Annotated in this window: 53 protein-coding genes and 1 tRNA gene (1 of these 54 running past the window's edge); 31 read left to right on the top strand and 23 right to left on the bottom strand. The window is 69.8% G+C overall.

Annotation, left to right across the window (positions count from 1 at the left end):
• Positions 1–638 carry the 3' portion of an allantoicase gene (alc, locus tag TSB10P1A_RS00540; protein ID WP_186385947.1) on the top strand. The gene continues 376 nt to the left of window position 1, outside the view, so 638 of the gene's 1,014 nt are visible here — the last part of the coding sequence; the start codon falls outside the window, past its left edge; its stop codon occupies positions 636–638.
• 1,426 nt (positions 639–2,064) lie between these two features.
• Here alc and asnB read toward each other — a convergent pair.
• The 3 genes from asnB to TSB10P1A_RS00525 all read right to left on the bottom strand — a co-directional run bounded on the left by asnB (position 2,065) and on the right by TSB10P1A_RS00525 (position 5,406).
• The gene (asnB, locus tag TSB10P1A_RS00535) at positions 2,065–4,020 is read right to left on the bottom strand and encodes an asparagine synthase (glutamine-hydrolyzing) (RefSeq protein WP_186385946.1); all 1,956 of its coding nucleotides are present in this window, start codon (positions 4,018–4,020) and stop codon (positions 2,065–2,067) included.
• A 78-nt stretch (positions 4,021–4,098) separates the two neighbouring features.
• Complete coding sequence (locus TSB10P1A_RS00530; RefSeq protein WP_186385945.1) at positions 4,099–4,869, bottom strand: glutamine amidotransferase; 771 nt, start codon at positions 4,867–4,869, stop codon at positions 4,099–4,101.
• Between the two features lie 48 nt (positions 4,870–4,917).
• The gene (locus TSB10P1A_RS00525) at positions 4,918–5,406 is read right to left on the bottom strand and encodes a TerB family tellurite resistance protein (RefSeq protein ID WP_186385944.1); all 489 of its coding nucleotides are present in this window, start codon (positions 5,404–5,406) and stop codon (positions 4,918–4,920) included.
• 180 nt (positions 5,407–5,586) lie between these two features.
• On the opposite strand from TSB10P1A_RS00525, the gene TSB10P1A_RS00520 reads away from it, so the two are divergent.
• Positions 5,587–8,592, top strand: coding sequence for an AsmA family protein (locus TSB10P1A_RS00520; protein WP_186385943.1), 3,006 nt, complete (start codon positions 5,587–5,589; stop codon positions 8,590–8,592).
• Positions 8,593–8,631: 39 nt separating this feature from the next.
• Here the strand turns inward: TSB10P1A_RS00520 and TSB10P1A_RS00515 are convergent, their stop codons facing one another.
• Complete coding sequence (locus tag TSB10P1A_RS00515; protein WP_186385942.1) at positions 8,632–10,287, bottom strand: CYTH and CHAD domain-containing protein; 1,656 nt, start codon at positions 10,285–10,287, stop codon at positions 8,632–8,634.
• Between the two features lie 197 nt (positions 10,288–10,484).
• On the opposite strand from TSB10P1A_RS00515, the gene TSB10P1A_RS00510 reads away from it, so the two are divergent.
• Positions 10,485–11,105, top strand: coding sequence for a hypothetical protein (locus TSB10P1A_RS00510; protein ID WP_186385941.1), 621 nt, complete (start codon positions 10,485–10,487; stop codon positions 11,103–11,105).
• 91 nt (positions 11,106–11,196) lie between these two features.
• Complete coding sequence (locus TSB10P1A_RS00505; RefSeq protein ID WP_186385940.1) at positions 11,197–12,252, top strand: cytochrome-c peroxidase; 1,056 nt, start codon at positions 11,197–11,199, stop codon at positions 12,250–12,252.
• A 62-nt stretch (positions 12,253–12,314) separates the two neighbouring features.
• Here the strand turns inward: TSB10P1A_RS00505 and TSB10P1A_RS00500 are convergent, their stop codons facing one another.
• Positions 12,315–13,046 carry a class II aldolase/adducin family protein gene (locus TSB10P1A_RS00500; RefSeq protein WP_186385939.1) on the bottom strand — a complete coding sequence of 244 codons (732 nt, stop codon included), beginning with the start codon at positions 13,044–13,046 and terminating at the stop codon, positions 12,315–12,317.
• Between the two features lie 95 nt (positions 13,047–13,141).
• Positions 13,142–13,228, bottom strand: a tRNA-Leu gene (locus tag TSB10P1A_RS00495).
• A 137-nt stretch (positions 13,229–13,365) separates the two neighbouring features.
• Between TSB10P1A_RS00495 and TSB10P1A_RS00490 the strand changes: the two genes are divergently transcribed.
• The 4 genes from TSB10P1A_RS00490 to TSB10P1A_RS00475 are packed head-to-tail and all read left to right on the top strand — an operon-like array spanning position 13,366 to position 15,232.
• A complete protein-coding gene (locus TSB10P1A_RS00490) occupies positions 13,366–13,944 on the top strand; it encodes a YqaA family protein (RefSeq protein WP_186385938.1) in 579 nt (192 codons plus the stop codon).
• A gap of 16 nt (positions 13,945–13,960) precedes the next feature.
• The gene (locus tag TSB10P1A_RS00485; RefSeq protein ID WP_186385937.1) at positions 13,961–14,488 is read left to right on the top strand and encodes a disulfide bond formation protein B; all 528 of its coding nucleotides are present in this window, start codon (positions 13,961–13,963) and stop codon (positions 14,486–14,488) included.
• A complete protein-coding gene (locus tag TSB10P1A_RS00480; protein WP_186385936.1) occupies positions 14,485–14,745 on the top strand; it encodes a hypothetical protein in 261 nt (86 codons plus the stop codon). The genes TSB10P1A_RS00485 and TSB10P1A_RS00480 overlap by 4 nt, the downstream gene beginning before the upstream one ends.
• Positions 14,746–14,791: 46 nt before the next feature.
• Positions 14,792–15,232 carry a metallopeptidase family protein gene (locus TSB10P1A_RS00475; protein WP_186385935.1) on the top strand — a complete coding sequence of 147 codons (441 nt, stop codon included), beginning with the start codon at positions 14,792–14,794 and terminating at the stop codon, positions 15,230–15,232.
• Between the two features lie 37 nt (positions 15,233–15,269).
• On the opposite strand, the gene TSB10P1A_RS00470 is transcribed toward TSB10P1A_RS00475, so the two are convergent.
• Together TSB10P1A_RS00470 and TSB10P1A_RS00465 are read right to left on the bottom strand one after the other, a co-directional pair.
• A complete protein-coding gene (locus TSB10P1A_RS00470; RefSeq protein ID WP_186385934.1) occupies positions 15,270–16,454 on the bottom strand; it encodes an NAD(P)/FAD-dependent oxidoreductase in 1,185 nt (394 codons plus the stop codon).
• Positions 16,455–16,706: 252 nt separating this feature from the next.
• A complete protein-coding gene (locus tag TSB10P1A_RS00465; RefSeq protein ID WP_186385933.1) occupies positions 16,707–18,695 on the bottom strand; it encodes a methyl-accepting chemotaxis protein in 1,989 nt (662 codons plus the stop codon).
• 461 nt (positions 18,696–19,156) lie between these two features.
• Here TSB10P1A_RS00465 and TSB10P1A_RS00460 point away from each other — a divergent pair, with 461 nt between their 5' ends.
• A complete protein-coding gene (locus tag TSB10P1A_RS00460) occupies positions 19,157–20,050 on the top strand; it encodes a DMT family transporter (protein WP_208985325.1) in 894 nt (297 codons plus the stop codon).
• Between the two features lie 15 nt (positions 20,051–20,065).
• On the opposite strand, the gene TSB10P1A_RS00455 is transcribed toward TSB10P1A_RS00460, so the two are convergent.
• A complete protein-coding gene (locus tag TSB10P1A_RS00455; protein WP_186385932.1) occupies positions 20,066–20,923 on the bottom strand; it encodes a YihY/virulence factor BrkB family protein in 858 nt (285 codons plus the stop codon).
• Between the two features lie 38 nt (positions 20,924–20,961).
• Between TSB10P1A_RS00455 and TSB10P1A_RS00450 the strand changes: the two genes are divergently transcribed.
• Positions 20,962–21,135: a hypothetical protein gene (locus tag TSB10P1A_RS00450; protein WP_186385931.1), complete on the top strand. Its 174-nt coding sequence runs from the start codon at positions 20,962–20,964 to the stop codon at positions 21,133–21,135.
• Positions 21,136–22,824: an acyl-CoA dehydrogenase family protein gene (locus tag TSB10P1A_RS00445; protein WP_186385930.1), complete on the top strand. Its 1,689-nt coding sequence runs from the start codon at positions 21,136–21,138 to the stop codon at positions 22,822–22,824.
• A 6-nt stretch (positions 22,825–22,830) separates the two neighbouring features.
• Here the strand turns inward: TSB10P1A_RS00445 and TSB10P1A_RS00440 are convergent, their stop codons facing one another.
• From TSB10P1A_RS00440 to TSB10P1A_RS00430, 3 genes are all read right to left on the bottom strand, one after another.
• On the bottom strand, positions 22,831–23,262 hold the full coding sequence (locus TSB10P1A_RS00440) for a type II toxin-antitoxin system MqsA family antitoxin (protein ID WP_186385929.1): 432 nt from the start codon (positions 23,260–23,262) through the stop codon (positions 22,831–22,833).
• A gap of 1 nt (position 23,263) precedes the next feature.
• A complete protein-coding gene (locus TSB10P1A_RS00435; RefSeq protein WP_186385985.1) occupies positions 23,264–23,569 on the bottom strand; it encodes a type II toxin-antitoxin system MqsR family toxin in 306 nt (101 codons plus the stop codon).
• 288 nt (positions 23,570–23,857) lie between these two features.
• Positions 23,858–24,478 carry a TetR/AcrR family transcriptional regulator gene (locus tag TSB10P1A_RS00430; RefSeq protein ID WP_186385928.1) on the bottom strand — a complete coding sequence of 207 codons (621 nt, stop codon included), beginning with the start codon at positions 24,476–24,478 and terminating at the stop codon, positions 23,858–23,860.
• Positions 24,479–24,634: 156 nt separating this feature from the next.
• Between TSB10P1A_RS00430 and TSB10P1A_RS00425 the strand changes: the two genes are divergently transcribed.
• The gene (locus tag TSB10P1A_RS00425; RefSeq protein WP_186385927.1) at positions 24,635–25,213 is read left to right on the top strand and encodes an NAD(P)H-dependent oxidoreductase; all 579 of its coding nucleotides are present in this window, start codon (positions 24,635–24,637) and stop codon (positions 25,211–25,213) included.
• Positions 25,214–25,252: 39 nt separating this feature from the next.
• On the opposite strand, the gene TSB10P1A_RS00420 is transcribed toward TSB10P1A_RS00425, so the two are convergent.
• A complete protein-coding gene (locus TSB10P1A_RS00420; RefSeq protein ID WP_186385926.1) occupies positions 25,253–25,774 on the bottom strand; it encodes a GNAT family N-acetyltransferase in 522 nt (173 codons plus the stop codon).
• Between the two features lie 523 nt (positions 25,775–26,297).
• On the opposite strand from TSB10P1A_RS00420, the gene TSB10P1A_RS00415 reads away from it, so the two are divergent.
• A complete protein-coding gene (locus TSB10P1A_RS00415) occupies positions 26,298–26,690 on the top strand; it encodes a DUF2794 domain-containing protein (protein WP_186385925.1) in 393 nt (130 codons plus the stop codon).
• A gap of 197 nt (positions 26,691–26,887) precedes the next feature.
• Here TSB10P1A_RS00415 and TSB10P1A_RS00410 read toward each other — a convergent pair whose 3' ends face one another.
• The 4 genes from TSB10P1A_RS00410 to TSB10P1A_RS00395 form a co-directional block, all read right to left on the bottom strand.
• Positions 26,888–28,951, bottom strand: coding sequence for a S8 family serine peptidase (locus TSB10P1A_RS00410; protein ID WP_186385924.1), 2,064 nt, complete (start codon positions 28,949–28,951; stop codon positions 26,888–26,890).
• A gap of 339 nt (positions 28,952–29,290) precedes the next feature.
• On the bottom strand, positions 29,291–30,052 hold the full coding sequence (locus tag TSB10P1A_RS00405; RefSeq protein WP_186385923.1) for a Bax inhibitor-1/YccA family protein: 762 nt from the start codon (positions 30,050–30,052) through the stop codon (positions 29,291–29,293).
• Positions 30,053–30,307: 255 nt separating this feature from the next.
• On the bottom strand, positions 30,308–32,890 hold the full coding sequence (locus tag TSB10P1A_RS00400) for an ABC transporter permease (protein WP_186385922.1): 2,583 nt from the start codon (positions 32,888–32,890) through the stop codon (positions 30,308–30,310).
• 2 nt (positions 32,891–32,892) lie between these two features.
• Entirely contained in the window at positions 32,893–33,609 is a 717-nt protein-coding gene (locus tag TSB10P1A_RS00395; RefSeq protein ID WP_186385921.1) for an ABC transporter ATP-binding protein, read from the bottom strand.
• A 115-nt stretch (positions 33,610–33,724) separates the two neighbouring features.
• On the opposite strand from TSB10P1A_RS00395, the gene TSB10P1A_RS00390 reads away from it, so the two are divergent.
• The 4 genes from TSB10P1A_RS00390 (at position 33,725) to ppa (ending at position 37,002) form a co-directional block, all read left to right on the top strand.
• Positions 33,725–34,360 (top strand): arylesterase, encoded by a 636-nt coding sequence (locus TSB10P1A_RS00390; RefSeq protein ID WP_186385920.1) that lies wholly within the window; start codon positions 33,725–33,727, stop codon positions 34,358–34,360.
• 131 nt (positions 34,361–34,491) lie between these two features.
• Complete coding sequence (locus tag TSB10P1A_RS00385) at positions 34,492–35,544, top strand: aldo/keto reductase (RefSeq protein WP_186385919.1); 1,053 nt, start codon at positions 34,492–34,494, stop codon at positions 35,542–35,544.
• A 189-nt stretch (positions 35,545–35,733) separates the two neighbouring features.
• Positions 35,734–36,327 carry an RNA 2',3'-cyclic phosphodiesterase gene (gene thpR / locus TSB10P1A_RS00380; RefSeq protein ID WP_186385918.1) on the top strand — a complete coding sequence of 198 codons (594 nt, stop codon included), beginning with the start codon at positions 35,734–35,736 and terminating at the stop codon, positions 36,325–36,327.
• Between the two features lie 138 nt (positions 36,328–36,465).
• A complete protein-coding gene (ppa, locus tag TSB10P1A_RS00375; RefSeq protein ID WP_186385917.1) occupies positions 36,466–37,002 on the top strand; it encodes an inorganic diphosphatase in 537 nt (178 codons plus the stop codon).
• Between the two features lie 101 nt (positions 37,003–37,103).
• Here ppa and TSB10P1A_RS00370 read toward each other — a convergent pair whose 3' ends face one another.
• Positions 37,104–37,886, bottom strand: coding sequence for an alpha/beta fold hydrolase (locus TSB10P1A_RS00370; protein WP_186385916.1), 783 nt, complete (start codon positions 37,884–37,886; stop codon positions 37,104–37,106).
• Between the two features lie 199 nt (positions 37,887–38,085).
• Between TSB10P1A_RS00370 and TSB10P1A_RS00365 the strand changes: the two genes are divergently transcribed.
• Positions 38,086–39,015: a sugar kinase gene (locus tag TSB10P1A_RS00365; protein ID WP_186385915.1), complete on the top strand. Its 930-nt coding sequence runs from the start codon at positions 38,086–38,088 to the stop codon at positions 39,013–39,015.
• 76 nt (positions 39,016–39,091) lie between these two features.
• On the top strand, positions 39,092–39,721 hold the full coding sequence (locus TSB10P1A_RS00360; protein ID WP_186385914.1) for a L,D-transpeptidase: 630 nt from the start codon (positions 39,092–39,094) through the stop codon (positions 39,719–39,721).
• Positions 39,722–39,806: 85 nt separating this feature from the next.
• Here the strand turns inward: TSB10P1A_RS00360 and TSB10P1A_RS00355 are convergent, their stop codons facing one another.
• Together TSB10P1A_RS00355 and secA are read right to left on the bottom strand one after the other, a co-directional pair.
• Positions 39,807–40,991, bottom strand: coding sequence for an adenylate/guanylate cyclase domain-containing protein (locus TSB10P1A_RS00355; RefSeq protein ID WP_208986979.1), 1,185 nt, complete (start codon positions 40,989–40,991; stop codon positions 39,807–39,809).
• 96 nt (positions 40,992–41,087) lie between these two features.
• Positions 41,088–43,865, bottom strand: coding sequence for a preprotein translocase subunit SecA (gene secA / locus TSB10P1A_RS00350; protein WP_186385913.1), 2,778 nt, complete (start codon positions 43,863–43,865; stop codon positions 41,088–41,090).
• 295 nt (positions 43,866–44,160) lie between these two features.
• Between secA and TSB10P1A_RS00345 the strand changes: the two genes are divergently transcribed.
• The gene (locus tag TSB10P1A_RS00345; RefSeq protein WP_186385912.1) at positions 44,161–45,024 is read left to right on the top strand and encodes a peptidylprolyl isomerase; all 864 of its coding nucleotides are present in this window, start codon (positions 44,161–44,163) and stop codon (positions 45,022–45,024) included.
• A 13-nt stretch (positions 45,025–45,037) separates the two neighbouring features.
• Here TSB10P1A_RS00345 and TSB10P1A_RS00340 read toward each other — a convergent pair whose 3' ends face one another.
• Positions 45,038–45,703 carry a TetR/AcrR family transcriptional regulator gene (locus tag TSB10P1A_RS00340; RefSeq protein WP_186385911.1) on the bottom strand — a complete coding sequence of 222 codons (666 nt, stop codon included), beginning with the start codon at positions 45,701–45,703 and terminating at the stop codon, positions 45,038–45,040.
• Positions 45,704–45,998: 295 nt separating this feature from the next.
• On the opposite strand from TSB10P1A_RS00340, the gene TSB10P1A_RS00335 reads away from it, so the two are divergent.
• From TSB10P1A_RS00335 to TSB10P1A_RS00315, 5 genes are all read left to right on the top strand, one after another.
• Positions 45,999–46,334 carry a hypothetical protein gene (locus TSB10P1A_RS00335; RefSeq protein ID WP_244292882.1) on the top strand — a complete coding sequence of 112 codons (336 nt, stop codon included), beginning with the start codon at positions 45,999–46,001 and terminating at the stop codon, positions 46,332–46,334.
• Positions 46,335–46,407: 73 nt separating this feature from the next.
• Entirely contained in the window at positions 46,408–47,640 is a 1,233-nt protein-coding gene (gene argJ, locus TSB10P1A_RS00330; RefSeq protein ID WP_186385910.1) for a bifunctional glutamate N-acetyltransferase/amino-acid acetyltransferase ArgJ, read from the top strand.
• A 13-nt stretch (positions 47,641–47,653) separates the two neighbouring features.
• The gene (locus TSB10P1A_RS00325) at positions 47,654–48,457 is read left to right on the top strand and encodes an N-acetyltransferase (protein ID WP_186385909.1); all 804 of its coding nucleotides are present in this window, start codon (positions 47,654–47,656) and stop codon (positions 48,455–48,457) included.
• 43 nt (positions 48,458–48,500) lie between these two features.
• Positions 48,501–48,899 (top strand): 8-oxo-dGTP diphosphatase MutT, encoded by a 399-nt coding sequence (gene mutT, locus TSB10P1A_RS00320; protein ID WP_186385908.1) that lies wholly within the window; start codon positions 48,501–48,503, stop codon positions 48,897–48,899.
• A 55-nt stretch (positions 48,900–48,954) separates the two neighbouring features.
• The gene (locus TSB10P1A_RS00315; RefSeq protein WP_186385907.1) at positions 48,955–49,170 is read left to right on the top strand and encodes a Flp family type IVb pilin; all 216 of its coding nucleotides are present in this window, start codon (positions 48,955–48,957) and stop codon (positions 49,168–49,170) included.
• A 15-nt stretch (positions 49,171–49,185) separates the two neighbouring features.
• Here the strand turns inward: TSB10P1A_RS00315 and TSB10P1A_RS00310 are convergent, their stop codons facing one another.
• Positions 49,186–50,112 (bottom strand): class I SAM-dependent methyltransferase, encoded by a 927-nt coding sequence (locus tag TSB10P1A_RS00310; protein ID WP_186385906.1) that lies wholly within the window; start codon positions 50,110–50,112, stop codon positions 49,186–49,188.
• Positions 50,113–50,293: 181 nt separating this feature from the next.
• Between TSB10P1A_RS00310 and TSB10P1A_RS00305 the strand changes: the two genes are divergently transcribed.
• From TSB10P1A_RS00305 to TSB10P1A_RS00290, 4 genes are all read left to right on the top strand, one after another.
• Positions 50,294–51,175 (top strand): ComF family protein, encoded by an 882-nt coding sequence (locus tag TSB10P1A_RS00305; protein ID WP_244292880.1) that lies wholly within the window; start codon positions 50,294–50,296, stop codon positions 51,173–51,175.
• A gap of 128 nt (positions 51,176–51,303) precedes the next feature.
• Positions 51,304–51,573, top strand: a complete 270-nt coding sequence (gene grxC, locus TSB10P1A_RS00300; protein ID WP_186385981.1) for a glutaredoxin 3 — start codon at positions 51,304–51,306, stop codon at positions 51,571–51,573.
• Positions 51,574–51,611: 38 nt separating this feature from the next.
• Positions 51,612–52,478: a carbon-nitrogen hydrolase family protein gene (locus TSB10P1A_RS00295; protein WP_186385905.1), complete on the top strand. Its 867-nt coding sequence runs from the start codon at positions 51,612–51,614 to the stop codon at positions 52,476–52,478.
• Complete coding sequence (locus tag TSB10P1A_RS00290) at positions 52,475–52,987, top strand: DUF1178 family protein (RefSeq protein ID WP_186385904.1); 513 nt, start codon at positions 52,475–52,477, stop codon at positions 52,985–52,987. The genes TSB10P1A_RS00295 and TSB10P1A_RS00290 overlap by 4 nt, the downstream gene beginning before the upstream one ends.
• Positions 52,988–53,008: 21 nt before the next feature.
• Here the strand turns inward: TSB10P1A_RS00290 and TSB10P1A_RS00285 are convergent, their stop codons facing one another.
• Positions 53,009–53,458 carry a MarR family winged helix-turn-helix transcriptional regulator gene (locus tag TSB10P1A_RS00285; protein WP_186385903.1) on the bottom strand — a complete coding sequence of 150 codons (450 nt, stop codon included), beginning with the start codon at positions 53,456–53,458 and terminating at the stop codon, positions 53,009–53,011.
• A gap of 140 nt (positions 53,459–53,598) precedes the next feature.
• Between TSB10P1A_RS00285 and TSB10P1A_RS00280 the strand changes: the two genes are divergently transcribed.
• Together TSB10P1A_RS00280 and TSB10P1A_RS00275 are read left to right on the top strand one after the other, a co-directional pair.
• Positions 53,599–54,000, top strand: a complete 402-nt coding sequence (locus TSB10P1A_RS00280) for a VOC family protein (RefSeq protein ID WP_371515061.1) — start codon at positions 53,599–53,601, stop codon at positions 53,998–54,000.
• Between the two features lie 66 nt (positions 54,001–54,066).
• Positions 54,067–54,420, top strand: a complete 354-nt coding sequence (locus TSB10P1A_RS00275) for a DUF1428 domain-containing protein (RefSeq protein WP_186385980.1) — start codon at positions 54,067–54,069, stop codon at positions 54,418–54,420.
• Positions 54,421–54,455 lie beyond the last annotated feature (35 nt).

Here is a 54,455-nt window from a genome sequence, read left to right as displayed (position 1 = left end):
TGGTGCCGATGTCGCCGCTCGGACCGAGCGCCCACCACTATTTCGCCTGTAGTGACGCCGGCGTGTGGACCCATGTGCGGCTGCACATCCATCCCGACGGCGGCGTTGCGCGCCTTCGCGTCTATGGCCGGCCGGAGCTCGACCGGCAGGCGGCGGGCGCTGCGGAGCTGGACCTTGCCTCGGCGCTGAACGGGGCGCGCATCGTCGCGTTTTCCGACGCGCATTACGGCGCCTATCACCGGATGCTGGCGCCGGGACGCGGGCTCAACATGGGCGACGGCTGGGAGACCCGCCGGCGCCGCGAGCCGGGGCATGACTGGATCATCGTCGAACTGGGCGCGCGCGGCATCATCGGGCGGGCCAGCGTCGACACGGCCTTCTACAAGGGCAATTTCCCGGAAAGCTGCTCGATGCAGGCAGCCGATCTTGCCGGCATGACCGGCGATCTCGACCGGGCCATCGTCACCTCCTCGATGTTCTGGGAGGAACTGGTCGGGCGCACGAAACTCTCCGCCGACGCGATCCACGACATCGGCGCGGAGGCGGTGCGACCGCTCGGCCCGGTCACCCATGTGCGCCTCAACATCCATCCCGACGGCGGCATCAGCCGGCTGCGGCTGTTCGGCCGCCTCGCCTGAGGGGGTTTTTCCGCTGAGGCTTGTACGCGAATGCCTCTCCTTGCGTCTTCCCGGACGAGGCCGTAGGCCGAAGATCCGGGACCGGGGAGCCCCGGCGGTGGTGGGGCCTTTCGGGAGTGCCGTCGTCAGGCCCCCGGCTCGCCGGTCCCGGGTCGCGCTTCGCTTGCCCGGGATGACGAACCGCGAGGGCGGTGCGAGGGCGGGCCTCCTCCTCGGAGGTCGTCCCGGCCGCGCGCCAGCGCAGAGCCGGGATCCATTGGCACCCTCAGCGGGTGAGAGGCGGAGGGCGCTTGTTGCAACTCGCGGCTGCGCTCGTCGCTCCACCCTCTCCTTGCGTCTTCCCGGACGAGGCCGTAGGCCGAAGATCCGGGACCGGGGAGCCCCGGCGGTGGTGGGGCGCGCTCCGTCGCGGTTGTGGCTCACCCCCCTCTGTCGGCTGCGCCGACATCTCCCCCTCAAGGGGGGAGAAGGGCGCGCGGGGGCATTGCCCGCGCGCTGTTGCCACTGCTCTGGCAGCCAATGGGCACCGGGTCGCGCTTCGCTTGCCCGGTGTGACGGTCGAGGGGATGCGAGGTCGGGCCTCCTCTCTCAGGACGTCATCCCGGCCGCGCGCCAGCGCAGAGCCGGGAACCATTGGCGCCCTCGGCAGGTGTGAGGCGGAGGGCGCTTGTTGCAACTCGCGGCTGCGCTCGTCGCTCCACCCTCTCCTTGCGTCTTCCCGGACGAGGCCGTAGGCCGAAGATCCGGGACCGGGGAGGCACGGCGGTGGTGGGGCCTTTCGGGAGTGCCGTCGTCAGGCCCCCGGCTCGCCGGTCCCGGGTCGCGCTTCGCTTGCCCGGGATGACGAACCGCGAGGGTCGTGCGAGGACGGGCGGGCGACACTCGCGGCTGTCACGCCTGCGCGTTGTTGCTGCCGCTCTGGAAGCCAATAGGCCCCGGCGCGCGGCGTCGCCTTGGCCGGGGTGACGGCCGAGGGGATGCGAAGCCGTGCCACCTCTCTCAGGACGTCATCCCGGCCGCGCGCCAGCGCAGAGCCGGGAACCATTGGTATCCTCAGCCGGTGTGAGGCGGAGGGCGCTTGTTGCAACTCGCGGCTGCGCTCGTCGCTCCACCCTCTCCTGGCGTCTTCCCGGACGAGGCCGAAGGCCGAAGATCCGGGACCGGGGAGCCCCGGCGGTGGTGGGGCGCGCTCCGTCGCGGTTGTGGCTCCCCCCCCCCTGTCGGCTGCGCCGACATCTCCCCCTCAAGGGGGGAGAAGGGCGCGCGGGGGCATTGCCCGCGCGCTGTTGCCACTGCTCTGGCAGCCAATGGGCACCGGGTCGCGCTTACGCTTGCCCGGTGTGACGGCCGAGGGGATGCGAGGTCGGGCCTCCTCCTCGGAGGTCGTCCCGGCCAAGCGCAGCGCCGAGCCGACCCAGAGGTGCCCTCAGCGCGTGTGGCGCGAGAGGGTGAACTGCACCACGAACATCGCCCAGACCATGTTGGCGCGGCGGCGGTCACCGGCCAGGAAATCGTCCCAGAACAGGCGCACCAGCTCCTCGTCGAGCAGGCCGAGGCGGGCGATCTGCGCGGGCGAGAACATGTCCTCGGCGAGCGGGCGCAGCGGGCCCTTGAGCCAGTCGGCGCTCGGAATGCCGAAGCCGCGCTTCGGCCGGTCCCACAGGGCGGCGGGGACATAGCGGCCGAGCACCTGCCTGACCACGCCCTTGCGCTGGCCGCCCATCAGCCGCACCCGGTCGGGCAGCGACAGCGCAAAGCGGACCACGGCGGGATCGAGGAAGGGCACGCGGGTTTCCAGCGCATGCGCCATCGCCGCGCGGTCGACCTTCACCAGGATGTCGTCGGGCAGGTAGTGGACGAGGTCGAGCAGGCTCGCCTGTTCCAGAACGCTCCAGCCGGTTTCCTGCGCCACCGTGTCGGCGAGCGGATGGGTTTCGCGTGTGCTGCCGGGCACCAGCCGGTGGGCGGTGTCCATCAGCGTGAACTTGCGCTCATAGGCGGCGACCGCCGAACGGGCGGTGAGGCCGGCGAGCTTTTCCTCCAGCCGCAGGCGCAGGCCGGCCGGGCTCCTGCGCCCGATCCGCGACAGGCCGAGCCGCTCGGCCGGGGCGACGAGGCCGGCAAGCTGGGCCGAGACATAGGCGCGGCGGGCGGCGCGACCGATGCGCGCGGACAGGGTGCCCTGCCACTGCCGGTCGATGGAATGGTAACGTCCGTAGCCGGCAAACAACTCGTCGGCGGCATCGCCCGACAGGCTGACGGTGACCCGGCTGCGGGCGAAGCGGGCGACCATGTAGGTCGGCAGTTGCGACTGGTCGGTGAAGGGCTCGTCGTAGACGTCCGGCATCTTCTCGACGAGGTCGCGCGCCTCCTCGCCGGTGAGATAGATCTCGTTGTGGCGGGTGCCGAGATGGTTCGCGACGGCGCGGGCGAACTCCGCCTCGTTGGTCGCCTTGTCGTGGAAGCCGAGGGAGAAGGTCTCGACCGGCACGGCGCTCAGCGACTGCATCATCGCGGCGATGGTGGAGGAATCGATGCCGCCCGACAGGAAGGCGCCGAGCGGCACGTCGGAAATCATCTGCCGGGCGACGGAGGCGCGCAGCAACTCGTCGAGTTGGTCGACGGCCTCCGCATCGCTCCCCGAAAAGCGGTTGCGGCGGGCGATGCGCGCCTCTTCCAGCGTGTCCCACCAGGGGATGACGCGCCAGCTATCGGGGGCGAGCGCGCCCGCGTCGATCTCGACGATGGTGCCGGGCGCGATCTTCACCGCCTGGGTGAAGGCGGTGCGCGGGGCGGGGATATAGCCGTGGCGCAGGCACAGGGCGATGGCCTGGCGGTCGATCTCGCCGGTCCAGGCGGGATGGGTGCGCAGCGCCTTGATCTCCGAGGCGAAGGCGATCTCGCCGCCGAACAGGCCGACATGCAGCGGCTTCTCGCCGAAACGGTCGCGGGAAAGCGACAGCACCCGGCGCTCGCGGTCCCACAGGGCGATGGCGAACATGCCGGCGGTGCGCTTCAGGGTCTCGGCAAGGCCCCATGCGCGGATGCCGGCGAGCAGCACCTCGGTGTCGGAATGGCCGCGCCAGTCGGGCGCAAGGCCGGCCTCCTCCAATTCGCGGCGCAACTCGAGGTAATTGTAGATCTCGCCATTGTAGGAGATGACGTAGCGGCCGCAGGGCGAATGCATCGGCTGGGCGCCGGCCGGGCTGAGGTCGAGGATCGACAGGCGGCGATGGACGAGGCCGATGCCGGCGTCCATGTCGCGCCAGATGTCGCCGGCGTCGGGGCCGCGATGGCGGATCGCCTCGCCCATGGCGGCAAGCGCCGATGGCGCGAGGGCGGGCGAGCCGAGAGGGGCATAGATGCCGGCAATTCCGCACATCGGAAGGCGCTCCAGCGAGACAGCGATAAAGGCGAGACGGGGCGAAGACAGCAACGAGCGAGCGGCGGGCCGGCCGCCCTACTCGGCCGCCTGGGTCATCTGGGGGGCACTCTGGGCGGACGTGCAGGTGTCGGCGCGGCCGATCCAGCGGTCGAGAAAGGCGTCGAGCCAGGCCTTTACCGCCGGATCGAAGGCGAAGCGGCCGGCGAAATGGTCGCGCCGGTTGCGGGCGCCGGGCAGGGCCATGCGCGGGGCGCCGCGCGTCGTCCAGCGCACCATCATCTGATAGGTCAGCTCGGGATGGAACTGGATGCCATAGGCGCAGGGGCCGACGCGGATCGCCTGGTTGGGATAGGTGTCGCCGGTGGCGAGCAGCTCGGCGCCGGCCGGCAGGTCGAAGCCCTCGCGGTGCCACTGATAGACCTTGCCCGGCCATTTCGGCATCAGCCGGCGGCCGGCCTCGGTCGCTTCCAGGTCGTAATAGCCGATCTCGACGAGCCCGTCGTCATGGCCGTAGACGCGGGCGCCGAGATTGCGCGCCAGCATCTGGGCGCCGAGGCAGATGCCGAGGAACGGCTTTTCCTCGCGCAGCGGCACGTCGAGCCAGTCGGTCTCGCGGGCGATGAAGGCGTCGGTGTCGTTGGCGCTCATCGGCCCGCCGAAGACGACGACGCCGGCATGGCCGGCGAGGGTCTGCGGCAGGAGGTCGCCGAAGCGCGGCCGGCGGATGTCGAGGGCAAAGCCGCGGCGCAGCAGCTCCTGCCCGACACGGCCGGGCGTCGACGTCTCCTGATGCAGGACGACGAGCACCTTCGGTCGTTCGGCCGGCTCTTTGGGATCGGGGATCATGTCGCCAGTTTATATCGCAATGCGGCAGGGCGTCGAGAGGGCAGCCGGTCAGGCATCGTCGGCCCCCTCGCCGGAGCCGGTGGGGGCATCGCCGGCGACCTTGCGGCGCAGGGCCAGCCGGTCGCGCGAGGAAATGCCGAGCAGTTCGGCGACGCGCCAGATCGTGTTGTCCTCGAATTCGTGGACGACGCCGTCGGCATAGACCAGCTCCCACATCATCTCGATGATCTTCAGCCGCCCCTCCAGGTCGAGGCTGCGCTTGAGCACCGAGGTGAAGCCGTAGAGGTCGACCGCCTCGTTGTCGCGCCGGGTCGCGGCCTTGATCAGGTCGCCGGTCATCTCGGGGGTCAACTGGTAATTGGCGCGCAGCACCTCGGTCAGCGCCGTCCGCTCCGCGTCGTCGACGACGCCGTCGACGGAAATCACATGCACGAGCAAGGCTGCCGCCGCGAGGCGGTGGTCGTCCTCGGCGAAGACGAGCTCGCCGCTTTCGCCCGTCACCGCGCCGCGCAGAAACCGCTTCAAAGCCGAAAACATATCCCCTCCGGTGCCGTCCGCAACCGGGCCAGCATCGGCAATCCGGCGGAAAATGTCCATGCCGCACTGGTCCCGGCCCGCAGCCGCCGCGGCGAACCCTTTGCCGCGCGGGCGATCGCGCCATTCTGTCGACACGCTTTGGCGTAGACTGGCGCTGATTCGTCCATCGGGAGACCTGGTTTGAAACGCGCGCTCGCGGGCCTTGGCAGCCTGCTCTTCCTCCTGCTGGCCACCGCCTTCGTGGTGCCGCTGCTCCTACCCAAGGATGCGATCCGCGACGAACTGGTGAGCCAGATCGAGGAGCGGACCGGCTGGCGGCTGCGCCTCGACGGGCCGGTCGGCCTGTCCTTGCTGCCCGGCTTCCGGATGAGCGCGGAGAATGTCGGCATCGCCGCCGGCGGGGCGGGGGAGATCCTGCGCGCCGGCACGGTGGATTTCGGCCTCGCCTGGCAGGGCCTGTTCGGCGGCGACATCCGCCTGACCCATGTGCGGCTCGACGCGCCGGTGGTCAGCATCGAGATCGACGAGGCGGGACGGCCGAACTGGGCTGCCGACAGGCCGCTGGCGGCGGCGGCGGTGGCGACGAACGATACCGGCGCCAGCACGTCGGGCAGCCGTTCGGGCGGCAATTCGGGCGGCTTCCCGGCCGACCGCTGGAGCGCGGCGACGCAGGCGATCGCCGACAGCAATGGCGAGACGGCGCCGCAGACGCGGGCGGCAACGGTGGCGGCGGCGGGCAGCGAGGCGCGGGTGCCGGCGGAGGGCGCGGCGCCGGCCATCGGCGACATCGCCCGCGACGGCATGGCGCTGGCGCGCATCGGCGTCGACCGGCTGGAAATCGCTGGCGGCCGGCTGATCTATTCCGACCGCCGCGACGGCACCCGCCACGAGGCGGACGATCTCAACCTGGTGCTGAGCCTGCCCTCGCTCTCCGACGCGCTGACGCTGGAGGGCGGGCTCGGGTTTCGCGGCGTGGCGATGCAGCTTGCCGGAACGGTGGCGGCGCCGATGCGGCTCGCCAATGGCGGCGCCTCGGCGGTCGACCTGACGCTGAGTGCGGCGGGCGCGCAGACCCGTGTCGTCGGCGAGGTGGCGCCGCAGGACCGCAGCCGCCTGCGGATCACCGCCGAGGGCAAGGAACTGGGCGCGACGCTGGCCGCCTTCGGCACCAGCCTGCCGCGCGAGCCGGGCGCCTATCGGCTGAGCGCCGACGTGGCGGCAAGCCCGGAGACCATCGAGATCAGCGCGCTGGAGGCGCAACTGGCCGGCGCGAGCCTGCGCTCGACGGCGACCGTCGCGCTGGCCGGCGAGCCGGAGGTGAGCGGCCGGCTGGAGATCGCCGAGGCGCGGCTGGAGACGCTGCTGGCGCTGGCCGGACGCGGCGAGGAGGCGCGCGGCACGCTGGGCGGATCGCTGCGCTTTGCCGCGCGCGGCGCGGACACCGCGGCGCTGCTCGGATCGCTCGACGCCTCGGGCCGGCTGTCGCTGGCCGGCGGCGGCATTTCCGGCCTGTCGCTGCCCTCGCCGATCGGCGACGATGCGGCGGCGCGGCGGATCGAGGACCTGGCGGTCGCCATCGACTTCGCCGGCCTCGACGCGCCGGTGTCGGTGAGCGGCGGGCTGACCTGGCGGGGCGATGCCTTCCGCATCGAGGGATCGGCGACGCCGGCGCTGGCGATGGCCGGCATGCCGACGCCGCTGACGCTGCGGCTCGCCGGATCGCAGGTGGCGATCGGCTATGAGGGCAGCGTCGCGCCGTCCGGCTCGGTCGACGGCAATGTGGTGCTGGAAACGCGGGACTTGCGCGCGCTGGCCGCATGGCTCGGCACGCCGCTGGCGCCGGGCGGCGGGCTCGGCCCGTTCTCCTTCTCCGGCCGGCTGGCGGCGGGCGAGCAGGGGCTGCGCTTCACCGGCGCGCAGATCCGGCTCGACGACACGACCGGGCGCGGCGAGGGCGAGTTGCGCCTCGGCGCAAGGCCGAAGCTGACGGCGCGGCTCGAGCTCGACCGGCTGGGGCTCGATCCCTATCGGGCCGCCACCGACCATGCCGGGAGCGGGCGCAGCGAGGCGCGGGTGCCGGGGGCGGAAGGAAGCTCGTGGAGCCGGGTGCCGATCGACCTGTCGGGGCTGAAGGCGCTGGATGCGGAGCTGTCGCTGTCGGCCAGGCAGATCGTGCGCGACACGCTGGAGATCGGGCCGAGCCGGCTGGACCTCAAGCTGGCGGACGGACGGCTGTCGGCGGAGCTTGCCGAGATGGCGCTCTATGGCGGCCAGGGCAGCGGCGTGCTGGTGATCGACGGCTCGCAGCAGGTGCCGGAACTGGCGGCACGCTTCACCTTGAGCGATCTGAGCGCCCGGCCGTTCCTGACCGCGATCGCCGGGTTTGGCTGGATCGAGGGCCGGGTGACGAGTGCGCTCGATGTGCGCACGCGCGGGGTCAGCCAGTACGAACTGGTCTCCGGCCTCGACGGCACCGCCCGTTTCGACTTCGCCGACGGAGCGATCCGCGGCATCAACATTCCCCGCATGGTGCGCGGCCTGACGGTGGACACGCTGCTCGGCTGGGCCTCGAACGAGACGCAGAAGACGGACTTCTCGGCGCTGGGCGCCAGTTTCGCGATCACCCGGGGCATCGCCGCGACCGAGGACCTGGCGCTGATCGGACCCCTGGTGCGGATGAGTGGCACGGGCCGGGTCGACATGCCCGAGCGGATGCTGGACTGGCGGCTGGAGCCGCGCGTGGTGCCGAGCCTGGAGGGCGGGGCGCCGGTGCCGCTGGCCAAGGGCGAGGCGCGCGAGCTGGAGGGGCTCGGCGTGCCGGTGATCGTGCGCGGGTCCTGGGACCGGCCGCAGATCTATCCCGACATCAAGGGCATCCTGGAAAACCCGCAGGCGGCGCTGAAGCAGCTCGAAAGCCTGGGCGGCGGGCTGTTCAAGTCGGTGCAGCAGGCGCGCTCGCCGCGCGAGGCGCTGACCGGCGCCGCCAACGAGGCGATCAGCCGGGCGACCGGCGGCAACACCACTATCGACGTGCAGAAGGTGCTCGACGGCAAGGTCGACGACCAGGAGGTGCTGGAGGCGGTGGAACAGGGCTTCGGCCTGCCGTCCGGCTTTCTCGGCTCGTTCGGCATCGGCCGGCGGCAGCGCCAGGAAGAGGCGCCGCAAGAGGGCGCGCCGATCGAGTAACCGAGATCGAACACCCGGCAGCCGGCGGGTGTCGGCGGGTCAGCCGCGCCAGAAGCGGCGGGCGCGGCGGGTCTCGTCCCACAGGGCGCGGGCATTGTCGAAGGCATGGGCGGCGCGCGCCTCGTGCCAGCCGAGCACGAAGCCGGCGGCCAGCGCCGTCTCCACCGGCGGCTTGCGGTCGCCGGCGGCGATCAGCCCGGCGAGCTTGCCGGCCATCACCACGTCGTTGAGATAGCCGAAGACATCCTGCAGCGTCTTGAGGCGGGCGAGGAACGGCTTGACCTTGCGCGCCGGGAAGGCGGAACGGAAGAACTCCACCGCATAGCGCAGCTTCTTCAGCTCCTTGCGCAGGTCGTGACGCTCCTCCAGGCTCAGCTCGTCGATGCGCGCGGCGAGGCGGGCGGCGGCTTTCCAGCGCTTCTCCAGCGCCTCGGCGGCGAAGGGACCGACGGTTGCCTCCGCTTTCGCCTCCGCCTCGCTCTTCGCCTCCGCCGCGTCAGCGTCACTTCCGTTCTGGCGCCATCCGGCGCCATTCTTGTCTTTGCGCCATCCGGCGTCCTGCTCTTCCTGGCGCCAGCCGGCGCCATGGGCCAGCGCGCCGAGGCGGAACAGCAGCGCGTTGACGGCGGGGCCGGCGAGCTGCTCGCGCAATGCCTTGCGCACCGCGCGGCGCTCCGCCTCGATCCGGCGGGCGAGGCCGGCATCGTCCAGAAGCGCGGTGTCGGGGCCGAGACGGGCGACGGCCATCGCCGGCTCGACGATCTCCTCCACCAGCACGTCGAGGTCGCGCAATTCGCCGACGCTGAGCGCGAGATCGCGGGCGGCGGCATCGAGCGCCCGCCGCTCGTCGGCATCGATCAGCGGCTGATGCACCTTCAGCGCGCTGCGCAAGCGGCGCAGGCCGACGCGCAACTGGTGCGGCCCTTCCGGGTCGTCGCGCTCGAGCACCGCGTCGCGATTGCCGGCGATCTGGTCCATGCAGGACAGGAGAATGGCGCGGAAGGCCGGGGCGAGCCCGGTCCAGGGGGTCAGCTCGGCCTCGCAGGCGGTGACGGGCGCGGTCCCGGTCTCGTCGCCGGCGGCCAGTGCATAGCCGCGGCCGGCCTTGCTGAGCCGCGAGAAACGGGCGCCGGCAAGGGCGGGAAGGCTGCCGGCGAGGGCGAACAGGGCGGCGGGATCGCCGGATTTCAGCTCCAGCTCGGCCTCGAACAGCGGCTGGACCGCCTCGCCGGCGCGGATCTCGCCGGCATCGAGCGCCATTTCGATGCAGGTCTCGTCGCCCTCGCGGCGGAAGACGCGGGTGGTGCGCCGCATGACCGTCTCGAAGGCGGGGGCGAGCGGTTCGCCGTCGATCACCTGCCACAGGCCCTCGCGCATCGCCGGCTCGCGGATCAGGGTGAGGTCGGGGGCGGGGCCGGCGACCTCCGCCTCGGCCTCGCGCGGGCGCGACAGGCCGCCGGTGACGCCGGTGCCGGCCTTGACCGTCTGCACCCATTTGCGCCCGACCCGGCGCACCCTGAGCGACCACTTCGCCCGGCGCAGGGCATGGCCGGGCGTGTCGAAATAGATCGAGCGCAGGGCGCGGGTCGTCGCCGGCTCGGCGGTGAAGCCGGGCGGGGCCGGCGCGGCCCTCAGCTTGCGCAGATCCGCCTTGGCAAGCTCCAGCTTCAGTTCGACTTCCCGCTGCGCGTCCATTGCCTCGCCCGTGGTTTTTGCTCTTGCGGCCCGCCAGTCTGCGGCATCCTTCACGATGGCTGTAGCCGGTTTCGAAAAGCCTGTCCAGAAAGGCGCGCTGAGTGCGCCTTAATTTGCCGGCTTACCCGCCGACCGCTTGAGCCGGACCGGGTTTTGGTGTCTGCTGCCGCGGCTGGAAACGCCGGGAGGAGGCGGTGATGGCGATACGCGAATTCGAGACGACGCGGGGCTTCCGCATCGGGGCGGCGGCGGTGGTGCTGGTGCTGGCGGTGATCGCGGTGGTGCTGGTGGTCGACAACCAGCGGCGACAGGCGGAGCTGACCCATGTGCGGATCGCCGGCGGCGGCTTCCTGTTCTACTACCGGCTCGGCGAGATCCGCGCCGGGATCACCGTGGTGGTGCAGAAGCCGACGCCGTCGCAATCGCGGCTGCTGGCGCGGTTCGAGGACCCGGCCGGCGGCGCGCCGATCGAGGTGGAGACGCGGCTGCGCCACGGCGAGCAGCGCTACGGGCTGGAAACGCCGCCGCTCACCGGCGTCGTCAAGGGCAAGCCCTATCAGGTGGAGCTGCTGCTCTACGCCTATGGCGGGCGCGAGCCGATGGAGGTGCAGCGCACCACGCTGGTGAGCGAGCTGGACGCGGACGCCTCGCCCGACGGGCCGCTGACGGTGGGGCCGGGCTACCACCGGCCGCCAAAACCGGAAACAGAACCGGAAACAGAACCGGAAACGGGGCCCGCACCGATGCCGGAAACGGTTCCGGAACCTGGGCCGGGCGGGGCTACTTTAGAAAAGTCACAAAAAGCGGAGCCGTATTGATCTGCGTCAAGGGCGCCGGGGCGGGGCCGCCTAAACTCGCGGTGACACAGGACGGGTGTCGAGAGCTAACCGATCACGAGAGTGGCCAGCTATGCCCCGTTATATCCCCGTCCTGTTGGCATGTTCCACGGCCCTGGCCGTCCTGAACGGGCCGGCCGTGGCGAACGAGTTGCGCGATGCCGCGCTCGAAGTGTTCAAGCCCCTGCCTTCGACGGTTCCGGCCGTCCGCGACAATCCGATCACGCCGGAGAAGATCTTCCTCGGCAAGGCGCTGTTCTTCGACCCGCGCCTGTCGGCCTCGGGCGTGTTTTCCTGCAATTCCTGCCACAACCTGGCGACCGGCGGCGACGACAACCTGGAGACGTCGATCGGCCATGGCTGGCAGAAGGGTCCGCGCAACGCGCCGACCGTGCTGAACTCGGTGTTCAACGAGGCCCAGTTCTGGGACGGCCGCGCCGAGGACCTGAAGGAACAGGCCAAGGGACCGGTGCAGGCCGGCGTCGAGATGGCCAACACGCCGGAGCAGGTGGTGGCGACGCTGGTGTCGATGCCCGACTACGTGACGTGGTTCGAGACCGCCTTCCCCGGCGAAGCTGAGCCGGTGACCTTCGACAACATGGCCAAGGCGATCGAGGCCTTCGAGGCGACATTGATCACCCCGGCGCCGTTCGACGCCTTCCTCAACGGCGACGACGCCGCCCTGAGCGATGTGCAGAAGGCCGGCCTGGAGCTGTTCATGGACAAGGGCTGCGCCGCCTGCCACAACGGCATCAATGTCGGCGGCACCGGCTACTACCCCTTCGGCGTGGTGCAGAAGCCGGGCGCCGAGGTGCTGCCCGAGGGCGACAAGGGCCGCTTCGAGGTGACCAAGACGGCGGACGATTCCTATGTCTTCCGCGCCAGCCCGCTGCGCAACATCGCGGTGACCGCGCCGTATTTCCACTCCGGCAAGGTGTGGGACCTCAAGGAGGCGGTGGCGATCATGGGCTCCTCGCAGCTCGGCGAGGAGCTGAACGACGAGGAAGCGGTGGCGATCACCGCCTTCCTGCACTCGCTGACCGGCAAGATGCCGGAAATCACCTATCCGGTGCTGCCGCCGGAGACCGCCACGACGCCGCGCCCCTCGGGCGAGGTGATCACCAAGTAACAGCTTGACGACAGGATGCGGCGCGACCTGGCGGGCGGGATCGGAAACGGTCCCGCCCGCTTCTATGATGCCGGCCGGTGCCGCGGCGCCTCCACCGCCGGCACCGCGCCGGCGGCGACTTCGCCCGGCTGGCGGCCATAGCTGCCGAAGCGGGCGATCACCTCGTCCATCTGCGTGTCGGTGAGGATCGCCGGCTCGCCGGCCGTCAGGGCGATGACATATTGCCGGCACAGGGTCTCGATCTCGCCGGCCAGCCACAGCGCCTTGTCGAGGGTCTGGCCGAAGCAGATCATCCCGTGATTGGCGAGCAGGCAGGCGCTGCGCCCCTCCAGCGCCGCCAGCATCGCCCGCGACAGCTCGCGCGTGCCGAAAGTGGCATAGTCGGCGGTGCGCAGGGTGCGCCCGCCGGCGACCGCGATCATGTAGTGGAACGGCGGGATCTCGCGGCGCAGGCAGGACAGCGCCGTCGCATGGACCGAATGGGTGTGGACGACGGCGCCGGCCTCGGGGCGGGTCGCGTAGATGTCGAAGTGCATGCGCCACTCGGAGGAAGGCAGCCAGTCGCCCGAATAGCTCTCGTCGAAATGCACCGGCACCACCTGCTCGGGCCGCATCGCCTCGTAAGGGATGCCCGAGGGCGTCACCAGGAAGCCCTCGCCATGGCGCAGGCTGATATTGCCGGCGGTGCCCTGGTTGAGGCCGGTGGCGTTCATCTTCAGGCAGGCGTCGATGATGGCGCGGCGGGCGGCAAGGTCGTCGGCTGGACCGTCGGCAAGGTCTTTGGGGGAAAGCATGGCGTCCTCCTGTGTTTCCGGCGAGGGCGATGCGGCAGAGCGGCGCGGGGGAAAACGGCTGCGCGAGAAACGGCGGCGCGAGAAACAAAGGCCGATGGTGCCCCCGGTCCGACTCGAACGGACACTCCGGTTAGGGAAACGGATTTTGAGTCCGTCGCGTCTACCAATTCCGCCACGGGGGCCCGCGGGAAACGGCGCGATCATAGCCGGCGCGCTTGCCCCGTCAATTGAAACATGACGCTTGTCCCGTGCCGGATCGCGGTTGCGGCCGCTGCGGAAGTCGGATGACAAGTCGCCCGCTTCCGGTTAATGAGGCGGCATGTTGCGCCGCCTCTACGACTGGACCATGTCGCTCGCCTCGGGCCGCCACGCACCGGCGGCGCTCGGGGCCGTGTCCTTTGCCGAAAGCTCGTTCTTCCCGATCCCGCCGGACATCCTGCTGATCCCGATGGTGATCGCGCAGCGCGCCCGCGCCTTCGCCTATGCGACACTGTGCACCGTGACCTCGGTGCTGGGCGGGGCGGCGGGATACGCCATCGGCGCCTTCCTGTTCGTGCAGATGGCCGAGCCGATCCTGACCTTCTACGGCTATATGGACAAGTTCGAGACCTTCCGCGGCAATTTCAACGAATACGGCGCCTGGATCGTCTTCATCGCCGGGGTCACCCCGTTCCCCTACAAGGTGATCACCATCGCCAGCGGCGCGACGGGGCTGAGCCTGCCGGTGTTCATGCTGGCGAGCGTGCTGGCGCGGGGCCTGCGCTTCTTCGCGGTGGCCGGCCTGCTCTACCTGTTCGGGCCGCCGATCCGCCATTTCATCGAGCAGCGGCTCGGCCTCGTCTTCACGGTCTTCGTGGTCGGCCTTGTCGGCGGCTTCGCGCTGATCCGCTACCTGTGAGCCGGAGGGCCTGACGATGAGCGATCCCGCAACCACCGCCCGGCACCTGGTGCTGCTGCTGCTCGCCGGCGGTCTCGCCTCGATCCTGACGGCCTGGGGCTTCCAGACGATCGGCGGCTATGTGCCCTGCAAGCTGTGCCTGGAACAGCGCATCCCCTATTATGTCGGCCTGCCGCTGGCGCTGCTGGCGCTGGTGCTGATGCTGCGCCCGCTGCCGGCGGCGGCGCGGCGCCTTGCGGTGACCGGGCTGCTCGTCGCCGTTGCGGCGATCTTCGCCTGGGGCGCCGGCCTTGGCGCCTATCAGGCCGGCGCCGAATGGGGCTTCTGGACCGGGCCGATGGACTGCGGCGGCGGCGGCGGCATGACCGATTCGGCCGCCAACATGCTGAACGCCCTGCGCTCCACCCGGGTGGTGAGCTGCACCGAGGCGAGCTGGCGGATGCTTGGCCTGTCCTTCGCCGGCTGGAACGCGGTGATCTCGGCCGGCATCGCCGTGCTGGCGCTCGCGGGCGCCTGGGCATGGCGGCGGGGGAGAACGGCATGAAGTCCGGCGACAGGAAGTCCGGCGAAGATCCGCGCGAGGCGGCGCGGCGGCGCGAGGCGCGGTCGGTACTGGACCGGGCCGAGCGCGAGAGCGAGACCGTGCTGCGCAGCACCTTCGAGGGCGCGCATAGAAGCAAGGCGGGCGGCGGGGGCGAGGAGGACGACGCCATCGAGCGGCTCGGCCGGAAGATCGGCCGCGGCGCCGGGGCCGTCTTCGCGCTCGGCCTCGTCGCCTATCTGGTGTGGACCTATCTGTGACCGCTTTGGCGTCGCGATAGGCCGGCACCGCAACAGGGAGCACGCCGTGGGATCACGTTTCGCAGGAGCGGGGGGCGAGGGCAGGGCCTGGGCCGGCGCGGTGGCGCCGGATCTCGCCGAATTCGAGCGGCTGGCGGCGCTGGCCTTCGCCGAACTGCCGCAGGAGATCCTCGACTTGTGCGGCGATATCGAGATCCGGGTGGCGGACTTCGCCGACGACGACGCGCTGGACGCGGTCGGCGTCGAGGATGCGTTCGAGCTGATGGGCCTGTTCGAGGGCATCGGCCTGGCGCAGGGCGGGGCGGAGGCCTTCAGCGGCCGCATGCCGAACCGGGTCTGGCTCTATCGCCGCGCCATCCTCGACTACTGGTGCGCCTATGAGGAGCCGCTCGGCGCCATCATCAGCCATGTGCTGATCCACGAGATCGGCCACCATTTCGGCCTGTCCGACGACGACATGGACGCGATCGAGGCGGCGGCCGACTGAGCCGCGCGCCCGCCATCGTTTCGCACACGCATCCGGCTCAGGCCGCCGGCAGCAGCCCCTCCTCGAAGGTCTTGCCGATCGCCCGGCGCGCCATCATGTGCGAGCGCGGGTGGTTGATGCTGTCGACGGCGAGCAGCTTGCCCGCGCCGAGATAGGCGACATAGAAGGTGCCGGAGGCCGGGTCGCCGACGGTGCGGGCCTCGTCATGGTCCTGCGACAGGCCGGCGATCTGCAGCTTGACCGCGTATTGGTCGGACCAGAACCACGGCACCGGATCGTAATGCACCTCCTGGCCGAGGATCGCGGCGGCGACCGCCTTGGCCTGGTCGATGGCGTTCTGCACGCTTTCGAGGCGAATCGAACGGCCATAGAGGGCGGAGTGGAAGCGGGTGCAGTCGCCGGCCGCATGAATTAGCGGATCGGAGGTGGCACCGCTGTCGTCGACCAGGATGCCGTCGCCGGTGGCAAGGCCGCAGGCGGCCGCCAGCTCGTCATTGGGCAGCGCGCCGACGGCGACCAGGACGATGTCGCAGGGCACCTCGCCGCCGCCGGCAAGCTGCACGCCCGTGACGCGCCCGCTCCCGGAAAAGCCGGTGATGCCGGTGCCGAGCATCAGCCGCACGCCCCTGTCCGCATGGAGCTGCTGGAACCAGGCGGAAACAGTGGGCGAAACCACCCGCTTCATCACCCGGTCCTGCGCCTCGATCACCGTGACCTCGTGGCCCATGGCGCGGGCGACGGCAGCGACCTCCAGCCCGATATAGCCGCCGCCGATAATGGCGACGCGGCCGGGTTCGCGCAGCAGCGGGCGCATCGCCTCGACATCGGAAATCTTGCGCAGGGTGACGACGCCGGGCAGCTCAGTGCCGGGGAGAGGCAGGGCGCGCGGCCGGGTGCCGGTGGCAAGGATCAGCCGGTCATAGGGCAGCCGCTCGCCGCCGGCGAGCAGCACGGTGCGGGCCTGCCGGTCGATCGCCTCGACCACTTTGCCGAAATGGCAGTCGATGGCGTTCTGCTCGTAGAAGCTGGCCGGGCGCAGGTGCAGCGCCGCGTCGTCGATCTCGCCGGCCAGATGCTTCTTCGACAGGGGCGGGCGCTGATAGGGCGGATGCGGCTCCTCGCCGACCAGCGCGATGCGCCCGCCGAACCCGCCCGTACGGAGCGACTGGACGGCCTGGGCCGCGGCCTGGCCGGCGCCGACGATGACGATACTGTCCTGCATGGGGCTGTCCTGAATGGGGCTGTCCGGCATGGGAATTCCTTCGGCAAGCTGGCGAGGGCGGGCAGGGGGGGCGAGGTTGGCGCCTGCCGCCCGCCCGGCACGGCGCCCGCACGCCATATGTGACCAGAAACCGGCCGCAGGCAATGGCGGGGCGCGGGCAACGGGCCGGGAGCTGTGGGGCGAAGAGGACGATGAGGAGGAGAAGGGGGCAATGAGGGGGGCGCTTGGCCCCCCGAGGCGTGCCGCGCGCGATCAGGCGGCGCGCACGCCCTCCAGGAAGGAGGCGATCTCCTTGCGCAGCACCCGGGCCTGCTGGCCGAGCGTGCCGGACAGGTCGCCGACCATCTCGCCGGTGCCGCGGGCATGATCGGTGGCGCCGGTGACCCGCCCCATCGCCTCGGCGCCGGAGCCGGAGCGCTCCGAGGCGCGGGCGACATTCTCGGTGATCTCGCGCAGGGCGATGCTTTGCTGGCCGACGGCGGCGGCGACCGAGCCGGCGATGTCGTTCATCTGGACGATGATCTGCTCGACATCGCCGATCGCCATCACCGCATTGGCCGAGGCCTGCTGGATCGCCTCGACCTGCTTGGCGATGTCCTGGGTGGCCTGGGCGGTCTGGCTGGCAAGGTCCTTGACCTCGGCGGCGACGACCGCGAAGCCCCGGCCATGCTCGCCGGCGCGGGCGGCCTCGATGGTGGCGTTGAGGGCCAGCAGGTTGGTCTGGTTGGCGATCTCGCGGATCAGCCCCATGACCTCGCCGATCCGGTCGGCGGTGCGCGACAGCTCGCTCATGCTCGATCCGGTGTCGCGGGCGCTGGCCACGGCCTTTTCCGCCACCTGGGTGGAGCGGTTGGCCTGGTCGGCGATCTCGGCGATGGAGACGTTGAGCTCTTCCGAGGCCGAGGCGGCGGAGGTGACGGCGTCGGCGGCGACCCGCACCGCGTCGCCGGCAATGGTCGCTTCCTCGGCGGCGCGGTTCGCCGCCTCGTCGAGCGTGCCGGAGGCGCCGGCGAGTTCCTCGGAGGCCTGGTCGAGGCGGGCGAGGGCCTCGCCGACGGTCGCCTCGAAACCGGCGATCAACTGGTCGAGATGGCGCATGCGGCGGTCGCGGGCGGCATTGTCCGCCTCCTGCGAGGCGGCGAGCCGGGCGCGCTCCAGCGCATTGTCGCGGAACACGGCGACGCTGGCGGCCATGGCGTCGAGCTCGGTGCGGCCGCGCGCGTCCGGCAGGTCGATGTCGGTTTCGCCGGCGGCCAGCCGGTCCATCGCCTGCCGCAGCGCGGCGAGCGGGCCGGAAATCGAGGCGCCGATGACGATGCTGGCGACGAGCAGCACGGCGACGGTGAGGCCCATGATCACCAGCATGGTCAGGGAGGCGATGTCGCGGCCCCTGTCGAGGGCGCTCGCCGCCTCCGCCTGGCCGGCATCGGCCGCCGCCTTGAGCTGGGCGAGATAAGGGGGCAGCACGTCGAAGAAGGCCTCGAGTTTTTCCACGAGCGCCGTGTGCTCGCCGCCGGCGCCGGTGAAGCTGTCGAAGGCCTCGCGATAGGCGGCAAGGATGCCGGTCAGCTCGGCGGCGACCGCCTCGTCGAGGCCGGCGCGGGAGAGCGCGCGCTCGACGCGGGCGGCGGCGACCTCGAAATTGCCGAGATTGATGTCGCTGCGGTCGAGCAGATAGGCCTTCTCGCTGCGCTGCAGGTCGACGCCGGCAAAGGCGAGGCGCTCGGTCTCGGGGCCGCGCTTGAAGCGGGCCTGCTGCTGGACGCCGGAGACGAGGGCATCGCCGTTCTGGGTCAGCGCCTTGCCGGAGCCGCCCTCGCTGTCGGTCAGGCCGAGGCGCTGCTGGATCGCATGCAGGTCGCGGAAGGTGGTCTCGATATCGCCGAGAACGCCGGAAACCTGGGCGATCTGCGCGCCATAGGGCGCGGCGACGGCGAGGCCGCGGATCCGGTCGAGCTGCTCGCGGGCGGTGGCGACCTGGCCGGTGAAGCCGCGATAAAGGGCGGCGGAGGGTTCGGCGAGATAGGTCTTCTCGGTGATCCGCATGGCATTGGCGGTGGTCGACAGGTCGGCGACCGTGCCGGCCAGGTCGGAAAAGCCCTCGGCCGTCTCGAAGGCGGTCTCGACGCTGGCCTGGCTCCACCAGAACACGCCGCCGATGGCGGCAAGGCCGGTCATGGTGACGGCGATGAGACCAAAAATCCTGATGCGGACCGATAGTCGCCCGATTAAGGTCGACATCGACGCGATACCCCGGAAGCGCGACACTGGATTACCTCGACTTGTCAACTCCTGCCCTAGGTCGTGAACTCATAATTCTGCCGAGAAACGGTATGCCCGAACCCGATCGGATACAAGGAGCAAGACCGCAGGAAACCATTAGGTTTTCAAGGGCTTGCGACGCTGTTGCCGGCGGGTTCCGGCATACCCGAAGGGCGCCGTTCGAGCTTCGATCTGCGGCGTCGGATCGCTCGGCCGGGGGGCCTGCCCCGGCCATCGCGCTCCTCCTGGCATATCTTTGCCCGAACGGACGCCGTTTCCGGCACCATTATGAGTCCACGACCTAGGCAAAGGTCGGCGAGGAAAGTTAACATTCACTCACCATGTAGCGGCCGTGCTGCACCATTTCCCGTTGCAACCGGGTGCAAGGGAGGTCGGCGGCCCGGCCACACCCCCGCAACAGCCTGAACTGGATCGATTTCTTGCACTCGCTCCTGCATATGGTCGCACCCGGCATCTTCGTGCTGCTGTGGTCGACCGGCTTCATCGGCTCCAAGCTGGGTGCGCCCTATATCGAGCCCTTCGTCTTCCTGACGATCCGCTTCGCGCTGGTGCTGCCGGTGCTGCTGGCGCTCGCCCTGGTGCTGCGCGCCGACTGGCCGCGCAAAGGGGCCGAGTGGGCGCATTGCTTCTTCGCCGGGGCGCTGATCCACGGCGTCTATCTCGGCGGCATCTTCTACGCGATCGACAACGGCATGCCGGCGGGGATCGCGGCGCTGGTGCTGGGTCTGCAGCCGCTGCTCACCGCGCTGCTGGCCGGGCCGATCCTCGGCGAGAGCGTGGCGCCGCGCCACTGGCTGGGCCTGGCGGTCGGCGCGCTCGGCCTGCTGCTGGTGGTCGGCCCGCGCATCGGCGTCGACGCCTCGGGGCTGACGGTGGAAAACGCGCTGGTCTGTCTGGTGGCGGTGGCCGGCATCGCCTTCGGCACGGTCTATCAGAAGCGCTTCGCCGGCGGCGTCGACCTGATGCCCGGCACCTTGGTGCAGTATTTCGGCGCGCTCGCCGTGGTGATGCCGCTGTCGATGCTGGAAAGCTGGGAGATCACCTGGTCGGGCGAGCTGATCATCGCCATGGCCTGGCTGGTGCTGGTGCTGTCGATCGGCGCGATCCTGCTCCTGATGGTGCTGATCAAGGGCGGCAGCGCGGCGCGGGTGGCGAGCCTGTTCTACCTGGTGCCGGTGGCCACCGCCGTGGAGAGCTACCTGCTGTTCGGCGAGACGCTGTCGCTGCTGCAGGTGGCCGGCGCGGCGCTGGTGGTGGGGGCGCTCCTGATCATCCGCGAGCGGCGGATCGGCACCCGGCGCACGCCGGCGTGAGGCCGGTTGTTGCCGTCACGCGCCGGCGAGCTTGCGGGCGCGGCGGCGCAGGATCGCGGCGTTGAGCTCGCCGCCGAAGACGAAGCACAGCGACATCAGGTAGAGGAAGATCAGCGCGGTCATCGCGCCGGCAAGGCCGGCATAGGTCGAGACATAATTGGCGAAGCCGGCGAGCCAGGCGCCGAAGGCCATGCCCGAGGCGAGCCACAGGAGCAGCGTGGCGGCGACGCCCGGCAAAAGGTCGAGCAACCGGCGGCGGCCGGCCGGCAGCACCGCATGGGCGAAGAACAGCCCGCTCAGCGTCAGCACCGTGGCGATGGCATAGCGCGACAGGTTGAGCCGGGCGGTGAAGGGCTCGAGCAGCGGCGCCTGGGCCAGCACGGCGCGCCAGACCAGCGGCGCGAAGACGATCAGCAGGGCGAAGCTGATCAGCACGAAGGTGCCGAACAGCACCAGCAGCAGCGACTGGGCGCGCAGATAGAGGAAATTGCGGGTCTCGCCGACGCCATAGGCGCGGTTCAGCGCCACGCGCAGGGCCTCGACGCCGTTGGAGGCGAACCACAGGGCGGCAATGATGCCGAAGGTGAGGATGTCGCCGCGCGGCTGGGTCAGCACCACGTGGATCTCGCGGGCGATCGGCCGGGCGACCTGCTCCGGCCAGGCGTCGAACAGCAGGGTGGCGATGCGGTCGGCCATGTCCGACATGCCGAGGAAGCCGGTGAGCGCGGCGACGAAGATCAGAAACGGGAACAGCGCCAGCAGCGAGGACAGGGCGACATGGCTCGCCAGCGCAAAGCCGTCGTCGCTCGTCATGTGCATGACGGCGTCGTAGATCGTCGCGACGGTGGCGCGGATGGCCTGCAGCACGCTCATTCCTCGCTTTTGGGCGAGGCGGCGCCCAGGGTCAAGCCATGGCCGGGCAGTTCATGCCGCAGTGCGAAATCCATGAAATAAAATTGCTTTTCCCCTCCTTCAAAAGAAGCATTGCTTCGCGAGTTCGCCGCGATATTGTTTGCGCTGCAGCATCGGCCGCCGGGAGGGCGGGAGGCGGCGATATCGACGATATCGACAATGGAGAGGAATGAATGTCCCTGGCGAGCGAATTCGGTTACGAGGCACGGGAAACGCGGCTTGCGGCGCTGACGGGCGCGGCGGTGGAGACGCTGGGCCGCCTGCTCGATGCGGCGGCGGCAAGCGTGCGCGCCCGCGTGGTCTCGGCCGAGGGGCGGCTGTCGGCGGAAAAGCTGGAGGCCGAGCAGCGCGCCACCCACGGGCTCGCCTGGCTCGCGACCTATGTGGAGGCGCTGCGCCAGCTCGCCGCCTATGCCGGGCGGCTGGAGGAGGCGGGCAGCTTCGGCGAGACCGAGGAGCTGCTGGTGCGTCTCGCCTTCGCCGAATATCTGGCGCAGGTCTTCGGCGGCATTCCGATGAACCAGGGCGAGATGGTGCGGCTCGCCGATCTCGGGCTCGGGGCGGAGGCGGCCACCGCGTTCCGCAGCGCAGCGGTGGAGGAGCTGATCGCCAGCGGCAACACGCCGGCGCTGCGGGCGCGGCTCGCCGAGCTGATCCGCCAGCAGGAGGGCAACTCGATCTTCGGCGCCTCCGGGCTCGAGGACACCTATGAGCAGGTGCGCGAGGAAATGCGCCGCTTCGCCGCCGACAAGGTGGTGCCGCATGCGCATGAGTGGCACCTGAAGAACGCCTATATCCCGCTGGAGGTGATCGAGGAGATGGCCGGGCTCGGCGTCTTCGGCCTGACGATCCCGGAAGAGTTCGGCGGGCTGGGGCTCGGCAAGGAGAGCATGTGCGTCGTCTCGGAAGAGCTGAGCCGGGCCTATATCGGCGTCGGCTCGCTCGGCACCCGCTCGGAGATCGCCGCCGAGCTGATCCTGTGCGGCGGCACCGAGTTGCAGAAGCAGACATGGCTGCCGCAGATCGCCTCCGGCGAGGTGCTGCCGACGGCCGTCTTCACCGAGCCGAACACCGGCTCGGACCTTGCCTCGCTGAAGACCCGCGCGGTGCGCGAGGGCGAGGTGTGGAAGATCTACGGCAACAAGACCTGGATCACCCATCCGGTGCGCGCCGACGTCATGACGCTGCTTGCCCGCACCGATCCGTCGGAGCCGGGCTACAAGGGCCTGTCGATGTTTCTGGCGCAGAAGCCGCGCGGCACCGACGCCGATCCGTTCCCGGCGCCGGGCATGTCGGGCGGCGAGATCGAGGTGCTCGGCTATCGCGGCATGAAGGAATACGAGATCGCCTTCGACGGGTTCGAGGTGGCGCAGGAGAACCTGTTAGGGGGCGTGCCGGGGCAGGGCTTCAAGCAGTTGATGCAGACGTTCGAGGGCGCACGCATCCAGACGGCGGCGCGGGCGCTCGGCGTTGCCCAGGCGGCGCTCGACCTGGGGCTGCGCTACGCGCAGGAGCGGGTGCAGTTCGGCAAGCCGCTGATCGCCTTCCCGCGCGTGTCCGACAAGCTGGCGATGATGGCGGCCGAGCTGATGGCGGCGCGCCAGCTCACCTATTTTTCGGCCTTCGAGAAGGATTCGGGCCGGCGCTGCGACCTGGAGGCGGGGATGGCGAAGCTGCTCGGCGCGCGCGTTGCCTGGGCGGCGGCGGACAATGCGCTGCAGATCCACGGCGGCAACGGCTTCGCGCTGGAATATGCGATCAGCCGGGTGCTGTGCGACGCCCGCATTCTCAACATCTTCGAGGGCGCGGCGGAAATCCAGGCGCAGGTCATCGCCCGCAGGGTGCTGGAGGAGCGCGGCTGAGGGGGCTCAGGCGGAGCTGTCGGCGGCGGCATCGGGGGCGAGCGCGCGCAGGGTGGCGACCTCCTCCGGATGCCGCTCCAGCAGCCGCAGGGCCGAGGCGATGCCGCGGCTGACGAGAATCTCGCCGGATTCGTATTTCTGGAAGGCCCTCGGCCCGCCGCCGATGACGAGGCCGGCATCGCGCTGGGACAGGCGCAGCTTGCGGCGGATCGCGCGGACCTCATCCGGCGTCAGCAGGTGGTCGGCCTCCGCCTTCAGGCGGTTCAACTCGCGATCGGACACCTTCATGTCCTCGCCGGAATGGATGCCGTCCTCCACCCCGTCCGCGTACCAGCCCGGCATGTCGAAGCTGCGCGAGAGGCCCTTGTAGGAAATCGTCACCTGGCGCAGGCCGCGCACCATCGGCTTTCCGGTTTCCGGGCAGGTGAGAGGCTCCATCTCACTTCTCCTTGAACGACAGCAACAGGAACTGGGTAACGATCCCGGCCGTGACCTTCACATAGACCAGGCCTGCCGAGCTGCGTCCGTGATAGACGTCCTGCCAGACCGTGTGGTCGTGGTGGGACGTCATCGACTTGTAGAAATCGCCCGGCCGAAGCCCCTGGATCACGTCGACGATCTCTTGCCGCCCCAAGCCCAGAGCCGCGGCGCCCCTCAAGGCCGTTGTCGTTGCCACCAGCCTATCCGGGCGGTCGAAGGCGCCCTGAATGGCAGAGAGATCGTAGGCGGGTCTCCGCTTCTCCATTAGAGATGACACCATAGTGGTGTTTTTTCAAGGTGCATGATGGTCTCCCCCGGCTCTCTGCAGCCGGAGGGTACCGTCATGACTGCGGCGATACAATCAAAGGGTGTGCCTGGTTGTGGGTGCGTCTCGCGTGGCGCGAGCCTCACCCTTCACACCTCACCCCATGGCGACGACCAGCCAGAGCGAGATCCACGGCACGCCGACGAGCAGGGCGAGGCGGAAGATGTCGGCGGAAACTGCCGGCGGAAACTGTCGGCGGGGGCTGCGCAGGCGCTCGCCTGGCGGCGCCTAAGCCTGCGGCGGCGGAACCGCGGTGGACACCCAGCGGGAGACGAGCCGGTCGAAAAGGGCGGCCTGCTCCTCGGCCTGCGGAATGGCGCCGATGCTGAAGCCGACGATCATGTGGTAGAAAAAGGCCAGAACCCCCTGGGCCAGAAGCACGGGCTCGGCACCGGCGGCAAGGCGGCCGGAGGCCTGCAGCAAACTGGCCGCCTCGACGACGGCCTCCTCCAGCCGGTAGCAGACGTCGAGAAACTGGCGGGTCCAGGGAGCGTCCTTGAGCGTCGACTGGACGAGATAGAGCCGGGCGAATTCCGGGTCGGCGCGATAGAGCGCCAGCCAGGGATGCAGGAGGCCGGCGAGGAAGGCGGCCGGATCGCCGGACGGTCCCCGGTCGATCTGCGCCCGCATCGCCTCGGCGAGCGCGTCGAGGCTGCCGATCCGCACCGCGATCAGCAGGTTGGCCTTGTCGTTGAAATGCGCGAAGACGGTCGCCTTGGCAACGCCGGCGCGCTCGGCCACCGCATCGACGCTGGTCTCCTCGTAGCCTTGCGCATCGAAGAGATCGCGCGCCGCGACAAGGATCTTGTCGCGGGTCTCGCGGGTGCGCTTCTGCGGGCGTCCGACCATTCCAGTTCTTCTCTCTCGATGCGGCTCTCTTGCGAGGCGGGTTGGGGCGGCGCGCGAGTCGCGTGAATTTATTTATTGACCACGGTCAAAAAATGCGGCATCAAAAAATGACCGCGGTCAATTATGCATGGATACACGCGAAACCGGAGAGAGACAATGCCGAAACGCATTCTGGTTCTGGATGGACATCCCGGCCCCGACAGCCTGTGCGGGGCGCTGGCCGCCGCCTATGCGGAAGGCGCCATCCGCGCCGGGCACGACGTGGCGCTGCTGCGCCTGTCCGACATGACGTTCGATCCCGACATGGGGGCGGGCTACGAGCCGAAAAAGGTGCTGGAGCCGTGCCTGGCCCAGGTGCAGGAGAAGATCGCCTGGTGCGAGCACCTGGTCATCGTCCATCCGATGTGGTGGGGCTTGATGCCGGCCAAGCTCAAGGGGCTGCTCGACCGGGTGCTGCTGCCGGGCTTCGCCTTCCGCTACACGTCCGGCAAGATGCTGCCGGACAAGCTGTTGCAGGGACGGACGGCGGAGGTGCTGGTGACCGCGGACTCGCCCCGCTGGTATCTCTATCTGATCGAGCGGGTGCCGGGATACCGGGCGATGAAATCGCAGATCCTCGGGCTTTGCGGCTTCAAGGGCATCCGCTTCCGCACCTTCGCGCCGGTGCAGGGGTCGAACGAGGCCAAGCGAAAGGGATGGATCGAGAGGGCGGGGCACTACGGTGCGGCTGCCTGAACGATACGGCGGGGGGCGCTCCGCCGGGAGCCGGATGCCTCAGAACCGGTCTTCGGCGAACCAGCCGAAGACCGTCAGGTCGAGCGTCGTCTGGGCGATGCGCTCGCGATTGGTCATCAGGATCTGGCCGCCCCGGCGCTGGTAGAAGCGCACCGCCTCCTCGTTGTCCTTGAGGACGCGGATGGCGAGGCCATCGAGGCGGGCGCGGGTCAGCGCGGCGCGGGTGGCGGTGAACAGCTCGCTGCCGAAGCCGAGGCCCTGGTGGTCCGGGCGGATATAGAGCTCGTAGATCTCGCCCTCGAAGGGCAGTTCGCGCATCCGGCTGCGGCCCCAGGTGGCATAGCCGGCCGGCACGCCGGCGACCTGGAGAATCTGGATCTGGACGCCGCGCGACAGGGCGGTGCGCCACCATTTCGGTCCGCGCCGGGAAATCATCCGCTCCAGTTCGAGCCCGTCGATGATGCCGCGATAGGTCGCCCGCCAGGCATCCTCATGGATGAGGGCGAGCGCTTCGGCATCGTCGTGGCGCGCTGGGCGCAGGGCTGTCAGACCGATACTCATGGAGACATGATAGCGCCCTTCGCCGGCCGACAAAAGCCGTTGCGCGCAGCGCCGCGCCCGGCGGGACGGGAGAGCCGGAAAACGCGGAAGAGCGGGGGGGAGAAACGGAAAAGGGCCGGCGCTGAGCCGGCCCTTCCGGTTGCAGTTCGGCCCTTGCGGGCCGGGGAACGCCTGAGACAAAACCCCGGGGGGCTGGGGGGCTGTTGCGTACCGAAGCCTTGTCGTCAGTCCCTCATGCAACGATGCCAATTTCGCCGGCCAAGATGGCGCCGTATGGGCTGCAATGGGGCGAAACTATGAAATCGACAGGGGGGTAAAAAACTCCTGGGGCCGCGCCGGAGCCGCCTGAAATAGTGATTTTTTCCAAGGGTTTGCCGGAGGGGCGGTCTGGCCGGGGCGCCAGCGGGCGAAGCGCGGCGCCCGGCCCTCGCTGCCCGGGACTTGCCAAAGGCGGAAGCAGGGGCTCATCATGACGGATCGATGACGCATCGAGGACGGGACCCCGAGCCAGGCGGGAGGCGCGATGAGCGAGTTCGAAGAAGAGGCATCCCGGTTCGGGGCGGACCTGGAGGCAATCTCCGGCTTCGCCCCTGCGCAAGGGACGGCCAGCCCCCCGGCGCTGGTCACCTTTCACCGCCGGGAACTCGACCTGATCCTGCGGGTCTATGGCCACCGGGTGGCCTCCGGCGAGTGGCGCGACTATGCCATCGACCATCTGAAGGACCGGGCGGTGTTTTCCGTGTTCCGCCGCAGCTCCGAAATGCCGCTGTTCCGCATCGAGAAAGTGCCGCGCAATGCCCGGCGCCAGGGCGCCTATGCGGTGGTCGGCACCGGCGGGGTGATCCTCAAACGCGGCGGCGATCTCGCCCAGGTGCTCAAGGTCTTCGAGAAGAAGCGCCATCTGAGCCTCGTGTGAGGCCGCAAGGCAGGGGCTGCTCGCCGCCCGGCGCAAAAGCGGAGACCGGGCGAGCCGACCCCTATCTATCAGGAAAAAGCGGAGGCCGGGCAGGCCGACCCCCCCTATGATTTAAAAAGCGGAGGTCGGGCAGGCCGACCTCCGCAAGGCAGTGCCGCGGGAATGCAGGCACGGAACCGGGAGCCCCGCAGGGCTCGTCAGAACTTGTAGCCCATGCGCGCGGCCAAAGCGTGCGAGCGGGCGCGGGCCCGGTACTCGCCCGAATAGGTGAGGGCGCCGGACAGGCGGCCCTCCATCGCGTCGACCTGCAGGCCGGCCGACAGGCGGGCGATGTCGCGGCCGACACGGGTGCCGGTGGCGGTGACCGGCGCGCCGAGCATGGTGGCGGTGCGGGTGTCGCCGAGCGAGCCGAGGGCGCGGGCATAGGCGACATCGACCACCGGCGTCAGCGTCGCCGCCGCACCGAGCGGCAGGGCGGGCGCGGCAACGCGCACACCGGCGCCGGCATCGAACTGGCTGCGGTTCGCCGACGGTGCCGAGAGGGCGAAGACGCCGGCCCCGGTCTCGTTCGACGCGCCCAGCCACTGATGCACGAGGCGGGTCTGCAGGTAGGGCTGGATGGTGGTGCCGACGGTCGCGAAGGTCATGCCGATGCGGGCATTCGACCAGGCGCCGATATCGACCGACTTGCTGGAGCCGGTGAAGGGCACGGCACCGCCGGCGCCGGCGATCGAGTTGCGGGTGCGGCGCGAGTCGAAGCGGCTGAGGCCGCCGGCCGCGTCGGCGAAGAAGCCGCCGGCCGAATAGCTGCCATAGGCGACCGCATGCAGCGCATTGGCGCGGGCGGTGTTGCCGCCGCCCTGGCTGTTGCCGGAGGTGAAGCCGACACCGAAACCGCCGCCGATGCCATTGCCGAGGGTGACGTCGATACCGGAGAGCATGCCGCCGGTGCGGCTGATGCTGCCGGGGGTGGCGCCGTGGGAGGAGATGCTGGAGTAGCTGCCGAGCATGGAGCCCCACAGCCGGTAGCCGGCATCGGCCGTCGGCGCGCCGCCATGGGTGGAGACGCTGACCGTGCCCGGGGTCGCCTTGCCGGAGCCATGCGCGGCGGCAAGGTCGGCGATGGTGCCGGCGATCTGCGACATGGTCGCGGCCTGCGCCATCTGCGACTGGGTGAACACCGAGGCGGTGGCGCCGTTGCGGGTCGAGGTCAGGTTGTCAAGGTCGAGCAGGCCCCAGCCATATTCGGCATCGATGCCGGCTTCGCCGACGTCGCGGGCGGTCGCCAGCACCAGTTGCGCCAGGTCGGAGGCGGAGGCGTTGGGGAACATCTCGCGGGCGATCGCCAGCGCGCCGGTGACATGGGGCGCCGCCATCGAGGTGCCGGACAAGCGGACATAGCCGCCGGTGTTGGAGGTCGAGTAGATGCCGTCGGCATCCTGGTCGTCGCCGCCGCCGGGCGCGGACAGGCACCAGGCCATGGCGACGCCGCAGCGGTTGGAGTAGTTGGCGAGAGTGCCGTCGCGGCCGACGGCGGCGACCGCCAGCCAGTTCGCCCGCAGCTCGGGGAAGAGGTGGGGCAGGGCCGGCTCATAGGCCGCGCCGGGCAGGCCGTCATTGCCGTTGGCGAAGACCATCACCGCGCCTTCGGCGGCGGCGCGGCGGAAGGCGGCGAGCATCAGCGGATTGTCGTTCTCGAAATGCGACCGTACGCCCTCGAGGGCGGGTCCGTCGGCCGGCATCATCCCGTCGCTGCCCCACGAGTTGTTGAAGAACTCGATGCCGTTGTCGAGGCCGTAGCCGATGACGGCGGCGACGGCGCTGTCGAGCAGCGCGGCGTCGATGCTGCCGTCGTCCCTGGCGATCTGCAGCGAGGTGACCCGCGCGCCCGGCGCGACGCCCATCATGCCCTCGCCATTGGCGAGCGCGGCGATGGTGCCGGCGACATGGGTGCCGTGGCCTTCGCCGTCCGTGGTCGTCGGCGCCAGGGTGTAGCCGTTGATCGACAGGCCGCTGAGATTGCCTTCGAGATCCGGATGGCCGGAGATGATGCCGGAATCGACCACGCCGACATTGACGCCGCGGCCGATATAGCCGCGCTCATGGGCGATGCGCGCGCCGGTCATGATCAGGCCCCACTGGGCGTCGTACTCGTCGGCCTGCGCGGCCGGGACGGCGAGGCACAGGGCAAGGGAGAACAGCGGCAGGCGGGAGATGGCGGCACGGCGGGTGCCGGCAAGTCTTCTGGTAACGCTCGACATTGGATCCGTTCGACCTGAACTGGGGGGAAGATGAATGACTTCAGATAACCCCGCCGCGCCGCGCCGCGTCAATCCGGTTCGGCGCGAAAAGGCGAAGGATTCCGAGAGGAAGCCGAAGAAATGGACGCAGTGGCGGCGGCGGCGGACGCTCTGCAAACCGCCACCGGCTTTCGCCCGGCACCCGCCCGGCACCCGCCCGGCACCCGTCCGGCACCCGCCCGGCACTCGCCCGGCACTCGCTCGGCACTGGGCAAACGACGTTGCCGACGCCCTCGCAAACGAAACGGGCGCGGCTTTCGCCGCGCCCGTCGATGTCCGCTTGTGCCTGAGGATGCGCGATTATTCGCGGTTGCCGAACAGTTGCAGCAGCATCAGGAACAGGTTGATGAAGTCCAGATACAGGCGCAGGGCACCCATGATCGACTTCTTCTTGGCAACCTCGGAGCCGTCGCCCGCGTAGTACATTTCCTTGATCTGCTGGGTGTCGTAGGCGGTGAGACCCGCGAAGACCAGCACGCCGATCACCGACACGGCGAACTGCAGCGCCGAGGAGGCCAGGAAGATGTTGACCAGCGAGGCGATGATGATGCCGATCAGGCCCATGAACAGGAACGAGCCCCAGCCGGACAGGTCCTTCTTCGTGGTGTAGCCGTAAAGGCTCAGCGCGCCGAAGGAGGCGGCGGTGATGAAGAACACCCGCGCGATCGAGCCGCCCGTGTAGACGAGGAAGATCGTCGACAGCGACAGGCCCATCGCCGCCGCGTAGATCCAGAAGGTCGTCTGAGCGGTGGAGGCGCTCATCGACTGGATGCGGAAGCTGAGGAAGAACACCATGGCCAGCGGCGCGAGCATCACCACCCACTTCAGCGGGCTGAGATAGATCGCCTGGCCGAACGGGGTCAGCGCCATGCCGCCGGCGGTCTGGTCGATGGCGAAATACACGGTCGCCAGCGCGGCAAGGCCGGTGATGGCGAGGCCGAGGGCCATGTAGTTGTAGACGCCCAGCATGTAGGCGCGCAGGCCCTCATCATAGACGCCGGCCTGTGCGTGTGCGCCGGCCGCAGCGTACCTCGTGTTGGAATTGCGGTCGAAGGTCGACATCGAAATCCTCTCTATCCGTTGAAACGGTTGCCCTTTTTGAGGGCGGTCCCCCGGCCGCGCCGGACGCCTCGCGGCCCCTTTGCGCAACCTCGTGAAGTCATGCAAGCGCCGCTGTTCGCGCCGCTCGCACGCACGTCCCCCCGAATATGGGCACAAGCCGCCGTCCCCACAAGGCATAATCGGCCCGGCCGACATTACCGTTCTGTCATTTTCCGGCAGAGGGTTACCCGCCGCGCAGGCGCGGTCCGGCGCCGGCTAAAGGTTGCGCAGCACCGGCGCCGGCTTGCGCCCCAACACCTGCCAGGTGCCCACGAGGCCGAAGCCGACGGTGAGCACGAGGGCGGCAAGCGCGGCGCCGAAGGCGGTCACGGGCAGGAAGGCGAAGCCCGCATTCATGATCTCCACCAGCACGAAGGAGGCGGCGAGCGCCCCGGCGATCACCGCAAACGCGGCGGTGACGAGGCCGAGAATGGCGTATTCCAGCGAGAAGCTGGCGATCAGCCGGCCGCGGGTTGCGCCCAGCGTCTTGAGGATCACCGCGTCGTAGACCCGGTGCCGGTGACCGGCGGCGAGCGCCCCGCCCAGCACCAGCACGGAGGCGATGAGGGTGATCGAGGCGGCGGCGCGGATCGCCACCGCGAGCTGTTCCACGAGGCTGTTGACCTGCTGGATGGCGTCCTTGACGCGCACGGCGGTGACGGTCGGGAACGCCTGCGACAGGGTCTTGAGCAGGGCCAACTCGCGGGCCTCGCCGCCGCCGTCGGCATAGGCGAGGGTGCGCAGATGGGTGTGCGGCGCGCCTGCGAAGGTGTTGGGCGAGAACACCATGACGAAGTTGATGGCGAGCGATTCCCACTCGACCCTTCGGAAATTGGCGATCTCGGCGGTGATCTCGCGGCCGAGTACGTTGACGGTGATCGTGTCGCCGATCTTCAGGCCGAGCCCGGCGCCGGCGCCGGCCTCGAAGGAGACGAGCGGCGTGCCGTCATGGTCGGGCGCCCACCAGGTGCCCTCCGTCAGCTCCGCGTTCGCCGGCCGCTCGCCGGCATAGGTGACGCCGCGATCGCCGTTGAGCACCCAGCGGCCGCCCTCGGGCACTGCGACCTCCTCGCTCGGCACGCCGTTGACCGCGGCGATGCGGCCGCGCAGCATCGGCGCGCCGTCGATGGTGGCGCCCGGCGCCTCGCGGGCGAGCAGGGCGTCGAAGGCCTCGCGCTCCGACTGCTGCACGTCGAGGAAGAAGAAGCTCGGGGCATTGGCGGTGACGGTGGTGCCGAGCTCGCGGCGCAGGTTGCCGTCGATCAAGGCCAGGGCGACCAGCAGCGACAGGCCGAGGCCGAGCGAGAGCACGACGGAGGGGGTCAGCGCGCCGGGCCGGTGGATGTTGGCAAGCGCCAGGCGCAATTCGGCGCCGCGCGGATGCGGCAGGCGGCGGGCACCGGCCATGATGCCGCGGGCGATCAGCGTCAGCAGTACGAAGACCACCGCCGTGGCGCCGACATAGGTGAGCGAGATGCGCAGGTCGCCGGACAGGGCGACGGCAAGGCCGGCGAGCACCAGCACGGCGGCGGCGGTCGCCGCGAGGTAGCGCTTGCGCGGCCAGGCGCGGGTGGCGGAGGCATCGTCGCGGAACAGCAGGCTCGGCGGCACGTCATGGGCGCGGCCGAGCGGCCACAGCGCGAAGGCAAGCGCAGTGAGCCCGCCATAGAGCACGCCGAGGCCGAGCTCGGCCGGATAGACCGAGGCGATCGCCTTGATCGGCAGCACGGCGGCGATGAAGCCGGCGGCAACGAAGGGGATCAGCGCGCCGAGGACGAGGCCGGCGGCGATGCCGAGGCCGGCGAGGCAGAGGATCTGGATCAGATAGACGCGGAAGACGAAGTCGCCATCGGCGCCGAGGCAGCGGAAGGTGGCGATCACCGGCCGCTTGGCATCGAGATAGGAGCGCACCGCATTGGCGACGCCGACGCCGCCGACGACCAGCGCGGTGAGGCCGACAAGGGTGAGGAACTGGGCAAGGCGGGTGATGTTGCGCTGCAGGCCGGGGGCGGCCTCGGCGCGCGACTGCACCCGCCAGCCGGCGAGCGGGAAGCGCCGGTTGGCCTCCTCGGCCAGCGCCTCGACCGCCGCGGAGGAGGTGCCGGCGGGCAGGCGCACCCGGTAGAGCCAGCGCACCAGGCTGCCGGGCTGGACGAGGCCGGTCTCCTCCAGCGCAGCGTCCGAGGCGATCATCCGGGGGCCGAAATTGATGCCGTCGCTGAGCCGGTCGGGCTCGGCGGCGAGCGTGTCGGCGATGCGCAGGCTGGCGCGGCCGAGGGTGATCGTGTCGCCCCGCTCGAGGCCGAGGCGGACCAGCAGCTCCGGCTCGACGACGACGCCATGCACGCCGTCGCGCGGCGCGAGCGCGCCGGCAAGATCGCCGCCGCCGGCAAGGCGCAGCTCACCATAGAGCGGATAGGCGCCGTCGACGGCCTTGAGCTCGACCAGGGTCTGCTCGCCGCTGTCCGGCGCCCGCGCCATGCCGCGCAAGGTGGCGACGCGCGAGAGGTCGCCGAGGCTTTCCAGCCAGGCAAGCTCGTCCGGCTCGGCGGTGCGGTGGATCAGGCGGGCCGACAGGTCGCCGCCGAGGATCGAGGTGCCTTCGGCGGCAATGCCTTCCACCAGCGCGCGCGAGACGGAGGCAACGCCGGAGATGGCGGCGACGCCAAGTGCGATGCAGGCGATGAAGACATAAAAGCCGCGCAACCCGCCGCGCATCTCGCGAAGGGCGAAGCGAAAGGCGAGGCCGAGGGGCGGGCGGGCGCGGCGCTGCGACGGCGTGGGCAGGACACCGTGCATGCTCAGTCCTCCCCAGCGGCGGCGACGGGCTCGAGCGTCTCGATATGGCCGGAGCGGACGCGGATGGTCTCGTCGCAGCGACGGGCGAGCGCCGCATCATGGGTGACCATGACCAGCGTCATGCCGCGCTCGCGGGTGGCGGAGAACATCAGGTCGACGATCTGCGCGCCGGTGGTCTCGTCGAGATTGCCGGTCGGCTCGTCGGCCAGCAGCAGCGGCGGGCGGGTGACCAGGGCGCGGGCGATGGCGACGCGCTGCTGCTCGCCGCCGGACATCTGCGAGGGGTAATGGCCGGTGCGCTCGGCAAGGCCGACGGCGGCCAGCTCCTCGCGCGCGGCCTCGAAGGCGCGCGGCACGCCGGCAAGCTCCAGCGGCACGGCGACGTTTTCCAGCGCCGTCATGTTGGGAATGAGATGGAAGGACTGGAAGACGATGCCGATGGAGCGGCCGCGGAAGCGGGCGAGCTGGTCCTCCGACAGGTCCGTCAGTTCGGAGCCGCCAACGACCACCGAGCCGGTGTCGGCCCGCTCCAGCCCGGCCATCACCATCAACAGGGTCGACTTGCCGGAGCCGGACGGGCCGATGATGCCGACCCGGCGGCCGGCGGCGATGTCGAGGTCGACGCCCTTGAGAATGTGCACCCGGGCGGCATCGCGGCCGAGGCTGAGATGAACGCCGGACAGGGAGACGATGGGGGGCGGGACTGTTCGGTCGGTCATGCTCTGCCTATATGGTTGGGCCATATGATCGGGTCGACGTTGCAACATGCCGCGCTGCACGCAACCTTTCGCGATATGGGAGGTTACGCGGGGAGCGTCCAGAGGATCAGCCGACATGATACGTTTCGTTACAGTTTTTCTCGCCATGGCCGGATTGCTGGCCGCGCTGCCGGCGCGGGCCGAGCCGCTGCGCATCCTCGCGCTGGGCGACAGCCTGACCGCCGGCTACCAGCTTCCGCCCGAGGCGGCGTTCCCGGCGCAACTGGAGGCGGCGCTGAAGGCGCGCGGGCACGATGTCGTCGTGGTCAATGCCGGGGTTTCCGGCGACACCACGGCGGGAGGGCTGTCGCGGCTCGACTGGTCGCTGGGCGAGGGGGCGGACGCGGTGATCGTCGAGCTCGGCGCCAATGACGCGCTGCGCGGCCTGCCGGTGGCATCGGCGCGGGCGAATCTCGAGCGGATCGTCGGGAGCCTTGCCGAGCGCGGGCTGCCGGTGCTGCTGGCCGGCATCGCCGCGCCCCGCAACATGGGCGAGGACTATGTCGCCGGTTTCGAGCGGATGTATGCGGAGATCGCGGCGGACCACGACGCGGTGCTCTATCCGAATTTCCTTGCAGGCATCCCGATCACGGCCGAGACCGTGCTGCCGGACGGCATCCATCCGACGCAGAAGGGCGTCGCGATCATCGTCGAAGGCATCCTGCCGAAGGTCGAAGAACTGATCTCGCGGGCCGGCGCGGCGCGGGGCTGAGCGGGCACCCGGCGCGGCGCATCGGGGCGTGCGGGGAGAGGCCGGCAGACGGTTGACGAGGCGCGCTTGAGCGGTCAAGGTCCGGCCATCCTCCCGGTCTTCACAAGACACCGCAGCAGAAAGATCCCCCGATGCAAAAGCGCCGTCTCGGACGCACGGACATTCATGTCTCCAGCCTGTCGCTCGGCACGATGACCTTCGGCGAGCAGAACACCGAGGCCGAGGGCCATGCCCAGCTCGACCTCGCGCTCGACCGCGGCATCAACCTCTTTGATGCCGCCGAGCTCTATCCGATCCCGCCCAAGGCCGAGACCCAGGGGCGCACCGAGGAAATCATCGGCACCTGGCTGAAGGCGCGCGGCAACCGCGACAAGGTGGTGATCGCCACCAAGGTGGTCGGCCGCACCGAGAACACCTGGTTCCGCAAGGACGGCAGCGAGGGCCGGCTGACCCGCGCGCAGATCGAGGAAGCCGTCGACAAGAGCCTGACGCGGCTGCAGAGCGACTATATCGACCTCTACCAGATCCACTGGCCGGACCGGAACGTCTCCGGCTTCGGCTCCAACCCGACGATCTGGAAGGCGCCGGCGCCCTGCGACGACGAGACGCCGATCGAGGTGACGCTGGAGGCGATGGACCGGCTGGTGAAGGCCGGCAAGATCCGCCATCTCGGCCTCTCCAACGAGAGCCCCTGGGGCACGATGCGTTTCCTGGAGCTGGCCGAGCGCAACGGCTGGCCGCGGGTGGTGTCGATCCAGAACGCCTATAACCTGGTCAACCGCACCTTCGAGGGCGGGCTTGCCGAAATCGCCCACCGGGAACAGGTCGGCCTGCTCGCCTATTCGGCGCTGGGCCAGGGCTATCTGACCGGCAAGTACCGCAATGGCGCGCTGCCGGCCGGGGCCCGCAAGACGCTGTTCGACCGGCTGCAGCGCTACGAGAAGCCGGGCGCGGACGTCGCGATCAATGCCTATCTCGACCTTGCCGACGAGCTCGGCCTGTCCTCCTCGCAACTGGCCATCGCCTTCGCGCTGTCGCGCGCCTTCACCACCTCGGTGATCCTCGGCGCGACCTCGCTGGGCCAGCTCGAGCACGATCTGGGGGCGCTGGACCTTGCAATCACCGAGGAGATCGAGGGCCGGATCACCGCGCTCTACCAGCGCCACGGCAGCCCCTGCCCGTAAGGCGGCGGAAAGACGCGGCGGGCCGGCCCGAATCACGGCCGATCCGCCGCGACGGAGGGTGTCTGCTGCCGGTCGCAAAGCCGGCGTGAGGCGGAATGCCCTTGCGGATCAGCGCCTTGCTTTTTTGCTTGCGGTGCAGCGAAAAACCCGTCCTGATGAGAGCATGCGGCGACAGCGGAGGGTTCGATCATGCCTCGACTGTTCACCGGGCTTGAGATTCCGGCCCAGACCGGCCTCATGCTCTCCCTGTTGCGCGGTGGCCTGCGCGGTGTGCGCTGGATCGACCCGGAAAACTATCACATCACCCTGCGCTTCATCGGCGACATCGACGACCGCATGGCCGACGAGGTGGCGGACGCGCTCGACCGCATCCGCCGCGATCCGGTGGAGATCCGGCTGACCGGGCTCGGCGCCTTCGCCAACGGCAAGCCGCATGCGGTCTTCGCAAGGGTCGAGCCGACGCCGGGGCTGATGGAGCTGCAGGGCGAGCAGGAGCGCATCCTGCAGCGGCTGCGGCTGCCGGCGGAGCGGCGCAAATACGTGCCGCATGTGACGCTGGCGCGCTGCCGCACCTGCAGCAACCAGGACGTGGCGCGCTGGCTCGCCGAGCATGGCGACTTCTACGCCCAGAGCTTCACCGCCGCGCGGTTCGTGCTGTTCTCCTCCCGCGCCAGTGTCGGCGGCGGCCCCTATCTGGTGGAGGAGGCCTACCCGCTCGACCGGCAGGGCGGCGGCCACGGCCTGTCCGAGGGGGCAGCGCAGTTCGCCGGCCAGCACCGCTGAGCGAGACGGCGCGCGGCGGACGCAGCGGGGCGGCGCCGGGCGGCGCTTGGTCTTAAGTTGCAGTGCAACAAGTTCCGGCTTGCCTTTGGACACGGCGCTTGCGATACAGCCGCCAACAGCCAAAGAGGAGCCCCATCCATGCGTATTGACGCCGTTCCGATCGGAAAGAATCCGCCCGAGGACATCAATGTCATCATCGAGGTCTCGGTGGGCGGCGAGCCGATCAAGTACGAGATGGATAAGGAAGCCGGCGCCATGTATGTCGACCGCTTCCTCTACACGCCGATGCGCTACCCGGGCAATTACGGCTTCGTGCCGCACACCCTGTGCGGCGACGGCGACCCGGTCGACGTGATCGTCGCCAACCAGCGGCCGATCGTGCCGGGCGCGATCATGAACTGTCGCCCGATCGGCGTGCTGTTCATGGAGGACGAGGCGGGGCAGGACGAGAAGCTGATCGCGGTGCCCTCCAGCAAGCTGACGCGGCGCTACGAGAACATCGTCCATTACGAAGACCTGCCGGACATCACCATCCAGCAGATCAAGCACTTCTTCGAGCACTACAAGGACCTGGAGCCGGGCAAGTGGGTGAAGATCACCGGCTTCGGCGGCCCGGACGAGGCCAAGCGGATCATCGAGGAATCGATCGAGCGGGCCAAGGCCGCCAAGGCCTGAGCCGCCTGTCGCGCTGTTTCAGCCGACGACATTCGACATTCTAGGCCGCGTCCCACAAGGGCGCGGCCTTTTGCTTTTCCGGATCTCTTGGTCTCCGGGCGTCAGGCGCTGTCGCCGGTCTGGGCGCGGATGGCGCGGGCGACCTGCCGCGGGATCTCCAGATGCGGCATGTGGCCGACCCCGTCGAACACCTGCACGGCGATATCGCCGGGCAGGCCGCGCGCCTGGGAGACCGGCAGCACCCGGTCCTGGGCACCCCAGATCAGCCGCACCGGGGGGCCGAGGGCCGCGATTTCGGCGATCGGCAGGGTCTTCTGCTCCTTGCCGTCGAGCAGGGCCTCGACGATCTCGACGAGGGTCTCGCAGACGCCGGGACGGGCGCGGGCCTCCGCCGCCTGGCGCACGACGAGACGCGGCAGGTCGAAGCCGAGGCCGAAGAACTGCTCCAGCAGCGGTTCCAGTTCGCCTGCCTCGCGCGCCGCCGCATAGCGGCGCAGCAGGGCGGCGTTGATCTCGGGGCCGAAGCCGCCCGGACCGAGCAGGGTGAGGCTCGCCACCCGCTCGGGCGCCTTCAGCGCGGCGAGCGCGGCGGCCGCCCCGCCCATCGAATGGCCGACGAGATGGACGCGGGCGAGGCCCATCGCCTCCAGCGAGCCGAGCACGGCGCGGGCGGCGACGCCGGCGCCGCCGATCCTCGGCCAGCCGAGGGCGCGGCCGTGGCCGGGCAGGTCGAAAGCCAGCGTGCGCCGGCTCATTGACACTTCGCCCTGCAGCTCCGCGAAACCGCGCGCGTCGCCACCGAAGCCGTGCAGCAGCACCACCGGTTCGGGACTGTCCGGACCGCTGGCGGTGACGGGCAGGATCGAGGGCGGCAATTCGGACATGGGGCGTTGCTCCGCTGATGGGTCTTTTGCTCCTTGTCGCATGCAAGGCCTAAGGATGCGAGGGGGGATGCGAGGGGGGATGCGAGGGGGCAGGCGCCGATGCCGGGGAGGCGGGTCCGCCTTGGCCTTGCGCGGACTTGACAGGCGGGGGGAGCGCGTCGCATGGACTTAAATCGATTGAATTGACCGGAGTGGACCAGTGAGCGAGCTACTTTGCCTCGGCGAGCCGATGATCGAGTTCAACCAGACGGCGCCGGGCGGGCCTTACGTGCAAGGCTTCGGCGGCGACACCTCGAACGCGGCGATCGCGGCGGCGAGGCAGGGGGCGCGTGTCGGCTATGTCAGCGCGACGGGGCGCGACGTGTTCGGCGACCTGTTCGACGGGCTGTGGCGTGCGGAGGGCGTCGACACGGCCGGCGTTCTGCGGATGGAGCAGGCGCCGACCGGGATCTATTTCGTCACCCATGGGCCGTCGGGCCACATGTTCTCCTATCGCCGGAGCGGCTCGGCGGCGAGCCTGATGCACCCCGGCGACCTGCCGCTCGAACTGCTGAAGACGGCGAGGATCCTGCATGTCTCGGCGATCAGCCAGGCGATCTCGGCGAGCGCCTGCGACACGGTGTTCGCCGCCATCGAGGCCGTGAAGGCGGCCGGCGGGCTGATCTCCTACGACACCAACCTGCGGCTGGCGCTGTGGCCGCTGGCGCGGGCCCGCGCGGTGGTCGAGGCGACAGCGGCGATGGCCGACATCCTGCTGCCCGGCCTCGACGATGCGCGCCAGCTCACCGGGCTGGAGGCGCCGCAGGAGATCGCCGACCACTACCGGGCGAAGGGCGCCGCGCGGGTGGCGCTGACGCTCGGCGACAAGGGCGTGCTCTATGCCGGGCCGGAAGGGACGGAGATCATCGCTCCGCACAAGGTGGCGGCGGTGGATGCGACGGGGGCGGGCGATGCCTTCGACGGGGCGTTTCTCGCCGAATTCCTGGCCACCGGCGACGGGCTGGCGGCGGCCCGTCACGCCAATGCGGCGGCGGCGCTCGCCGTGTGCGGCTTCGGTGCTGTTGCGCCGCTGCCACAACGGGCCGAAGTCCTTGCCTTGCTCGCCAAACAGGGCGCGCGCGGCGCCTGAGGGACGTGTAGATTTTCTGCCGATTGCGAATCAGTCGGAGGGGCGGGCGGCGCGGCCTCCGGGGCGTGGAGGCGACATGCGGTTCTTTGCTGGACGGATCTTTTCTGGGCGGGTTTTTGCGGGACTGGTGCTGGCGCTCTGCCTGGCGGGCGGTGCGCCTGCCAAGGCGCAGACGGAGCAGTATTACGATCCGGTCAGCCGGAGCTGGCAGACCTACCGGATCACGCCGGAGGCGGCCGGCAAGATCGTCCGCGAGAAATACCGGCGCACCGAGGTGCGCTACCGCACCGACAAGGCGCCGGGCTCGGTGATCGTCGATACCCGCGACCGCTATCTCTATTACGTGCTGCCGGGCGGCAAGGCCGTGCGCTACGGCATCGGCGTCGGCCGCGAGGGCTTCTCCTGGGCCGGAACCGAGAAGGTGACGCGCAAGGCCAAGTGGCCGGGCTGGACGCCGCCGCCGGAAATGATCGTCCGCGAGCGCAAGAACGGCCGCAACCTGCCGGCCTTCATGCCTGGCGGACCGAAGAACCCGATGGGCGCGCGGGCGCTCTATCTCGGGGCGACCGAATACCGCATCCACGGCACCAACGAGGACTGGTCGATCGGCCGGGCGGTGTCGTCGGGCTGCATCCGCATGCTCAACGAGGATGTCGAGGACCTCTACGAGCGGGTCTCGGTCGGGGCGCAGGTCACGGTGATGTAAGACGCCGGCCTGCCGGGCCGGTCTTTCAAGGGGCGCTGCGACCGCAAGGTCCGGCGCCCTTTTCGCGTCCGGGGAGGGGCAGGCCTCACACGGGGGCGTGCAGCTCCACCTCCTCGCCGAAGCCGGCGAGCTGGAAGCGGCCGAGCGGGGTGAAGGCGTGCGGGGCGAAGGCGGCGATGTCGGCGGTGACGAGAAGCGGGCGGCCGAGCGTCTTGGTCATCGCCTCGATGCGGGCGGCGGCGTTGACCGTGCGGCCGATCACCGAGAAGGTCAGCCGCTCGGGAATGCCGATATTGCCGAACATCACGTCGCCGGAGGAGAGCGCGATGCCGCAGTGAAGCGGATGCTCGGTCGCCGCCTGCGCCCGTTCGATCTGCACCAGCACCGCGTCGGCGGCGCGCAGGGCGCGGCTGACGGCGGCATCGAAGCCGCCCGCCTCGATCGGAAACACGGCCAGCACCGCGTCGCCGATGAAGTCCAGCACCTCGCCGCCATGGGCCATCACCGTGCGGGCGGTGGCGTCGAAATAGGCGTTGAGATGGGCCATGTAGACGTCGGGGGCGAGACGGTCGGCAAGCGCGGTCGAGCCGCGCAGGTCGGAATAGAAGATCACCGCGTCGAGCCGCTCGCCGTCGCCATGGCGGATCAGGCCGGAGAGCACCCGCGATCCGGCGCGCGCGCCGAGATAGGTCTCGGCCAGGGTGCGGGCGATCCGCGACTGGATGGTGGAGCGGCAGGCCAGCGCCAGGCGGATCTGCAGATAGTCGAGCCCCTCGATGTCGTCGTCGGAAAAGCCGCCCTCGGCTCGCGTCGCCCAGGTGACGAGGATACCGGAGGGACCGAAATCCGCCGCGGTGGGCAGCTCGAACGGGGTCGACAGGATGAGATAGTCGGTGAAGCCGTCGGCCTTCAGCGTCGTCAGGATCGGGAAGTCGTCGGTGGCGGCATTGGCGCCGGAAAGATGGCGGCGCAGGCGCGTCTCGCGCGCCTCCAGCACGGCGCGGATGGGGCTTTTCAACCAGTCTTCGGTGTCTTCCTCGTCATGGCGGTACTGCGCGAGCTCGGCCTCCCGGCCTGAGCGCCACAGGACGGATTCCGCCTCGACCAGCGGATGCAGCGTCGCCCAGGAGAGCATGGCGCGCTCCACCGGTATGCCGGCGGCAACGAGACGCTCGCAGAAGCCGGAGAACATCTCGGCGATATCCGGCTGGCCGAGCGCCTCGCGGATCACCCAGTCCTCGATCGCCTCAAGCTTCGGATTGGTTTTCACGCTTCACCTCCAGGCCCGAGCCCCGCGCCACGAAAAACGGCGGGCTGGCCGCCCGCCGTTCCTGACTTCACACCCCGGCCCGTCGCGGAGATTTTCTCAAGCGAGGGCGCCGTGGCAATGCTTGTACTTCTTGCCCGAGCCGCAGGGGCAGGCCTCGTTGCGGCCGACCTTGCCCCAGGTCGAGGGGTTTTTCGGATCGCGCGCCGTGCCGGGGGCGACGGCCTGATAGGCCTCGTCGAACTCGTTCTCGCCGGTCAGCGGGTCGCGGTGCTCGGCATGCATCGGCGGCAGGTCGCCGTCGCCCGGCAGGCTCGGCGGCTGCTCCTGCACCAGTTCCACGCGCATGAGCTGGGCGGTGGTCGCCTGGCGCAGGTTGACCAGCATGCTCTCGAACAGGGTGAAGGCCTCGGTCTTGTATTCCTGCAGCGGATCGCGCTGGGCATAGCCGCGGAAGCCGATCACCGAACGCAGGTGGTCGAGATTGGCAAGATGCTCGCGCCACAGGTGGTCGAGCGTCTGCAGCAGCACCGCCTTCTCGACCTGGCGCATGATCTCCGGCGAATACTGGCCGACCTTGCGGGCCATGGCCTCGTCGGCGGCCTTCTTCAGCCGCTCGGTCACCTCTTCCTCGGCGATGCCCTCTTCCTTGGCCCAGTCGACGACCGGCAGGTCGAGATTGAGCAGGCGGCGCACCTCGGTCTGCAGGCCCTCGGTGTCCCACTGCTCGGCATAGGCCTTTTCCGGAATATGCTTGGCGACGAGATCCTCGATCACGTCGTGGCGCATGTCGGTGACCGTCTCGGCCACCGTCTGGCCGTCCATCAGCTCGATGCGCTGGTCGAACACGACCTTGCGCTGGTCGTTCATGACGTCGTCGAACTTCAAGAGGTTCTTGCGGATGTCGAAGTTGCGCGCCTCGACCTTCTGCTGCGCCTTGGCCAGCGCCCGGTTGATCCAGGGATGGACGATCGCCTCGCCTTCCTTGAGGCCGAGCTTCTGCATCATCCCGTCCATCCGGTCGGAACCGAAGATGCGCATCAGGTCATCCTGCAGCGACAGGAAGAACTTGGAATGGCCGGGGTCGCCCTGGCGGCCGGAACGACCGCGCAACTGGTTGTCGATGCGCCGGCTCTCGTGGCGCTCGGTGCCGATCACATAGAGGCCGCCGGCGGCGAGCGACTGCTGCTTGCGCTCCTCGACCTGGGCGCGGATCGCCGCTTCGCGGGCCTCCCGCTCCGGGCCGGCGGGCATGTCGGCGAGTTCGTGCTCGATGCGCATCTCGGCATTGCCGCCGAGCTGGATGTCGGTGCCGCGGCCGGCCATGTTGGTGGCGATGGTGACGGCGGCCGGCAGGCCGGCCTGGGAGATGATCGAGGCTTCCTGCTCGTGATAGCGGGCATTGAGGACGGTGAAGATCCGGTCCTTGTTGCCATTGCCGGCGAACAGCGGCTCGAAGGCGGCCGGCGAGGAGACGTCGGCCTGCTTGTAGCCGGCGGCCTTGAGGCGGGCGGCGAGCAGTTCCGACTTCTCGATCGAGGTGGTGCCGACCAGCACGGGCTGGCCGCGCTTGCGGCAGTCCTCGATCAGCTCGATGATCGCGTTGTATTTCTCCTCGACGGTCCGGTAGACCTCGTCGTCGTCGTCGATGCGCTTGACCGCGACATTGGTCGGGATATCGACCACTTCGAGGCCGTAGATATTGGCGAATTCCTCGGCCTCGGTCTGGGCGGTGCCGGTCATGCCGGCAAGCTTGTTGTAGAGGCGGAAGTAGTTCTGGAAGGTGATGGAGGCCAGCGTCTGGTTCTCCGGCTGGATCTGCACCTTCTCCTTGGCCTCGAGCGCCTGGTGCAGGCCCTCCGAATAGCGGCGGCCCGGCATCATGCGGCCCGTGAACTCGTCGATGATGACGACCTCGCGGTTGCGCACGATATAGTCCTTGTCGCGCTGGAACAGCTTGTGCGCCTTCAGCGCCTGCTGCAGGTGGTGGACGATGGAGACGTTCTCCACGTCGTAGAGGCTGTCGCCCTTGAGCAGGCCGGCCTCGCGCAGCAGGCCTTCGAGCTTCTCGTTGCCGGCCTCGGTGAAGGTCGCCGAGCGCTGCTTCTCGTCGAGCTCGTAGTCCTCCGGCGCGATATGCGGGATGAAGGCATCGACGGTGTTGTAGAAGTCGCTGCGGTCCTCGAGCGGGCCGGAGATGATCAGCGGCGTGCGCGCCTCGTCGATCAGGATCGAGTCGACCTCGTCGACGATCGCGAAATTGTGTCCGCGCTGCACCATCGAGCCGCGCTCGTATTTCATGTTGTCGCGCAGATAGTCGAAGCCGAACTCGTTGTTGGTGCCGTAGGTGACGTCGGCGGCGTAGGCGGCCTTGCGCTCCTCGTCGGTCAGCCCGTGGACGATGACGCCGACGGAGAGGCCGAGGAAGCGGTAGACGCGGCCCATCCACTCGGCGTCGCGGCGGGCGAGATAGTCGTTGACGGTGACGACATGGACGCCCTTGCCGGCAAGCGCGTTGAGATAGACCGGCAGGGTGGCGACCAGGGTCTTGCCCTCGCCGGTGCGCATCTCCGAGATCTGGCCGGCATTGAGCACCATGCCGCCGATCATCTGGACGTCGTAGTGGCGCTGGCCGAGAACCCGGCGGGCCGCCTCGCGCACCGTGGCGAAGGCCGGCTCCAGCAGGCTGTCGAGCTTGGCGCCGTCGGCGAGCTGGCGGCGGAACGTCTCCGTGCGGGCGCGCAGGTCGTCGTCGCTGAGGGCCCTAAGGTCGTCCTCCAGCGCGTTGATGGCCGCGACACGGTTGCGCAACTGCTTGACCAGGCGGTCATTCGAGGAACCGAAGAGCTTCTTGGCGAGTGCGCCGAGGCCGACCATGTGGCGGTCCTTATCGTTTGGTCAGGTCGCGCCGGACATTCGGTCCTGGCGGCAACCCGGAGATCGGATTGACGGTACGGGCAGGCGCGGGCCTCACAACCGCCGCATTGGGGCGAGACGAACGCATGCTCGACTGGGAGTGTCCGGCCCTTCCATGGGGGACGCTCGACAGATAAGAGGGGGTCCGGAGGTTGTCAACGCCGCGCAAACCGTCAGCCGACGGGGCGGACCTCCGGCGACAGGCGGGGCGCGGCAGGCGCGACCGCCGAAACACAAGACGACAGGGATACAGGGCATGACACGCATTCTTTCCGCGACGGCGCGGCGCGCCGCCTTTGCCGCGCTGCTGGCCGGCAGCCTGGCGGCCACCGGCGCGGCGGCGCAGGAGCCGGGCGACGTGGTCGCCAAGGTCGGCGACACCGAGGTGACCGAGGCGGACATCGCCTTCGCCTCGCAGGATTTCGCGGATCAGCTCTCCCAGGTGCCGCCGACCCAGTGGCGCAAGATCCTGACCGACGTGGTGGTCGACATGACCGTGCTGGCCAATGCGGCGCGCGAGGCCGGCATCGCCGAGGAGGACGCCTTCAAGCGGCAGGTCGAGTTCCTGACCATGCGGGCGCTGCGCAATGCCTATCTCGCCCGCGAGATCGAGGGCAAGCTCAGCGAAGAGGCGCTGCAGGCCGCCTATGACAAGGAATTCGCCAATTACCAGGGCGAGGACGAGCGGCGGGCCCGCCACATCCTGGTGAAGACCAGGGAAGAGGCCGAGGCGGTGATCGCCGAACTCGACGGCGGGGCCGATTTCGCGGACGTGGCGAAGGAAAAGTCCATCGATCCGATGGGCTCCAATGGCGGCGATCTCGGCTATTTCACCCGGGGCCGGATGGTCAAGGACTTCGAGGACGCGGCCTTCGCGCTGGAGGTCGGCGCCTATTCCAAGGAGCCGGTGGAATCGCAGTTCGGCTGGCACGTGATCAAGGTCGAGGACGCCCGCAAGCAGCCGGCGCCGGAGCTCTCCGAGGTGCGCGAGCGGCTGCGCCAGCAGCTTCTGCGCGCGCGCTATACGGAGGTGCTGGAGGACCTGAAGTCGAAGACCAGCATCGAGGTGATGGCCGCGCCAGCCCCGGCCGAGGGCGGCGAGGCTCCCAAGGCGCAGTAAGCGGATCGCCGCTTCAGGGGCGCGCGGCCGGTGCGGCGCGCCAGCCATCCACGAACAGGCAGACGGCCGCCCTCACGGCGGCCGTTTCCATGTCCAGCCGGCCGGTCAGCAGCCGAATGTAGGCGAACCCGACCACCAGCTCGATGGCAAGGCGCGGGTCGACATGGGCGGCGACCTCGCCGCGCTCGCGGGCGCGCTCGATCATCTTTGCGGAATGGGAAAAGCGCCCCTCCATATAGGAGCGGAGAGCTTCAGCCGCGCTGTCCTCGCTCTGCGCCTCGGCGATGACCGAGCGGAACACCGGACCGGTCGGTGTGTCGCGCCAGTGGCGGAACAGCGAGTCGAGAAACGCCGTCAGGTCTTCCACCAGATCGCCGGTGTCCGGGTTGACGACGCCCTGCTTCTGGCGGTGATAGACGTCGAGCAGCAGGGCCGCCTTGCTCGGCCACCAGCGATAGATCGTCGGCTTGCCGGCCCTGGCGCGGCGGGCCACCGCCTCGATGGAAAAGCGCGCATAGCCGTCCTCCGCGAGAATGTCGGCGGCCGCCTGGCGGATCGCATCGGCGCTTGCCGGATTGCGCCGCGCGCCCGTCGAGGGTCTGGCAGCGGGCAAAGCCTCATCGACCCCAGCGCCGACGACATCCTTCGCCTCATGGTCCGTGATGTTGCCGTTCCGCATCGCGTTTCCTCAAGTTTCCCGCCGTTCGGCCACCTTCCTGCGCGGATTGTGGGCGGCTCTGTCGTTGCATTCAGCCTTAGCACAGGGCTTGACTAAACGAAACGGCCCGTTTAGATAATGCGAAACGAAACGGCCCGTTTCGTTTGTTGAGGCGCCAGAATTTCTTCAAGCCGCTCCGCCGCCCTGACGCCGCCCTGACGCCGCCCTGACGCTGCCCTGACGCTGCCTGGGCGCCGTCACCAGGATCCTTCCAGCCGAGCCATTGCCTTCGGCCTGCTCACCAGGAGATCTCCCGATGTCCGCACAGCCTGCCTCCGCCCCGTCCCCGGATGTTCCCGTCTCCGGCCCTTCCGACATGCAGGCGGATGCGGCCGCCCGTCCGGCGCCCCCTGCCGCCCCGCGTGTCCTGTCGCGTCCGCGCTTCGCTCTGCTGGTCTTTGCCGGCGTCTATCCGCTGGTGACGGCGCTGCTTTATCTGGTCGCGCCGCTGACCCGCGGCTGGATGTTCTGGCAGCAGACGCTGGTTCTCGCGCCGATCATGGTCGTGATCATGGTCTGGGGTCTCATCCCCTTCCTGCACCGCCGCTTTTCCGCCTTCCTGCATCCGGTCCGCAGGCCCTCGGCAGGATAGGGCTTGCGCGAGCGGGAGCGATGGGGCAAGGCTCGCGGCAGTCTCTTCCCCCCGCTTTTCAAGGGAGTGTCCGATGTCCACGGCCGTCTCGCCGCTCGCCCCGAAATCCTATCCGGCGCTGCCCGCCGTCGCCGGCGTGCGCTTCGCCACCGCCCAGGCCGGGATCAAGTACAAGGGCCGCACCGACGTCCTGATGGTGCTGCTCGACGAGGGCGCGGACGTCGCCGGCGTGTTCACCAAGTCGCGCTGCCCGTCGGCGGCGGTCGACTGGTGCCGCGACAATCTCGCGGGCGGCCGCGCCCGGGCGCTTTTGGTCAATTCCGGCAATGCCAATGCCTTCACCGGCCGCAAGGGCCGCGAGGCGACCGAGCTTTCGGCGCGCTATGTGGCGGAAGCGGCCGGCTGCGCCATGGGCGAGGTGTTTCTCGCCTCCACCGGCGTGATCGGCGAGCCGCTGCCGGCGGAGAAGTTCGCCGGCGTCGTCGGCACCCTGGTCGGCGAGGCCGAGGCCGGCGACTGGCAGGGCGCGGCGCGCGCTATCATGACGACGGACACGTTCCCCAAGGCGGTCTCGCGCAGCATCGACCTCGGCGGCCAGAGCGTGACGCTCAACGGCATCGCCAAGGGTGCCGGCATGATCGCGCCGGACATGGCGACGATGCTCTCCTTCCTGTTCACCGATGCGCCGATCGCCGCGCCCGTGCTGCAGGAACTGCTGTCTGAAGCGGTCGAGGGAACCTTCAACGCCATCACCATCGACGGCGACACCTCGACCTCCGACACCGTGCTGCTGTTCGCCACGGCCAAGGCCGGCGGCGCGCGGGTCGAGCGGGCGGACGATCCCCGGCTTGCCGGCTTCCGCCAGGCGCTCGGCGAGCTGATGCGCGAGCTGGCGCACCTGATCGTCAAGGACGGCGAGGGCGCGCGCAAGTTCGTCGCCGTCACCGTGACGGGCGCGGAGAGCGACGCCTCGGCCAAGCGCATCGGCTTTTCCATCGCCAATTCGCCGCTGGTGAAGACCGCGATCGCCGGCGAGGACGCCAACTGGGGCCGTATCGTCATGGCGGTGGGCAAGGCCGGCGAGCCGGCCGACCGCGACCGGCTGGCGATCTGGTTCGGCGACGTGCGCGTCGCCGTCGATGGCGAGCGCGATCCCGGCTACTCGGAAGAGGCGGCCTCCGCCGCCATGCGCGAGGAGGAGATCGCGATCCGCGTCGATCTCGGCCTCGGCGAGGGGACGGCGACGGTGTGGACCTGCGACCTCACCAAGGAATATGTCGCGATCAACGGCGACTACCGGTCCTGAGCCGGGTGCCCGCATGGCGGACCGCGCGCCTGTCCTCGACCTTGCGACGCTGAAGGCCATCGAGGAAGCCAATCTCAACAGCTTCCCGAGCGAGCGCAGCGTCGTTGACGGGGCCTGGGTGGCGCGGCTGTCGCCCGGCAATCCGGCGCGTCGGGTGAACTCGCTCAACGTGATGGATCCGCGCGACGGGGGCAGCGCCGGCCGGCGGCTGGCCGAGATGCGGGCGGTCTTTGCCCGCAACGGGGTTCCCTTTCACCTGCGCCATACGCCCCTGACGCCACCGGAGCTGGCGGCGATCGCCGACAGCGAGGGCTGGCCCCGCAGCGGCGACACCGATGTGTGGCTGCGGGAGGTGGACGGGGCGGAAGCTGGAGCCGGCGGCCCCGACGACATCCGCGCGGTCGATCTCGCCGCCTTCATGGCCGGGTTCGCGGCGGTGGGCGGCACGCGGCCGGAGACGGTGGCAAGCGTCGCCCTGCAGCGGCTCGCCGAGGCCCTTGGCCGGGTCGCGGTGGAGCGGCTGGCCTTCCGGGCCGAGGACGATGCGGGAGCCGCGAGCGGGGTCGTGGTGGCCGTGGTCGATCGCGGGCTGCTCGGCATCTACGATCTGGCGGTGCGGCCCGATGTCCGCGGGCGGGGGCTCGGCGCCCGCCTGGTTCGCCGCTGCCTCGCCGAGGCGCAGGCGCGCGGTTGCCGGCTGGCCTGGCTGCAGGTGACGGCGGAAAACGCGCCGGCGCGGGCGCTGTACCGGCGGCTCGGCTTTCGCCAGGGCTACGGCTATCACTACCGGCTGCCGGGGAAGCTCCCCGCATGGTGAGCAAAGTCTTGCGGCAGCGTCCCGAAACGGAACGGGGAAGCGGATGAAACTTCTGATCGTCGCGGCCTGCGCGCTGCTCGATGCCGACAACCGGGTGCTGATCGCTCAGCGACCCGAGGGCAAGGCGATGGCCGGGCTTTGGGAATTTCCCGGCGGCAAGGTCGAGCCGGGGGAGCGCCCGGAGGAGGCTTTGATCCGGGAACTGGCCGAGGAACTCGGCATCACGGTTAAGAAAGAGTGCCTCGCACCGCTCACATTCGCCAGCCACGCTTATGAGGAATTTCACCTGCTCATGCCACTTTTCGTATGCCGACGGTGGTCGGGCACGGTGGCGGGCCGGGAAGGTCAGGCGATCAAGTGGGTGAGGGCGGTGCGGCTTCGGGACTATCCGATGCCGCCGGCGGACGAGCCCCTGATTCCGCATCTGATCGATCTGTCCTGACAAGCGGAGGATCCGCAGCCGCCACCGGAGAGGCAGGAAGCACGGGACGCGGCAGATGCAGGCACGAATCGACAAGTTGCGCGAGCGCGGCGATCAGGTCGTCGATCTGGCCGGCACCCTGCGCCGCGACGAGGCGGGCGCGACCGCCATCGAATACGGGCTGATCGTCGGCCTGGTGTCCTTTGCCATTATCGGCGCCCTGATGAGCATCCAGGGCGTGCTCGGCGACAACGTGTTCGCCGTGGTCGCCTCCGCGCTCGCCAATATCTGACCTAAGGTCCTGAGCCTAGTCCGAACGGGGGCCCTTGCCCCCACGCTCCGATTCGATTGCCGAGAGTGCGTCGGCAAGGCTCGCCTTCGCCGATCCCGGCTTCAGCGGCTTCTGCTGGCTTTCATGCGGCGCCCATCCCGACAGCGACACGAGATCGAACGTGGCACGGATCCGCCCGTCCGGATCGGCGTGGCGTTCGCCATAGATCTGCGCCGCCCGTACGAGGGTCGCGCGCGGCAGCGGTTTGCGGCTGCGGTCGGTCAGCATATTGGCCGCGCCCATCGCCCTGAGATCGCGCATCAGGGCGAACATGTCGCCATAGCGCACGGTCAGGCGGTCGACATCGGCGACCGGCAGGGCGAAGCCGGCGCGCTGCAGCAGGGCGCCGAGCGCGCGGGTGTCGGCAAAGGGTGCAACGCGCGGGGTCGCGCCGCCCAGGGTCTCCAGCTCCGCCAGCAGGAAGGCGTCCTTCAGCTCGAACAGCGTGTCGCCGCCGAGCAGGTTGGCGAGGAACAGGCCGTCCGGGCGCAGCGCCCGGCGGATCTGGATCAAGGCGCCGGGCAGGTCGTTGACGAGATGCAGCGACAGGGCCGAGGCGACGAGATCGAGCGAGGCATCGGCAAAGGGCGGGACGGCGTCGTCGGCGACGAGCGCGGCGCCGGGCACCGCGCGGTCCTCGACCAGCAGGTCGGCGCGCAGCACCGTCCCGACCCGGCCGGAGGCGGCAAGGGCCGTCGAGACATGGCCGCGATGGCCGCCGAGATCGAGGGCGAGCGGAAAGTCGCGGCTGACCGCGGCGAGCCGTTCGCCGAGGTCGGTGGCGGCATGGGCAAGCAGGAAGTCGGCATCGCCCGAGGAGGTCGCAAGGCGGGCGAGCGCGCGGGCGCGGCGCAAGGCGAGCAGGCGCCGGTCGAAGATCTCAGGTCGCTCGCTCTCCGCCATGGCTTGTCCACTTCCGCCCTTGCCGGCCGTCCCGATGACGGCGCGCGCCACAGGTAGCGCCGGCAGGGGGGCGGGATCAAGGGCGGCGCGCGGGTTCGCGTCTCGATTGCATTTTTCACGCCGTAGCTGTTCACTGCCCGGGGCTTTCACGGCATCTTCCAGCGATCCTCCGGGGGACGGGATGGCGGACACAATCGCGGACACAGTCGCGGACACAGTCGCGGACACGCTGGCGAACACGCTGGCGAACACGCTGGCGGGCGGTGACGCGGCGGCGCGGCGCGGCGGGATCGGCGCGGCGATGCCGGTGCTGGCGGCGGCCGGGCGGCGGCTGCTCGACCTGCTGCTGCCGCCGACCTGCCTTGCCTGCGACGCGATTGTCGGGGTGGAGCAGACGCTGTGCCCGTCCTGCTGGAGCCGCATGCCGTTTCTCGCCCCGCCCTGGTGCGAGCGCCTCGGCCTGCCCTTTGCCTATGACCTTGGACCGGGCGCGTTGTCGCCGCAGGCGATCGCCCGGCCGCCGGCCTTCGAGCGGCTGCGGGCGGTGGCGGCCTATGAGGGGCCGGCGCGGGTGCTGGTGGCGCGGCTGAAATATCACGACCGGCCGTCGAGTGCCGGCGCGATGGGGCGCTGGATGGCGCGCACGGGAAGCGAATTGCTGGCGCCGCGCGCCGGCGAGGCCTGGCCGCCGCTGCTGGTGCCGGTGCCGCTGCACCGGCTGCGGATGTGGAGCCGGCGCTACAACCAGGCCGGCCTGCTGGCCCGCGAGATCGGCCGTGCCGGAGGGATCGAGGTGCTGCCGCAGGCGCTGGTCCGGCGCAAGCGCACCCGGCAGCAGGTCGGGCTGGATGCGGCGGCGCGGGCGCGCAATGTCAGCGGCGCCTTCGCGGTGACGCCGCAGGGGCTGATGGCGATCTCCGGGCGGCGGGTGGTGCTGGTCGACGATGTCTACACGACCGGCGCGACGGTCGGCGCGGCAACCCGGGCGCTGCTGCGCGAGGGGGCGACGGCGGTCGATGTGCTGGTGTTCGCCCATGCCGGCGCCGACGCGCCGCTCGGCTGAGGCCGAGGTTGGGGTGGTGACGCGCGTTGACGTCTTGCGGCGAGCGGGCAATGGTCAATATATGCAGAAAGGATGCCGGCTTCGCATGTGGGGAGGCCGGCGCGCGACATGGGAACGGCAGGACGGAAATCATGACAGTGGAGATCTATACGCGGCAGATGTGCGGCTATTGCGCGATGGCCAAGCAGCTCCTGCAGAAGAAGCAGGTGGCGTTCCGCGAATATGATGCCACCTACAGCCCGGAGCTGCGCAAGGAGATGATCCAGCGGGCCAGCACCGGGCGCGGCGGGACGACATTTCCGCAGATCTTCATCGGCGAGACCCATGTGGGCGGCTGCGACGACCTGATGGCGCTGGAGCGGGCCGGCCGGCTCGACGCGCTGCTGGCCGCGGCCTGAGCCGGATCGCGGCAGAGAACGGAAACGGGGCGGACGTCATGGGCAAGGCAAAGAGCGGAACACTCGTCGCGGCCGTCATCCAGATGCGCAGCGGGCGGGATGTCGCGGCCAATATCGACGCGGCGTCGACGCTGATCCGCCAGGCGGCGGCGGCGGGCGCGACCTATATCCAGACGCCGGAAATGACCAACCTGCTGGAGCGCAGCCGGGAGGATCTGTTCGTCAAGATCCGGGCCGAGAGGGAAGATCCTTCGGTGGCGGTCTTCGCGGCGATAGCCGCCGAACTGCAGATCGTGCTGCATATCGGCTCGCTGGCGATCCGCACCGGCGCGGACAGGGCCGCCAATCGCGGCTTCCTGTTCGGCACCGACGGGGTGCCGCTTGCCCGCTACGACAAGATCCACATGTTCGACGTCGATCTGCCGAATGGCGAGAGCTGGCGCGAATCGGCGACCTATCAGCCGGGGGAGGAGGCGGTCGTGGCGCCGGCCGCCGGTACGCTGATCGGCCTCGGCATCTGCTACGACATCCGCTTCCCGGCGCTGTTTCGTGCCCAGGCGGGGGCGGGGGCGCGGGTGCTGACCGGCCCGGCGGCGTTCACCCGGCAGACCGGCGAGGCGCATTGGCACGTGCTGCAGCGGGCGCGGGCGATCGAGAACGGCGCCTTCGTCGTCTCCGCCGCGCAAGGCGGCCGCCACGAGGACGGGCGCGAGACCTATGGCCATAGCCTGATCGTCGCGCCCTGGGGCGAGGTGATCGCCGAAGTCGACGGCGACGCGCCGGGCTATGCGCTGGCCGTGCTCGACCTGGAGAAAGCCGACGAGGCGCGCCGGCGGATCCCCGCCATCGCCAACCAGCGCAAGTTCTCGCTTGCCGGACTGCGCGAAGCGGAGGCGGTCGAGTGATCCGTTACGCGCTCTCCTGCAAGGCCGGCCATGCCTTCGAGGGCTGGTTCCGCGGACTTGAGGATTTCGATCGCCAAAAGGCGGACGGGCTGCTGTCCTGCCCGTTCTGCGGCGGCAGCGAGGTCGACAAGGCCTTGATGGCGCCGGCGGTCTCGACCGCGCGCCGCAAGGAGGCGCGGGCCGAGACGATGGCGGCCTCCGCGCGGCAAGCGGCCGGCCCCGAGGCGGCGGAGGCGGCGTCAGCGCCGGCGCCGGTGCCGGCGATCGCTGCGCCGCGCGGGCCGGAACAGGCGGCGCTGGTGGAAAAGCTGCGGGCCTTGCGGGCGGAACTTACCGCCAATGCGGAGAATGTCGGTGCGGCGTTTCCGGAAGAAGCGCGCAAGATCCATTATGGCGAGGCGGAAGCGCGCGGCATCTATGGCGCCGCCTCGCGCGAGGACATCGGCGAGTTGCTGGAGGAGGGCATCGCCGTGATGCCGCTGCCGGTGCTGCCCGAGGACCGCAACTGACGGCCGTCCGCCTGTCTCCCGCTATCTGATGTGTCCCAGAACGCCCAGCAGGGCGCGGGCCTGATCGGGTCCGCCGCCGGGCAGCGCCGCGTCGATCTCCGCATGGACCGAACGCCAGACCGGCACCGCGGCGATCAGGGTCTCGTGGCCCTTGTCGGTGAGGATCAGCAGGCGGCTGCGCCGGTCCTTCGGGTCGGGACGGGAGGCAACCAGGCCGTTGCGCTCCAGCGGCTTGAGCGCCGCCGTCAGCGTCGTACGGTCCATGGCGAGCAGAGCCGCGACCGGGCCAAGCGGCGGCGGGTCCGGCCGGTTCAGCGACATCAGCAGCGAGAACTGTCCGTTGGTGAGGCCGAAGGGCTTCAGCGCTTCGTCGAAGCGGCGCGCAAGCGCCCGCGCCGCCCGCTGCGCATGCAGGCACAGGCAGGTGTCGCGGACCTCGATGGTCGTTTCGAAGGGAAGGCGGTTTGACATGATCGAATTATGTTGATATCAACCTTTTTGTCAAGGCCGACCGCTGGCCTGCCTGCTGTTTTTCACAGGGCGGTTTTTCGCAGGAAAGACCGGGCAGAGCGGACGGGCCAGATGCGAAAAGGGAGAGTCGCGTGTCGAAAATGATGTTTCTCAACCTGCCGGTGACGGACCTTGCGGCTGCCATCCGCTTCCAGGAGGCGCTGGGCGCAACGCAGGACATGCGGTTCTCCGACGACCGGGCGGCGGCGATGGTCCATTCGGACAGTGTCGTGGTGATGCTGCTGACGCATGCGCGCTTCTCGGACTTCATCGACAAGCAGATCATCGACGCCCGCACTCAGGTGCAGGGCCTGTTCGCCCTGTCCCTCGGCAGCCGCGACGAGGTCGATGCGCTGGTGGCGGCCGGGGTCGCCGCCGGCGGCCGGGCGGATCCCGGCCCGGCGCAGGATTACGGCTTCATGTATGGCCGGAGCTGCGAGGATCCGGACGGTCATGTCTTCGAGCTGTTCTGGATGGATCCGGCGGCGCTGGAACAGACATAGGCACACGGACTTTGGACTGTGCTGTCCCTCAACTCACCAAGGATCGGGAGAACGGAAATGGTTGCGATGGGTTATGTCGATGGGTTCGTCGTCGCGGTGCCGGCGGCGAACAAGGAGAGCTATCTGAAACTGGCGGCGAAGGCCGCCCCGCTGTTCCGCGAGTTCGGCGCCACGCGGGTGGTCGAGTGCTGGGGCGATGACGTGCCGGACGGCAAGGTCACCGACTTCCGCGGCGCGGTGAAAGCGACGGAAGACGAGATCGTCGTCTTTAGCTGGATCGAATACCCGTCCAAGGAGGTGCGGGATGCCGCCGTGCAGAAGATGATGAGCGATCCGCGCATGAAGGAACTGGGCGACACCATGCCCTTCGACGGCAAGCGGATGATCCTCGGCGGGTTCGCGCCGATCCTCGACGCTTGAGAGCTTCGACAAGCGGCTTGCGCCCGCATGCCGGC

Source organism: Stappia sp. TSB10P1A (assembly GCF_900185725.1).
Taxonomy (GTDB): Bacteria; Pseudomonadota; Alphaproteobacteria; order Rhizobiales; family Stappiaceae; genus Stappia.
The sequence above is the reverse complement of the archived record's forward strand: the minus strand, read 5'-3'. Positions and strand labels throughout refer to the sequence as shown.

What these genes read in the sequence shown, in the direction of transcription:
- asnB (WP_186385946.1), bottom strand. Translation starts at nt 4,020, where the DNA reads ATGTGCGGAATTGCCGGCATCTATGCCCCTCTCGGCTCGCCCGCCCTC.
- TSB10P1A_RS00530 (WP_186385945.1), bottom strand. Translation starts at nt 4,869, where the DNA reads ATGATCCCCGATCCCAAAGAGCCGGCCGAACGACCGAAGGTGCTCGTC.
- TSB10P1A_RS00525 (WP_186385944.1), bottom strand. Translation starts at nt 5,406, where the DNA reads ATGTTTTCGGCTTTGAAGCGGTTTCTGCGCGGCGCGGTGACGGGCGAA.
- TSB10P1A_RS00515 (WP_186385942.1), bottom strand. Translation starts at nt 10,287, where the DNA reads ATGGACGCGCAGCGGGAAGTCGAACTGAAGCTGGAGCTTGCCAAGGCG.
- TSB10P1A_RS00510 (WP_186385941.1), top strand. Translation starts at nt 10,485, where the DNA reads ATGGCGATACGCGAATTCGAGACGACGCGGGGCTTCCGCATCGGGGCG.
- TSB10P1A_RS00505 (WP_186385940.1), top strand. Translation starts at nt 11,197, where the DNA reads ATGCCCCGTTATATCCCCGTCCTGTTGGCATGTTCCACGGCCCTGGCC.
- TSB10P1A_RS00500 (WP_186385939.1), bottom strand. Translation starts at nt 13,046, where the DNA reads ATGCTTTCCCCCAAAGACCTTGCCGACGGTCCAGCCGACGACCTTGCC.
- TSB10P1A_RS00490 (WP_186385938.1), top strand. Translation starts at nt 13,366, where the DNA reads ATGTTGCGCCGCCTCTACGACTGGACCATGTCGCTCGCCTCGGGCCGC.
- TSB10P1A_RS00485 (WP_186385937.1), top strand. Translation starts at nt 13,961, where the DNA reads ATGAGCGATCCCGCAACCACCGCCCGGCACCTGGTGCTGCTGCTGCTC.
- TSB10P1A_RS00480 (WP_186385936.1), top strand. Translation starts at nt 14,485, where the DNA reads ATGAAGTCCGGCGACAGGAAGTCCGGCGAAGATCCGCGCGAGGCGGCG.
- TSB10P1A_RS00470 (WP_186385934.1), bottom strand. Translation starts at nt 16,454, where the DNA reads ATGCAGGACAGTATCGTCATCGTCGGCGCCGGCCAGGCCGCGGCCCAG.
- TSB10P1A_RS00465 (WP_186385933.1), bottom strand. Translation starts at nt 18,695, where the DNA reads ATGTCGACCTTAATCGGGCGACTATCGGTCCGCATCAGGATTTTTGGT.
- TSB10P1A_RS00455 (WP_186385932.1), bottom strand. Translation starts at nt 20,923, where the DNA reads ATGAGCGTGCTGCAGGCCATCCGCGCCACCGTCGCGACGATCTACGAC.
- TSB10P1A_RS00450 (WP_186385931.1), top strand. Translation starts at nt 20,962, where the DNA reads ATGGCCGGGCAGTTCATGCCGCAGTGCGAAATCCATGAAATAAAATTG.
- TSB10P1A_RS00445 (WP_186385930.1), top strand. Translation starts at nt 21,136, where the DNA reads ATGTCCCTGGCGAGCGAATTCGGTTACGAGGCACGGGAAACGCGGCTT.
- TSB10P1A_RS00440 (WP_186385929.1), bottom strand. Translation starts at nt 23,262, where the DNA reads ATGGAGCCTCTCACCTGCCCGGAAACCGGAAAGCCGATGGTGCGCGGC.
- TSB10P1A_RS00435 (WP_186385985.1), bottom strand. Translation starts at nt 23,569, where the DNA reads ATGGAGAAGCGGAGACCCGCCTACGATCTCTCTGCCATTCAGGGCGCC.
- TSB10P1A_RS00430 (WP_186385928.1), bottom strand. Translation starts at nt 24,478, where the DNA reads ATGGTCGGACGCCCGCAGAAGCGCACCCGCGAGACCCGCGACAAGATC.
- TSB10P1A_RS00425 (WP_186385927.1), top strand. Translation starts at nt 24,635, where the DNA reads ATGCCGAAACGCATTCTGGTTCTGGATGGACATCCCGGCCCCGACAGC.
- TSB10P1A_RS00420 (WP_186385926.1), bottom strand. Translation starts at nt 25,774, where the DNA reads ATGAGTATCGGTCTGACAGCCCTGCGCCCAGCGCGCCACGACGATGCC.
- TSB10P1A_RS00415 (WP_186385925.1), top strand. Translation starts at nt 26,298, where the DNA reads ATGAGCGAGTTCGAAGAAGAGGCATCCCGGTTCGGGGCGGACCTGGAG.
- TSB10P1A_RS00410 (WP_186385924.1), bottom strand. Translation starts at nt 28,951, where the DNA reads ATGTCGAGCGTTACCAGAAGACTTGCCGGCACCCGCCGTGCCGCCATC.
- TSB10P1A_RS00405 (WP_186385923.1), bottom strand. Translation starts at nt 30,052, where the DNA reads ATGTCGACCTTCGACCGCAATTCCAACACGAGGTACGCTGCGGCCGGC.
- TSB10P1A_RS00400 (WP_186385922.1), bottom strand. Translation starts at nt 32,890, where the DNA reads ATGCACGGTGTCCTGCCCACGCCGTCGCAGCGCCGCGCCCGCCCGCCC.
- TSB10P1A_RS00395 (WP_186385921.1), bottom strand. Translation starts at nt 33,609, where the DNA reads ATGACCGACCGAACAGTCCCGCCCCCCATCGTCTCCCTGTCCGGCGTT.
- TSB10P1A_RS00390 (WP_186385920.1), top strand. Translation starts at nt 33,725, where the DNA reads ATGATACGTTTCGTTACAGTTTTTCTCGCCATGGCCGGATTGCTGGCC.
- TSB10P1A_RS00385 (WP_186385919.1), top strand. Translation starts at nt 34,492, where the DNA reads ATGCAAAAGCGCCGTCTCGGACGCACGGACATTCATGTCTCCAGCCTG.
- thpR (WP_186385918.1), top strand. Translation starts at nt 35,734, where the DNA reads ATGCCTCGACTGTTCACCGGGCTTGAGATTCCGGCCCAGACCGGCCTC.
- ppa (WP_186385917.1), top strand. Translation starts at nt 36,466, where the DNA reads ATGCGTATTGACGCCGTTCCGATCGGAAAGAATCCGCCCGAGGACATC.
- TSB10P1A_RS00370 (WP_186385916.1), bottom strand. Translation starts at nt 37,886, where the DNA reads ATGTCCGAATTGCCGCCCTCGATCCTGCCCGTCACCGCCAGCGGTCCG.
- TSB10P1A_RS00360 (WP_186385914.1), top strand. Translation starts at nt 39,092, where the DNA reads ATGCGGTTCTTTGCTGGACGGATCTTTTCTGGGCGGGTTTTTGCGGGA.
- secA (WP_186385913.1), bottom strand. Translation starts at nt 43,865, where the DNA reads ATGGTCGGCCTCGGCGCACTCGCCAAGAAGCTCTTCGGTTCCTCGAAT.
- TSB10P1A_RS00345 (WP_186385912.1), top strand. Translation starts at nt 44,161, where the DNA reads ATGACACGCATTCTTTCCGCGACGGCGCGGCGCGCCGCCTTTGCCGCG.
- TSB10P1A_RS00340 (WP_186385911.1), bottom strand. Translation starts at nt 45,703, where the DNA reads ATGCGGAACGGCAACATCACGGACCATGAGGCGAAGGATGTCGTCGGC.
- TSB10P1A_RS00335 (WP_244292882.1), top strand. Translation starts at nt 45,999, where the DNA reads ATGTCCGCACAGCCTGCCTCCGCCCCGTCCCCGGATGTTCCCGTCTCC.
- argJ (WP_186385910.1), top strand. Translation starts at nt 46,408, where the DNA reads ATGTCCACGGCCGTCTCGCCGCTCGCCCCGAAATCCTATCCGGCGCTG.
- TSB10P1A_RS00325 (WP_186385909.1), top strand. Translation starts at nt 47,654, where the DNA reads ATGGCGGACCGCGCGCCTGTCCTCGACCTTGCGACGCTGAAGGCCATC.
- mutT (WP_186385908.1), top strand. Translation starts at nt 48,501, where the DNA reads ATGAAACTTCTGATCGTCGCGGCCTGCGCGCTGCTCGATGCCGACAAC.
- TSB10P1A_RS00315 (WP_186385907.1), top strand. Translation starts at nt 48,955, where the DNA reads ATGCAGGCACGAATCGACAAGTTGCGCGAGCGCGGCGATCAGGTCGTC.
- TSB10P1A_RS00310 (WP_186385906.1), bottom strand. Translation starts at nt 50,112, where the DNA reads ATGGCGGAGAGCGAGCGACCTGAGATCTTCGACCGGCGCCTGCTCGCC.
- TSB10P1A_RS00305 (WP_244292880.1), top strand. Translation starts at nt 50,294, where the DNA reads ATGGCGGACACAATCGCGGACACAGTCGCGGACACAGTCGCGGACACG.
- TSB10P1A_RS00295 (WP_186385905.1), top strand. Translation starts at nt 51,612, where the DNA reads ATGGGCAAGGCAAAGAGCGGAACACTCGTCGCGGCCGTCATCCAGATG.
- TSB10P1A_RS00285 (WP_186385903.1), bottom strand. Translation starts at nt 53,458, where the DNA reads ATGTCAAACCGCCTTCCCTTCGAAACGACCATCGAGGTCCGCGACACC.
- TSB10P1A_RS00280 (WP_371515061.1), top strand. Translation starts at nt 53,599, where the DNA reads ATGATGTTTCTCAACCTGCCGGTGACGGACCTTGCGGCTGCCATCCGC.
- TSB10P1A_RS00275 (WP_186385980.1), top strand. Translation starts at nt 54,067, where the DNA reads ATGGGTTATGTCGATGGGTTCGTCGTCGCGGTGCCGGCGGCGAACAAG.